At 47.0% G+C, this 57671-nt stretch carries 44 protein-coding genes (1 of these 44 only partly in view); 20 read left to right on the forward strand and 24 right to left on the reverse strand.

Going from position 1 to position 57671, the window contains the following annotated elements:
• The first annotated feature begins 135 nt into the window (after positions 1-135).
• Positions 136-11844: a T9SS type B sorting domain-containing protein gene (locus tag BUR42_RS07470; protein ID WP_143197373.1), complete on the forward strand. Its 11709-nt coding sequence runs from the start codon at positions 136-138 to the stop codon at positions 11842-11844.
• Between the two features lie 505 nt (positions 11845-12349).
• Here BUR42_RS07470 and BUR42_RS07475 read toward each other — a convergent pair.
• Complete coding sequence (locus BUR42_RS07475; protein ID WP_074238630.1) at positions 12350-12706, reverse strand: DUF4260 domain-containing protein; 357 nt, start codon at positions 12704-12706, stop codon at positions 12350-12352.
• A gap of 72 nt (positions 12707-12778) precedes the next feature.
• Positions 12779-14017, reverse strand: coding sequence for a phosphoglycerate dehydrogenase (serA, locus tag BUR42_RS07480; protein WP_074238631.1), 1239 nt, complete (start codon positions 14015-14017; stop codon positions 12779-12781).
• A gap of 251 nt (positions 14018-14268) precedes the next feature.
• Between serA and BUR42_RS07485 the strand changes: the two genes are divergently transcribed.
• A complete protein-coding gene (locus BUR42_RS07485; RefSeq protein ID WP_234979623.1) occupies positions 14269-15471 on the forward strand; it encodes a serine hydrolase domain-containing protein in 1203 nt (400 codons plus the stop codon).
• 140 nt (positions 15472-15611) lie between these two features.
• Here BUR42_RS07485 and BUR42_RS07490 read toward each other — a convergent pair whose 3' ends face one another.
• The 7 genes from BUR42_RS07490 to BUR42_RS07520 all read right to left on the reverse strand — a co-directional run bounded on the left by BUR42_RS07490 (position 15612) and on the right by BUR42_RS07520 (position 24427).
• The gene (locus BUR42_RS07490) at positions 15612-15818 is read right to left on the reverse strand and encodes a hypothetical protein (RefSeq protein WP_074238633.1); all 207 of its coding nucleotides are present in this window, start codon (positions 15816-15818) and stop codon (positions 15612-15614) included.
• Positions 15819-15851: 33 nt separating this feature from the next.
• Complete coding sequence (locus tag BUR42_RS07495; RefSeq protein WP_074238634.1) at positions 15852-18950, reverse strand: efflux RND transporter permease subunit; 3099 nt, start codon at positions 18948-18950, stop codon at positions 15852-15854.
• A gap of 4 nt (positions 18951-18954) precedes the next feature.
• The gene (locus BUR42_RS07500) at positions 18955-20037 is read right to left on the reverse strand and encodes an efflux RND transporter periplasmic adaptor subunit (RefSeq protein ID WP_074238635.1); all 1083 of its coding nucleotides are present in this window, start codon (positions 20035-20037) and stop codon (positions 18955-18957) included.
• A 10-nt stretch (positions 20038-20047) separates the two neighbouring features.
• Positions 20048-21307 carry a TolC family protein gene (locus BUR42_RS07505; RefSeq protein WP_074238636.1) on the reverse strand — a complete coding sequence of 420 codons (1260 nt, stop codon included), beginning with the start codon at positions 21305-21307 and terminating at the stop codon, positions 20048-20050.
• 65 nt (positions 21308-21372) lie between these two features.
• The gene (locus BUR42_RS07510; RefSeq protein ID WP_074238637.1) at positions 21373-22743 is read right to left on the reverse strand and encodes a sensor histidine kinase; all 1371 of its coding nucleotides are present in this window, start codon (positions 22741-22743) and stop codon (positions 21373-21375) included.
• A 3-nt stretch (positions 22744-22746) separates the two neighbouring features.
• The gene (locus tag BUR42_RS07515; protein WP_200798231.1) at positions 22747-23436 is read right to left on the reverse strand and encodes a response regulator; all 690 of its coding nucleotides are present in this window, start codon (positions 23434-23436) and stop codon (positions 22747-22749) included.
• Between the two features lie 7 nt (positions 23437-23443).
• Positions 23444-24427 (reverse strand): cation diffusion facilitator family transporter, encoded by a 984-nt coding sequence (locus BUR42_RS07520; RefSeq protein WP_074238639.1) that lies wholly within the window; start codon positions 24425-24427, stop codon positions 23444-23446.
• A gap of 425 nt (positions 24428-24852) precedes the next feature.
• On the opposite strand from BUR42_RS07520, the gene BUR42_RS07525 reads away from it, so the two are divergent.
• From BUR42_RS07525 to BUR42_RS07540, 4 genes are read left to right on the forward strand one after another with little or no spacing between them, the layout of a single operon-like run.
• Positions 24853-27951 (forward strand): SusC/RagA family TonB-linked outer membrane protein, encoded by a 3099-nt coding sequence (locus BUR42_RS07525; protein ID WP_159442229.1) that lies wholly within the window; start codon positions 24853-24855, stop codon positions 27949-27951.
• A gap of 18 nt (positions 27952-27969) precedes the next feature.
• Complete coding sequence (locus tag BUR42_RS07530) at positions 27970-29640, forward strand: SusD/RagB family nutrient-binding outer membrane lipoprotein (protein WP_074238640.1); 1671 nt, start codon at positions 27970-27972, stop codon at positions 29638-29640.
• Positions 29641-29651: 11 nt separating this feature from the next.
• Complete coding sequence (locus tag BUR42_RS07535) at positions 29652-30401, forward strand: DUF4397 domain-containing protein (RefSeq protein ID WP_074238641.1); 750 nt, start codon at positions 29652-29654, stop codon at positions 30399-30401.
• Between the two features lie 50 nt (positions 30402-30451).
• Positions 30452-30976: a hypothetical protein gene (locus tag BUR42_RS07540; RefSeq protein ID WP_074238642.1), complete on the forward strand. Its 525-nt coding sequence runs from the start codon at positions 30452-30454 to the stop codon at positions 30974-30976.
• Positions 30977-31099: 123 nt separating this feature from the next.
• On the opposite strand, the gene infC is transcribed toward BUR42_RS07540, so the two are convergent.
• The 3 genes from infC to BUR42_RS07555 all read right to left on the reverse strand — a co-directional run bounded on the left by infC (position 31100) and on the right by BUR42_RS07555 (position 34896).
• On the reverse strand, positions 31100-31906 hold the full coding sequence (gene infC, locus BUR42_RS07545; protein ID WP_084185445.1) for a translation initiation factor IF-3: 807 nt from the start codon (positions 31904-31906) through the stop codon (positions 31100-31102).
• A 73-nt stretch (positions 31907-31979) separates the two neighbouring features.
• Positions 31980-33923: a threonine--tRNA ligase gene (gene thrS / locus BUR42_RS07550; RefSeq protein ID WP_074238643.1), complete on the reverse strand. Its 1944-nt coding sequence runs from the start codon at positions 33921-33923 to the stop codon at positions 31980-31982.
• 100 nt (positions 33924-34023) lie between these two features.
• Positions 34024-34896: a DUF6929 family protein gene (locus BUR42_RS07555; RefSeq protein ID WP_074238644.1), complete on the reverse strand. Its 873-nt coding sequence runs from the start codon at positions 34894-34896 to the stop codon at positions 34024-34026.
• A gap of 38 nt (positions 34897-34934) precedes the next feature.
• Here BUR42_RS07555 and BUR42_RS07560 point away from each other — a divergent pair, with 38 nt between their 5' ends.
• Positions 34935-35627 carry a uracil-DNA glycosylase family protein gene (locus tag BUR42_RS07560; RefSeq protein WP_074238645.1) on the forward strand — a complete coding sequence of 231 codons (693 nt, stop codon included), beginning with the start codon at positions 34935-34937 and terminating at the stop codon, positions 35625-35627.
• On the opposite strand, the gene BUR42_RS07565 is transcribed toward BUR42_RS07560, so the two are convergent.
• Complete coding sequence (locus BUR42_RS07565; protein WP_074238646.1) at positions 35621-36211, reverse strand: DUF3347 domain-containing protein; 591 nt, start codon at positions 36209-36211, stop codon at positions 35621-35623. The genes BUR42_RS07560 and BUR42_RS07565 overlap by 7 nt on opposite strands.
• Before the next feature lie 70 nt (positions 36212-36281).
• Between BUR42_RS07565 and abc-f the strand changes: the two genes are divergently transcribed.
• Positions 36282-38219: a ribosomal protection-like ABC-F family protein gene (abc-f, locus tag BUR42_RS07570; RefSeq protein WP_074238647.1), complete on the forward strand. Its 1938-nt coding sequence runs from the start codon at positions 36282-36284 to the stop codon at positions 38217-38219.
• 354 nt (positions 38220-38573) lie between these two features.
• Here abc-f and BUR42_RS07575 read toward each other — a convergent pair whose 3' ends face one another.
• The 4 genes from BUR42_RS07575 to BUR42_RS29740 form a co-directional block, all read right to left on the reverse strand.
• The gene (locus tag BUR42_RS07575) at positions 38574-39002 is read right to left on the reverse strand and encodes a VOC family protein (protein ID WP_074238648.1); all 429 of its coding nucleotides are present in this window, start codon (positions 39000-39002) and stop codon (positions 38574-38576) included.
• 79 nt (positions 39003-39081) lie between these two features.
• On the reverse strand, positions 39082-39585 hold the full coding sequence (locus BUR42_RS07580) for an SRPBCC family protein (protein ID WP_074238649.1): 504 nt from the start codon (positions 39583-39585) through the stop codon (positions 39082-39084).
• Positions 39582-39902 (reverse strand): ArsR/SmtB family transcription factor, encoded by a 321-nt coding sequence (locus tag BUR42_RS07585; protein WP_074238650.1) that lies wholly within the window; start codon positions 39900-39902, stop codon positions 39582-39584. Before BUR42_RS07585 ends, BUR42_RS07580 begins: the two co-directional genes overlap by 4 nt.
• 209 nt (positions 39903-40111) lie before the next feature.
• Positions 40112-40261: a RidA family protein gene (locus BUR42_RS29740; protein WP_159442230.1), complete on the reverse strand. Its 150-nt coding sequence runs from the start codon at positions 40259-40261 to the stop codon at positions 40112-40114.
• 38 nt (positions 40262-40299) lie between these two features.
• On the opposite strand from BUR42_RS29740, the gene BUR42_RS07590 reads away from it, so the two are divergent.
• Complete coding sequence (locus tag BUR42_RS07590; protein WP_074238651.1) at positions 40300-41175, forward strand: SH3 domain-containing protein; 876 nt, start codon at positions 40300-40302, stop codon at positions 41173-41175.
• Here BUR42_RS07590 and BUR42_RS07595 read toward each other — a convergent pair.
• Positions 41168-42052 (reverse strand): helix-turn-helix domain-containing protein, encoded by an 885-nt coding sequence (locus BUR42_RS07595; protein ID WP_074238652.1) that lies wholly within the window; start codon positions 42050-42052, stop codon positions 41168-41170. The genes BUR42_RS07590 and BUR42_RS07595 overlap by 8 nt on opposite strands.
• 135 nt (positions 42053-42187) lie before the next feature.
• Between BUR42_RS07595 and BUR42_RS07600 the strand changes: the two genes are divergently transcribed.
• Both BUR42_RS07600 and BUR42_RS07605 read left to right on the forward strand, forming a co-directional pair.
• Complete coding sequence (locus tag BUR42_RS07600; protein ID WP_074238653.1) at positions 42188-43900, forward strand: IlvD/Edd family dehydratase; 1713 nt, start codon at positions 42188-42190, stop codon at positions 43898-43900.
• A gap of 13 nt (positions 43901-43913) precedes the next feature.
• A complete protein-coding gene (locus tag BUR42_RS07605) occupies positions 43914-44672 on the forward strand; it encodes an SDR family NAD(P)-dependent oxidoreductase (RefSeq protein WP_074238654.1) in 759 nt (252 codons plus the stop codon).
• A gap of 6 nt (positions 44673-44678) precedes the next feature.
• On the opposite strand, the gene BUR42_RS07610 is transcribed toward BUR42_RS07605, so the two are convergent.
• The gene (locus BUR42_RS07610) at positions 44679-46796 is read right to left on the reverse strand and encodes an outer membrane protein assembly factor BamB family protein (RefSeq protein WP_159442231.1); all 2118 of its coding nucleotides are present in this window, start codon (positions 46794-46796) and stop codon (positions 44679-44681) included.
• Positions 46797-47016: 220 nt separating this feature from the next.
• Here BUR42_RS07610 and BUR42_RS07615 point away from each other — a divergent pair, with 220 nt between their 5' ends.
• Entirely contained in the window at positions 47017-47829 is an 813-nt protein-coding gene (locus BUR42_RS07615) for a hypothetical protein (RefSeq protein WP_074238656.1), read from the forward strand.
• Positions 47830-48166: 337 nt separating this feature from the next.
• On the opposite strand, the gene BUR42_RS07620 is transcribed toward BUR42_RS07615, so the two are convergent.
• Genes BUR42_RS07620 through BUR42_RS07630 form a run of 3 tightly spaced genes read right to left on the reverse strand, consistent with a single transcriptional unit; the run spans position 48167 to position 51224 of the window.
• Positions 48167-49279 (reverse strand): hypothetical protein, encoded by a 1113-nt coding sequence (locus BUR42_RS07620; RefSeq protein ID WP_143197374.1) that lies wholly within the window; start codon positions 49277-49279, stop codon positions 48167-48169.
• Positions 49276-50301, reverse strand: coding sequence for an isoprenoid biosynthesis enzyme family protein (locus BUR42_RS07625; RefSeq protein ID WP_074238658.1), 1026 nt, complete (start codon positions 50299-50301; stop codon positions 49276-49278). Before BUR42_RS07625 ends, BUR42_RS07620 begins: the two co-directional genes overlap by 4 nt.
• 11 nt (positions 50302-50312) lie before the next feature.
• Entirely contained in the window at positions 50313-51224 is a 912-nt protein-coding gene (locus tag BUR42_RS07630; RefSeq protein ID WP_159442232.1) for a geranylgeranylglycerol-phosphate geranylgeranyltransferase, read from the reverse strand.
• A 162-nt stretch (positions 51225-51386) separates the two neighbouring features.
• Between BUR42_RS07630 and BUR42_RS07635 the strand changes: the two genes are divergently transcribed.
• The 5 genes from BUR42_RS07635 to BUR42_RS07655 are packed head-to-tail and all read left to right on the forward strand — an operon-like array spanning position 51387 to position 54639.
• The gene (locus BUR42_RS07635) at positions 51387-51713 is read left to right on the forward strand and encodes an ArsR/SmtB family transcription factor (RefSeq protein WP_074238660.1); all 327 of its coding nucleotides are present in this window, start codon (positions 51387-51389) and stop codon (positions 51711-51713) included.
• A 27-nt stretch (positions 51714-51740) separates the two neighbouring features.
• Positions 51741-52283 (forward strand): DUF1579 family protein, encoded by a 543-nt coding sequence (locus BUR42_RS07640; RefSeq protein ID WP_074238661.1) that lies wholly within the window; start codon positions 51741-51743, stop codon positions 52281-52283.
• A 17-nt stretch (positions 52284-52300) separates the two neighbouring features.
• A complete protein-coding gene (locus tag BUR42_RS07645; RefSeq protein WP_074238662.1) occupies positions 52301-52873 on the forward strand; it encodes a dihydrofolate reductase family protein in 573 nt (190 codons plus the stop codon).
• A gap of 51 nt (positions 52874-52924) precedes the next feature.
• Positions 52925-53953, forward strand: a complete 1029-nt coding sequence (locus BUR42_RS07650) for a sensor histidine kinase (RefSeq protein ID WP_074238663.1) — start codon at positions 52925-52927, stop codon at positions 53951-53953.
• Entirely contained in the window at positions 53950-54639 is a 690-nt protein-coding gene (locus tag BUR42_RS07655) for a LytR/AlgR family response regulator transcription factor (RefSeq protein WP_074238664.1), read from the forward strand. The genes BUR42_RS07650 and BUR42_RS07655 overlap by 4 nt, the downstream gene beginning before the upstream one ends.
• On the opposite strand, the gene BUR42_RS07660 is transcribed toward BUR42_RS07655, so the two are convergent.
• Together BUR42_RS07660 and trhO are read right to left on the reverse strand one after the other, a co-directional pair.
• Positions 54640-55140, reverse strand: a complete 501-nt coding sequence (locus tag BUR42_RS07660; RefSeq protein WP_074238665.1) for a hypothetical protein — start codon at positions 55138-55140, stop codon at positions 54640-54642.
• 52 nt (positions 55141-55192) lie between these two features.
• The gene (trhO, locus tag BUR42_RS07665) at positions 55193-56224 is read right to left on the reverse strand and encodes an oxygen-dependent tRNA uridine(34) hydroxylase TrhO (RefSeq protein ID WP_074238666.1); all 1032 of its coding nucleotides are present in this window, start codon (positions 56222-56224) and stop codon (positions 55193-55195) included.
• 286 nt (positions 56225-56510) lie between these two features.
• Here trhO and BUR42_RS29745 point away from each other — a divergent pair, with 286 nt between their 5' ends.
• The 3 genes from BUR42_RS29745 to BUR42_RS07675 form a co-directional block, all read left to right on the forward strand.
• Positions 56511-56660 carry a hypothetical protein gene (locus tag BUR42_RS29745; protein WP_159442233.1) on the forward strand — a complete coding sequence of 50 codons (150 nt, stop codon included), beginning with the start codon at positions 56511-56513 and terminating at the stop codon, positions 56658-56660.
• A gap of 88 nt (positions 56661-56748) precedes the next feature.
• On the forward strand, positions 56749-57534 hold the full coding sequence (locus BUR42_RS07670) for an alpha/beta hydrolase (protein ID WP_074238667.1): 786 nt from the start codon (positions 56749-56751) through the stop codon (positions 57532-57534).
• An 81-nt stretch (positions 57535-57615) separates the two neighbouring features.
• On the forward strand, positions 57616-57671 hold the beginning of the coding sequence (locus tag BUR42_RS07675; RefSeq protein ID WP_074238668.1) for a carboxypeptidase-like regulatory domain-containing protein. It continues 1357 nt past the right edge of the window; 56 of the gene's 1413 nt are visible here — the first part of the coding sequence; it begins with the start codon at positions 57616-57618; its stop codon lies off the right edge, out of view.

Raw genomic sequence — 57671 nt, forward strand, 5'->3', positions numbered from 1 at the left:
AACTGCTCTGCGGTTCCGAATATCAGCGTAGTTAAGAACGAAGTTCGCACCAACGGCGCCTGCGCTAATACTTATACCCTCACCCGTACATGGGTGGTGAGTGACGAGTGTGGTAATGATACCACAATCACGCAAGTGATCACCGTTCAAGACACCGTTGCACCAAGGTTCGACATAGTAGCCCCGGCGGATACTACGGTAGATTGTAACAGTGTGCCGGCTCAACCAGTGATCACTGCTACAGACAACTGTTCTGTAACACCAAATATCACTGTGGTGAGGAACGAAGTACGTACTAACGGTACTTGTCCTAATACTTATATCCTCACCCGTACCTGGACTGCTACAGATGAATGTGGTAATGATACCACCATCACACAGGTGATCAACGTAAGAGATACAGCTGCACCGAGATTCGATGTAGTAGCTCCTGCGGATACCACCGTGGATTGTAACAGCGTTCCGGCTCAACCGGTGATCAATGCTACCGATAACTGCTCTGCAACAGGTAACATCACCATAACCAGGAACGAAGTACGCACCAATGGATCTTGCGCTAACAGCTACACCCTCACCCGTACATGGACTGCTGTTGATGAATGTGGTAATGATACTACTATCAGACAGATCATTCATGTCCAGGATACTGTTGCGCCAAGGTTTAATGCAATCGCCACTGCGGATACCACTGTGGATTGTAACAGTGTGCCTGCTCAACCGGTGATCAATGCTACCGATAACTGTTCCGCAACAGGTAATATCACCATAACCAGGAATGAAGTACGTACCAACGGTACCTGCGCTAACAGCTACATCCTCACCCGTACATGGACTGCTGTTGATGAATGTGGTAATGATACCACTATCACCCAGGTGATCAACGTGAGGGATACAACAGCGCCGGTATTCACTGTGATTGTACCTGCTGATACTACAGTAGATTGTAACAGCGTACCGGCTCAGGCAGTGATCACCGCTACAGACAACTGTTCTGCAACAGGTAATATCACCATAACCAGGAACGAAGTGCGCACTAATGGTACATGTGCCAACAGCTACACCCTTACCCGTACATGGACAGCTGTAGATGAATGTGGCAATGATACTACTATCACACAAGTGATCAACGTGAGGGATACAACTGCTCCGGTGGTAACTACGGTTATCCCGGCTGCCAGAACGGTAGATTGTGATGCGGTTCCTGTTCAGGAAGATATCACGGCTACTGATAACTGCTCTGCGGTTCCGAATATCTCAGTAGTTAAGAACGAAGTTCGCACCAACGGCGCTTGCGCTAATACTTATACCCTCACCCGCACATGGGTAGTGAGCGATGAGTGTGGTAATGATACTACTATCACACAAGTACTTCATGTTCAGGATACTACTGCTCCGGTGGTAACCGTGGTTATACCAGCAACCAGAACCGTAGATTGTGATGCAGTTCCTGTTCAGGAAGATATCACAGCTACTGATAACTGCTCTGCAGTTCCGAACATCTCAGTTGTTAAGAACGAAGTTCGTACCAACGGTACTTGTAGTAATACTTATACCCTCACCCGTACATGGGTTGTGAGCGATGAATGTGGTAATGATACTACTATTACCCAGGTGATACATGTTCAGGATACAACTGCTCCGGTATTTGCTGTGGCCGCCCCGGCTGATACTACGGTAGATTGTAACAGTGTACCTGCCCAACCAGTGATCACTGCTACAGACAACTGTTCTGTAACGCCAAATATCACTGTGGTGAGGAACGAAGTACGCACTAACGGTACTTGTCCTAATACTTATATCCTCACCCGTACCTGGACTGCTACAGATGAATGTGGTAATGATACCACCATCACCCAGGTGATCAACGTAAGAGATACGGCTGCACCGAGATTCGATGTAGTAGCGCCAGCAGACACCACCGTGGATTGTAACAGCGTTCCGGCTCAACCGGTGATCAATGCTACCGATAACTGCTCTGCAACAGGTAATATCACCATAACCAGGAACGAGGTTCGCACCAATGGATCTTGCGCTAACAGCTACACCCTCACCCGTACATGGACGGCTGTTGATGAATGTGGTAATGATACCACTATCACGCAGGTGATCAACGTAAGGGATACGGCTGCACCGAGATTCGATGTAGTAGCACCTGCTGACACCACTGTGAATTGTGATGCAGTTCCTGCTCAGCCGGTGTTCAATGCTACCGATAACTGCTCTGCTACCGGTAATATTACCATAACCAGGAATGAGGTTCGTACCAACGGTACCTGCGCTAACAGCTACACCCTCACCCGTACATGGACAGCTGTAGACGAATGTGGTAATGACACCACCATCACTCAGATCATTCATGTTCAGGATACTACTGCTCCGGTATTCACTGTGATTGTACCAGCTGATACTACAGTAGATTGTAACAGCGTACCTGCTCAGGCAGTGATCACCGCTACAGACAACTGTTCTGCAACAGGTAATATCACGATAACCAGGAACGAAGTACGCACTAATGGTACATGTGCCAACAGCTACACCCTCACCCGTACATGGACAGCTGTTGACGAATGTGGTAATGATACTACCATTACGCAAGTGGTACATGTTCAGGATACAACGGCTCCGGTGGTAACAACCATTATCCCGGCTGCCAGAACGGTAGATTGTGATGCAGTTCCTGTTCAGGAAGATATCACGGCTACAGACAACTGCTCTGCAGTTCCGAATATCAGCGTAGTTAAGAACGAAGTTCGCACCAACGGCGCCTGCGCTAATACTTATACCCTCACCCGCACATGGGTAGTGAGTGACGAGTGTGGTAATGATACCACTATCACACAAGTACTTCATGTTCAGGATACTACTGCTCCGGTGGTAACCGTGGTTATCCCGGCTGCTAGAACGGTAGATTGTGATGCGGTTCCTGTTCAGGAAGATATTACAGCTACTGATAACTGCTCTGCGGTTCCGAATATCAGCGTAGTTAAGAACGAAGTTCGCACCAACGGCGCCTGCGCTAACACTTATACCCTCACCCGTACATGGGTAGTGAGTGATGAGTGTGGTAATGATACCACTATCACACAAGTGATCACCGTTCAAGACACCGTTGCGCCAAGGTTCGACATAGTAGCCCCGGCGGACACTACCGTGGATTGTAACAGTGTACCGGCTCAACCAGTGATTACTGCTACAGACAATTGCTCCGCTACCGGTAATATCACAGTAACTAGAAATGAAGTGCGTACCAATGGATCTTGCGCTAATAGCTATATCCTTACCCGCACCTGGACTGCTACAGATGAATGTGGTAATGATACCACCATCACACAGGTGATCAACGTAAGAGATACAGCTGCACCGAGATTCGATGTAGTAGCGCCAGCAGATACCACCGTGGATTGCAACAGCGTTCCGGCTCAACCGGTGATCAATGCTACCGATAACTGCTCTGCAGCAGGTAACATCACCATTACAAGGAACGAGGTTCGCACCAATGGATCTTGCGCTAACAGCTATATCCTCACCCGTACATGGACTGCTGTTGATGAATGTGGTAATGATACCACCATCACACAGGTGATCAACGTAAGAGATACGGCTGCACCGAGATTTGATATAGTAGCTCCTGCGGATACCACCGTGGATTGTAACAGTGTGCCTGCTCAACCGGTGATCACTGCTACCGATAACTGCTCTGCAGCAGGTAACATCACCATAACCAGGAATGAAGTACGCACCAATGGATCTTGCGCTAACAGCTACATCCTCACCCGTACATGGACTGCTGTTGACGAATGTGGTAATGATACTACTATCACACAGGTGATCCATGTCCAGGATACCGTTGCGCCAAGGTTTAATGCAATCGCCCCTGCGGATACCACTGTGGATTGTAACAGTGTGCCTGCTCAACCAGTGATCACTGCTACAGACAACTGCTCTGCTACAGGCAACATCACTGTTACTAGGAATGAAGTACGCACTAACGGCGCCTGCGCTAACAGCTACACCCTCACCCGTACATGGACTGCTGTTGATGAATGTGGTAATGATACCACCATCACCCAGATCATTCATGTTCAGGATACAACGGCTCCGAGATTCGATGTGATCGCACCTGCGGACACTACCGTAGATTGCAATACCGTTCCGGTACAACCTGATATCACCGCTACAGACAACTGTTCTGCAACAGGTAATATCACGATAACCAGGAACGAAGTACGCACTAATGGCACCTGCGCTAACAGCTACACCCTCACCCGTACATGGACAGCTGTAGATGAATGTGGTAATGACACTACTATCACCCAGGTGATCAACGTGAGGGATACAACTGCTCCGGTGGTAACTACGGTTATTCCGGCAACCAGAACGGTAGATTGTGATGCAGTCCCTGTTCAGGAAGATATCACGGCTACAGACAACTGCTCTGCAGTTCCGAATATCAGCGTAGTTAAGAACGAAGTTCGCACCAATGGCGCCTGCGCTAATACTTATACCCTCACCCGCACATGGGTAGTGAGCGATGAGTGTGGTAATGATACCACCATCACACAAGTACTTCATGTTCAGGACACTACTGCTCCGGTGGTAACCGTGGTTATTCCAGCAACCAGAACGGTAGATTGTGATGCGGTTCCTGTTCAGGAAGATATCACGGCTACTGATAACTGCTCTGCGGTTCCGAATATCAGCGTAGTTAAGAACGAAGTTCGCACCAACGGCGCCTGCGCCAATACTTATACCCTCACCCGTACATGGGTAGTGAGTGATGAGTGTGGTAATGATACCACTATCACACAAGTGATCACCGTTCAAGACACCGTTGCACCAAGGTTCGATATAGTCGCCCCGGCGGATACTACCGTGGATTGTAACAGTGTACCTGCCCAACCAGTGATTACTGCTACAGACAACTGCTCTGCAACGCCAAATATCACTGTGGTGAGGAACGAAGTGCGTACTAACGGTACTTGTCCTAATACTTATATCCTCACCCGCACCTGGACTGCTACAGACGAATGTGGTAATGATACCACCATCACCCAGGTGATCAACGTAAGAGATACAGCTGCACCGAGATTCGATGTAGTAGCGCCAGCAGACACCACAGTGGATTGTAACAGCGTTCCGGCTCAACCGGTGATCAATGCTACCGATAACTGCTCTGCAGCAGGTAACATCACCATAACCAGGAACGAGGTTCGCACCAATGGATCTTGCGCTAACAGTTATATCCTTACCCGTACATGGACCGCTGTTGATGAATGTGGTAATGATACTACTATCACACAAACCATACATGTACAGGATACAACGGCTCCGAGATTCGATGTGATCGCACCTGCGGACACTACCGTAGATTGCAATACCGTTCCGGTACAACCTGACATCACCGCTACAGACAATTGCTCTGCAACAGGCAATATCACTGTAACAAAGAACGAAGTACGCACTAACGGCGCCTGCGCTAACAGCTACACCCTCACCCGCACATGGACAGCTGTAGATGAATGTGGTAATGATACCACCATAACACAGGTGATCAACGTAAGAGATACCGTTGCACCAAGATTTGATGCAGCCGCTCCTGCAGACACCACCGTGGATTGCCAAAGCGTTCCGGCTCAACCGGTGATCACTGCTACAGACAACTGCTCTGCTACAGGCAACATCACTGTAACCAGAAATGAAGTACGCACTAACGGTGCCTGCGCTAACAGCTACACCCTCACCCGTACATGGACGGCTGTAGATGAGTGTGGTAATGATACTACTATCACGCAAGTGGTACATGTTCAGGACACCTCCGCTCCTGTTATCCTGGTAGTTCCGGCAGATACCACCGTGAATTGCGATGTAGTTCCGGCTATGATAGACCTGACAGCCACAGATAATTGTAACGGCCCTGTAACCGTAACCAAATCTGAAACCCGTCAGAACGGAACCTGCGACAACAGCTACATCCTCACACGTACATGGACGGCTACTGACGCATGCGGAAATGACTCAGTCTACAGGCAAATAGTGACCGTACAAGACACTACACATCCAACGATCCTGGTGATCCCCGCAGATACTACTGTAAATTGTGATGCAGTTCCTGCCCAACCGGATCTGACAGGTGTAGATAATTGTTCTGCTACCGTAACCGTAACCAAAGCTGAAACCCGTGTGAATGGCAGCTGCGCAAATAGCTACCAATTGATCCGCACATGGACAGCTACGGATGCCTGTGGCAACGACACCACTTATACACAGCTGGTAACCGTTCAGGATACCACTAAACCAATATTCCCGGCAGTTCCGGCTGATACCATCGTGAATTGCGATGCAGTACCTGCTCAGGCAACCATCGCCGCTACAGATAATTGCTCCGGCACTGTAACCGTGACCATGGCAGAAACGCGCATCAATGGCAGCTGTGCAAACAACTACCAGCTGATCCGCACATGGACTGCTACGGATGCTTGCGGCAACGACTCTACATACAGACAGGTGGTAACAGTTCAGGACACTACTAAACCACTGATCCCGAACGTTCCGGCAGACACCACCGTGAACTGTGATGCTGTTCCGGCACAGGTAACCCTGGCAGGCACAGACAACTGCTCCGGTACTGTAACCATAACAACAGGTGAAACGCGCATCAATGGCAACTGTGCCAGCAACTATCAGTTGATCCGCACATGGACTGCTACGGATGCCTGTGGTAACGACACCACTTATACACAGGTGGTAACTGTAAGAGATACTACTAACCCTGTATTTGATATCATAGCACCAGCAGACACAACTGTAAGCTGCTCTGCTGTTCCTGTACAGCCAGACCTTACCGCTACAGACAATTGCTCCAGCACTGTAACTGTAACGAAAGCTGAAACACGCATCAACGGTACCTGCGCTAACAGCTACCAACTGATCCGCACATGGACGGCTACGGATGCTTGTGGTAACGATACGATATACAGACAAGTGATCAATGTGGTAGATACAAGCAGGCCTGTGTTCACCCTGCCTGTACCGGCTGATACCACGGTGAGCTGCCACGCTATCCCAACCCAGGCAGACCTGAGTGTTACGGATAACTGCAGCGCAGCAACAAATATCATCGTACTGAAGAACGAGGTGAAACAGCCGCTCCCTGGTGCCTGCGTGAATAATTACCTCCTGATCCGCACATGGACGGCTATGGATGAATGCAGAAATACGGTAACGGTTACTCAAACCATTACGGTGGTGGATACAACCCGCCCAACATTCACCAGCCCTGTTCCCGCAGACATAACAGTAGAATGTAATGCTATACCAACAGCACCGGTGATGACCGCTACTGATAATTGCAGCACTGCCAATGGCGTTACTGTGAACTACACTGAAACACGTGTGAACATCCCGGGCGCCTGTGTGAACAATTACCAGCTGGTACGCACCTGGACGGCAACAGATGAATGTGGTAACAGCAACATTGTATCGCAGACCATTACCGTACAGGATACCACTGCGCCGGTATTCACTATCGCTACACCGGCTAACGCTACTGTAGAATGTGACATGGTTCCGGCTCAACCGGACCTCACAGCAACAGATAATTGCTCTGCTACCGTAACAGTTACTAAAGCCGAACAACGTATCAACGGTACCTGCGCTAACAGTTACACGTTGATCCGTACCTGGACCGCAACAGATGAATGTGGTAACGACACAACTATCACCCAGACCATTACGGTGATGGATCGTACCAAACCAACATTCACCAGTCCGATCCCGGCTGATACAACTGTGAATTGTGATGCGATACCAGTACCACCGGTATTAACCGCAAACGATAAGTGCAGCATCACGGTAGGTATCACATTCAATGAACAACATATTACCATCCCTGGCGCATGCGTCAATAATTACAGGCTGCTCCGCACCTGGACAGCTACTGACGAGTGTGGCAACTATACAACTGTTATGCAGGTAGTAACAGTGGTTGATACAACCAGACCTGTATTCACCATGCCTGTACCGGCTAACATCACCATAGATTGCGATGCTATCCCAACACAACCGGATCTCACCGCTATGGACAACTGCTCTGCCACTAATAATGTAACCATCACTAAAGCAGAACAACGTATCAATGGTAACTGTGCGAACAACTACCAGTTGATCCGTACCTGGACGGCTACTGACGAGTGTGGAAACAGAGCTACCGCTACACAGGTGATCACGGTACAGGATACCACCAAACCGGTATTCAGTATGCCAGCACCTGCTGATGCAACGGTAGAATGTAATAACATCCCTGCTCAACCTGTACTTACAGCTACAGACAATTGCAGCACCGGTACTATAAACGTGGTAAGGTCAGAACGCATGGAACAGATCCCGGGTGCTATGTGCGCAAGCAACTACCGCCTGATCCGCACCTGGACCGCAACTGACGAGTGTGGAAACAGTACTGCTGTGCAGCAGATCCTCACAGTAATAGATACTACACCTCCAAGCTTTACCATTGCAGTTCCTGCAGACATAACGGTGGATTGTAATAATATCCCGGCTCAGCCTAACCTGACTGCTACGGATAATTGTACACCGACTAACAGGATCACGGTAGCGAAAGACCAACGCCGTGAAGACATCCCTGGTGCTTGCGTAAACAACTACCGCCTGATCCGCACCTGGATAGCAACTGACGAATGTGGCAACAGGGCCACCGCTACGCAGGTGATCACGGTACAGGATACTACAAGGCCAACATTTACGGTATCCATCCCGGCGGATGCAACAGTAGAATGTAGTGCAATACCAGCTCAACCGGATCTGAGCGTAACAGACAACTGTACGCCATCCAACCTGGTAACTGTTGTGAAGAATGAGCGCAGAGAAAATATCCCTGGCGCCTGTGTGAACAACTACCGCCTGATCCGCACCTGGACGGCAACTGACGAGTGTGGCAACAGCAGAACAGTTGAGCAGATCCTTACAGTAACAGATCGTACCGCTCCGGCCTTCACGATCTCCACTCCTGCCGACGCAACGGTAGAATGTAACGCAATACCGGTTCAGCCGATGCTGACAGCCATGGATAATTGCAGCCCTGCAAGCGCTGTAACGGTAACAAGGGCTGAACGCAGAGAGAACATACCTGGCGCATGTGTGAACAACTACCGCCTGATCCGCACCTGGACGGCAACCGACGAGTGTGGTAACAGCAGAACTGTTCAACAGGTGATCACCGTACAGGATACTACTAAACCGGTATTCTCTACTACACCACCTGCAGACATCACGGTAGAGTGTAATGCAATCCCTGCTCAGCCAGACCTGATGGCTACTGATAACTGTTCTGCCATGAACATGATCACCATTGTGAAGAATGAAGTGAGAGAAACCATCCCTGGTGCGTGCGCGAATAACTATCGTCTGATCCGCACCTGGACGGCAACCGACGAATGTGGTAACAGCAGAGTGGCAAGACAGGTTGTAACCGTACAGGATAAAACAGCACCAGTGTTCAACATGGTTCCACCAGCCAGCATGACGGTGAATTGCCACGAAGTACCAGCTGCACCGGTATTAACGGCTACGGATAACTGCTCAATGAGCAATAACGTAACAGTGGTGTACAGCTTCGTTAAAACACAATTGTCTGCTACCTGCGTGTACAACTACAGGCTGGACCGTATGTGGACGGCTACGGATGAATGCGGTAACAAGGCCATCGTAAGACAGGTGATCACGGTAATAGATACAACCAGGCCGGTATTCAATGCGCCAACGCCAAGGGATACCACCGTAAGTTGCGAGTCTATACCAAATCCACAGATCGTTACTGCATCCGATAACTGCAGTCGCCCTGGTGGTGTGATCATCACACATAAACAAACAAGGCAGGATATTCCGGGCGCTTGTAAGAACTATCGCCTGATCAACACCTGGACGGCCAAAGATGAATGCGGTAACACTTCAGTGATCACACAGGTGATAACAGTAGTAGACACTACAAGACCGGTAATAGCAGCACCACCTGCAGATATTACCATCATGTGCGGCGCACCGGTTCCGGCTAATATGATCGAGTTGAATGCTACCGATAATTGCGACGGTACATTCCCGAAAAAAGTGAAATACACCATCGATCCATACGTGAAGGACCTGTGCAACGGCTACACCATTATCAGAAGATGGAGCGTATCTGACGCATGCGGTAATGCAGCGCAGGATGTTATCCAACGGATCATTGTAAGGCCTTGTCCGAAACCTGAACTCGAAGCCGATGTAGTGGTGAATTGCTCCAGCAATCCGTTCATCACCCTCAAAACAAAGGGTAACGTGAATAAACCGGTATATGTACTGGTAGGTGTAACACCAGCCAATGCGGTACAGGTACCACTGATCTCTACAAACAACCGCTTCAACCTGAATGGCGCTACCACAGCTTCCTTCATAGTTCGGGACGGTGTTACAGGCTGTGCTTCCGATACCATGACCTATAACATCAGCTACCTGCAAATGCCGGTTGTGAACCTGGGTAACGATACAAGCATCTGCGGCAGCAACGGTATGGTACTCGATGCAGGCCCTGCTAACTTCGGATACCAGATCAGGTGGTCTACCGGTGAAACAACACAACGTATCAGGGTAGTGAACCCCGGCACATATAAAGTAACCGTAAGCAACGGTATGTGTGTAACCACAGATTCGATCAAGGTAGGTGTAATACCAATGCCGCTGGTTAATCTGCCGGATACTACCATCTGCCGCGGTCAGAATGTGAAACTGGATGCCACCGTATCAGGCGCATCTTACCTCTGGAGCACCGGAGCAACATCACCTTCGATCAATGTAAGTACGCAGGAACGCTTCTGGGTAAGAGTGATGAAGAATGGCTGTATCACGATAGATACGATCAACGTAACCGTGAATCCGCCACCAGATATCTCACTCAGCAGAGATACAACCATCTGCCCTGGCCAGACAGTGATGCTGACTGTAACTACAAATGCAGGCCGTGTTCAGTGGGGTACCGGAGAAATGGGTAACTCTATCATGGTGAGCAAAGCCGGTAGCTACTCCGTATCTGTGTACAGAGATAATTGTGTGGTGAAAGAATTCGTGAAAGTGAGTGAACGCCCTGCCATGAAGTTCGATCTCGGTCCGGACAGGATCATGTGTCCAGGCGGAAGTATCCTTATCGATGCCCGCAACCCGGATGCAGCTTCCTACCGCTGGAACGACGGGGATACAGATCCGGTGAAATCTATCACGCAAGGTGGTAAATACATTATCGGTGTACTGGATAGGTATTGCGACCGCTACATGTCAGACAGCATCAATGTTGTCATAGCCGGTCCGCCAACTGTGAACCTGGGTAATGATACCACTATCTGCAGAGGCATCCGCTTCATATTGAAATCTAACGCGAAGAATGCTACCTCGTACAGATGGAGCAACGGTGCAACCACCAGCTCTATTGAGATCACGCAGCCTGGCACTTACAGCGTAACAGCTTACAATGATTGCGGAAGCACTACAGATGAGATCACCATCAATATGAAAGAGTGCGACAGTCGTCCGGACTTCCCGAACGTCTTCTCTCCGAACGGTGATGGAAATAACGATGTGTTCCGCCCGGTTATCAGAGGACCAATGTATGACTACGAACTGCGGATCTTCAACCGTTGGGGTGAGCTGGTGTTTATCAGTAAGGATATGCACCTCGGATGGGATGGTACTTACAAGGGACGTAATGTAGACATAAGCACCTTCGTATGGTGGCTCAGCTACAAGAAAGTAAGGAACGGACCAGCCTTTGTGATCAAAGGAGATGTAACAGTCATCAGATAAAATAACGTATATCATTCTTTCACAAAAGAACCCGCTCAAATGAGCGGGTTCTTTTTTTCTGTTTGAAAAGAAAATACTATTTTTAGTGCAAGTTGATTTGTTAACCACTAAACTTCTGCAAGAAAATCAACTCAACATTTAAGGGAATAAGATACAGGGAAAGGACTTCCCTGCTGAATGCTATTGCGGCCGGCTAAGCCGTGGACGGGAAGCAGCTGCCTGTCCTATATTCACAATAGCCCAAACAAACGTAAAGGTTTAGAAAGACATACGGGAAATTAAAACACCCGTCCATTGTGAATGAAGTCCAAAAACAAAAAACCGTTCAGGTTTTTAGGTTTCCTGAACGGCCTTACCAAACTGGTGAGTTTAGCTGAAAAAATCAAAGTTCTGTGGGATTTGTTCCTTTAGAACTTTTGCCTGGGTATTAGCCGTACCCGGGCTTTTTTATGAATGAAGAATTCTATTCCCACCAAATATACATATTCCCTCCTGATCTTCCAAATCACTTCTTCCCTATCCTGCCCAAATGTGTATCCTGGAACCCCGTCACAAATTTCAACCCGTATCCGAACACGCGGTCCATAGAAGAATGTGCAAACAAAACCAGTCCCACAAACACAAGCGGCTCTATTAAAAAGTACGTTCCAATGATATATACGATAATGGCCACCCCTTTATGGTGAAAGAAATTATACACATAGGCACCCGTTCTGGCATTGGCCAGGTAGCCCAGCATACTGATGTCCGGCAATAATAAACAAGCCCAGAACCACCACCAGGACAGGGGGTATTGCTGTTCGTATAACAACAGGGCCAGCATAAACATGGCCACTTCTTCCAGTTTTAAAAGCTTTGTCATAACGCGAAGATCAAAAAAAAATCCCGGTAAGCAAGTTACCGGGATTTCAAATATATTATCTGAAAAGAAAGCTTAATAAAGCATCCTCGTTTTGATCGTATGGTTCACCTCCTTCAGCAAGGCAAATGCCTCCTGGGAAAGTTTTGAATCCACATCCAGCACTACGTACCCGATAGAATCGTTTGTTTTGAGATACTGCCCCAGGATATTGATATTCCTGCTGGACAATTCCCTGTTGATATCGGACAGTACGCCCGGTACGTTTTTGTGGATATGCAGGATCCGGTGACTGTTATCCACCGCCGGCACACTCAGTGAAGGGATGGTATGAGAACCAAAACTGGCACCTTTCTCCAGGAAGTTCAGCATCTTGCTGCTTACATCCAGCCCAATATTGTGCTGCGCCTCTTCCGTACTACCGCCAATATGCGGGGTCAGGATCACGTTTGGCAACAGCTGCAAAGGAGTGGAAAATGCAGCGCCGTTCTTTTCAGGCTCAACCGGGAATACGTCTACTGCCGCACCGGATAAATGACCGCTTTCCAGCGCTTCCTTCAGATCGTTCAGTTCTACTACTTCCCCACGCGCATAGTTTAGGAAAATAGCCCCTTTCTTAGCATACTGAAGGGTTTCTTTATTGATCATGTTCTCCGTGCTTTTGTTGGAAGGCACGTGAAGCGTAATGATATCTGCCTTGGAGAATAGTTCTTTCAGAGAACGCACCTGCTCTGCATTACCGATAGGCAATTTGGTCTCCACATCATAATACAGCACTTTCATCCCCATGGCTTCTGCTAATACACTAACCTGGGTACCAATACTGCCATAACCAACAATGGCCATGGTTTTACCACGCAACTCAAAGCTGCCGGTTGCTTCTTTCATCCAGATGCCTTTATGGGCAGCCACATTCTTATCAGGAATACGGCGGATCAGCATTACAGATAAACCGATCACCAGCTCTGCTACCGAACGTGTATTCGAATAAGGCGCATTGAACACAGCTACGCCATGCTCAGTGGCAGTTTTAAGGTCTACCTGGTTGGTGCCGATACAAAAACAGCCGATGCCCTGCAGCTTCTTGGCTGCAGCCAGAACATTGGCAGTGATCTGTGTTTTTGAACGGATCCCCAGTAAATGGGCTTCTTTTACTTCTTTGATGAGTTCCTGTTCACTAAGGGCTCCCGATAACTTCCGGGTGTTAATGTAACCGGCCTCTTTGAACTCCGCTACCGCGGCATCACTAATGTTTTCCAATAAAAGGATGTTGATCTTCTCTTTCGGATAACTTGTTAATTTTCTTTGGCTCATGGTGCTGGCTATAATTCTACGATGACACAAGAATGACAATCACAGGGGTGTTTGTCGCTAAAATTGTCACAAACCTAGCGGAGTTTGAGCAATAATCAAATACAACGGCTGGCAAATTCGTGATTGCTTAAAATTTATGCCTGATTGTTCCCCTTTTTTGAATAATTTCCACCTAAATGCCCTCTATCGGGCATGAAAATTGCTAAGTAATTGATTTTAAACTAATAGATCTGCAGCATTAAATGAATCGTTTGAAGGCAATCGTCGTTTTGGCCATATCCACAAGTTCCATCATATATACCGGATGTAATAGCAGCTCCGCCAACAGAAATAACGAAAAGAAAAGAACAGTAAAGCCAACTTCTATCTACACAGTTGGCCTTACAGAAGAACAGGAACAGAAAATACTAAACAGCAGTAAAACCAGGCAGATCAGGCAGGAAGTAGCAGAGCTCATGCGCTTAAAGCTTTCTCCGGGATCTTTTAGCGGCGCTATATTAGTGGCAAGGAAAGGAGTGGTATTATATGAACACTACCAGGGATTGGAAAACCATGCTACAAAAGCTCCGGTTACAGATAGTTCTTCCTTTCAGCTGGCCTCCGTTTCCAAAACCTTCACCGGCATGGCCATCCTGTCCTTACTGGAAAAAGAGAAGTTAACGCTGGACGATCCTTTACAGAAATACTTCCCGGACTTTCCATACCTGGGCATCACTATCAGGATGCTCCTGAACCACCGCAGCGGCCTGCCGAATTACCTCTATTTCTGCGACAGCCTGGTGAAAGACAAATCTCACTTCCTTACCAACGATGAAGTGATCCGCCTGATGACCGAACACAAACCTCCTACCCAATATCCGCCGGACAGGCATTTTAATTACTGCAATACAAATTATCTACTCCTCGCTTCCATCATTGAAAAAGTAAGCCAGCAGAAATATGCAGACTATCTGCAGCAAACTTTCTTCACACCGCTGGAAATGACCAATACTTTTGTAGCAGACCCGGCACAGGCTCCCCGCTCCCATCAGACCGTGAGCCACTTGTTCAGCTGGCGCCCGGAGCCGGATAACAGCTTTGATGGTGTTGTAGGCGATAAAGGCATCTACAGTTGCGTACGCGATATGCTCAAGTGGGACCAGGCCATTTATTCCGGTAAACTGTTCAAACCGGAAACATTGAAGGCTGCATTTACGCCTTATAGCAACGAAAAGCCCGGGATCCGTAATTATGGCCTCGGATGGCGCCTGTTCACTTATCCTGACAGTTCCAATAATATCATTTATCACAATGGCTGGTGGCATGGCAACAACACCGTATTCTACCGCTTTGTAAAAGACTCTACAACACTGGTGATCCTTGGCAACCGTTATAACCGCGGCATTTACCAGGCAGTGAAACCACTGCGTAATATCCTCGGCCACGGGGATGGTGAAGAAGCCGGGGAAGAATAATAAGATATCAACAGCCGGGATAATAATAAGAGCCATTCACACAAACAATAACCACCCTATAGTACAAATAAAAAAACCGCCCTGCGATATATCTTATCCAAGCAGGGCGGAGCGCTATTTATGCGAACTAAAACCTGTGACTACTTTTGTGTAGCGGCGCCAGCAGCTTTCTTAGCATGATGCTTTTTAGCGTGATGCGCAGCTTTCTTTTCTTTCTTTACTTCTGGCTTAGCCTGTTCTGTTTTTGCAACTACAGGTTTAGCAGCTGGTTTTACCTGTGCATTTGCAGCAGAGATGCCACCAAGGGTGATCATTGCGGCGGCCATCAGAAACATGATCTTTTTCATTTTTATTTGATTTAATTGTTAAGAAAAAAATATTTACAATAATGCTTTTTTACTCTTATAGGCACTGTAGAAGATCAGCGGGAAGATCAGCAGTGTCAACACTGTTGCTGTGATCAATCCACCTATCACTACAATCGCCAGCGGCTTCTGCGTTTCCGAACCGATGCCGGTAGATACAGCAGCAGGGATCAAACCGATAGCTGCCATCAATGCCGTCATTACAACCGGCCTTATCCTTTCTTCCACGCCACTGCGGATGGCTTCATTCAAAGGCATTTTCATCTGCAGGTTCTTATGAAACACAGAGATCAGGATCACACCATTCTGTATACAGATCCCAAATAATGCAATGAAGCCCACGCCTGCCGAGATCCCGAAGTTCATACCTGTTGCATGCAGTGCAAGGATCCCTCCTATCAATGCAAACGGCACATTCATTAAGATCAGCCCGGCATCTTTTACACTGCCCATCATAATGAAGAGTACAATGAAAATGGCAATCAGGCTTACCGGCACCACCTGCGTTAACCGGTTGGTGGCGCGCACCTGGTTTTCAAACTCTCCCGTCCAGCCGATGGAATACCCTTTGGGCAGCTTCACCGCTTTTTCCACCTTCGCCTGCGCTTCTGCAATAGTGCTACCCAGGTCCCGGTCACGAACAGAGAACTTCACCCCAATGAATCGTTTGGTATCATCCCTGTAAATGAAAGCAGGGCCTGTTACCGTTTCAATCGTCGCTATTTCCTTCAGCGGGATCTTGTTCCCGTTCATGGCCGGAACCACTAGGTTGCGCAGGTCGTCCTCATCCTTCCGGTAATTCTGATCATACCGGATCCGTACGTCAAACTTCTTCTCTCCTTCGTATAATTGCGTGGCTGTTTTACCACCAATGGCCATTTCTATTACAGCCTGTGCATCCGCTGTTTTCACGCCATACAATGCCATCTTCTGTTCGTCCAGGCGTACGCTCATTTCAGGCTGCCCTATATTCCGCAGGATGCCTACATCCTTGATACCATTCACATTTTCGATCTGTGCGATCACCTGGTTGGCCAGACGGTCCAGCTCTTCCAGGTTCTCGCCATAGATCTTTACCGCATTGCTGGCATTGATGCCGGCTACGGCTTCCGCCACATTATCTATAATAGGTTGTGAATAGTTATATCCAACACCCTGGTATTGCTTGAGACGTTTGTCCATTTCTTCCACCAGCTGGTCCATCGTGATCTTACGCTTCCATTCTTCTTTCGGCTTCAGGTTCACCTGGCATTGCACGTAGTAGAACCCGGAAGGATCTGTACCGTCGTTGGAACGGCCTGTTTGAGACAATACCCCGTTCACTTCCGGGAAGCTGCTCAGTTCTTTCCTGAACTGATGCACGAACTTCGTGGTTTCGTTGAGGGACATGCTCATTGGTAGTTTTGCTTCCACCCATAAAGCCCCTTCGTTCAGTTGCGGAAGGAATTCAGAACCCAGGAACTTTGCAGAGGCAAAGCTCAGGCCCATGAACATCACCGCTATAACCAGGCTTAACCGTTTATGACCATAGGTCCAGTTAAAACCTTTCATCACTATCCGGTGAAAGAAACGTACTATCGGGTTGTGTTTCTCTTTCACATTCTTCCTCAGCAGGATGGATGATAATACCGGCACCAGCGTGAGGGTGAACAATAAGGCGCCCAGCAGGGCAAATCCGAGTGTCCACGCCAATGGTGAGAACATTTTACCTTCCACTTTCTGGAAAGAAAAAATAGGCAGCAGGGAAATGATGATGATCAGTTTGGAGAAAAACACCGCTTTACCCAGCTCGCCACCCGTCTTCTTAATCCATCCCATCTTGGCGAGCCGGTTAAAGCGTTCCATTCCAAATTGCCTGGCCTTATGGTCAAGCATCACAAAGATCCCTTCCACCATCACGACAGCTCCGTCTATTATGATACCGAAGTCAATTGCGCCCATAGACAGCAGGTTGGCGCTCATGCCCTTCAGTTTTAAACATATAAATGCAAATAAAAGGGACAGTGGTATGATGATCCCCACGATCACCGTTGTACGCCAGTCTGCCATAAAGAGGAATACGATCACCGTTACAAAAATGATCCCCTCCAGCAGGTTGTGCATCACCGTTCTGGTACAATAGCTCATCAGTGTATCCCTGTCGTAGAACGTAACCATTTTAATATCAGATGGCAATACTTTCTCATTGAGTTCATTCACTTTGGCCTTGATGCGGTTCAGCACTTCATGCGGGTTCTCCCCTTTGCGCATCACCACAATCCCTTCCACGATATCATCCTGGTCATTCAGTCCGGCCTGCCCTACCCTTGGTGCGGAAGTTTCCCGCACATTTGCCACATTCTTCACCAGGATGGGTGTACCGTCTATATTCTGTATAATGATATTTTCAATGTCTTTGATATTATCCAGCAAACCGATCCCTCTTACCACATAGGCCTGCCCGTTCTTTTCAATCACGTCGCCGCCCACATTCACATTACTCTTCGAGGCCGCTTCATACAGTTCCAGCGGGGTGATATTATACTTTGCCAGCTTGATGGGATCTGCCGTGATCTCATAGATCTTTTCCTGCCCGCCAAAGGCTACTACATCTGCCACACCCGGTACCGCTCTCAGCTGGCGGTCTATCACCCAGTTCTGGTATGTGAGCAGGCTGCGGGAATCCCTGTGTTCGCTTTTCAGCCAGTACCGGAACACTTCTCCTGTGGGTCCGTAAGGAGGCTGTACTTCCGGCTCCACACTTTCCGGCAGGGATACATTCCGCAACATATTGTTCACCTGCTGCCGTGCAAAGAAATCCTCCACATCATCATCAAAGATGATCTTGATCACAGAGAGGCCGAACATGGTGATGGAGCGCACACTCGTTTTCTTCTGCACACCATTCATCGAGATCTCTATGGGAGTGGTTACAAAACGTTCTACTTCTTCCGCGCTCCTGCCATTCCATTCTGTTACAATAACGATCTGCGTATTGGTCACATCCGGAAAAGCTTCAATAGGTGTATTCAGAAAAGAGACCACGCCACCAACGGTCAGCACCGCCAGCATAAAGAAGATGAAAAACTTATTCTTGAGCGAAAACCCTACAATATTTCGAATGAATTTGTTCATGCCATTAATCGTTCAATGCGTCATAGATCAGCAACTGATTCTTTGAGATCACCTTTTCGCCTGTATTTAATCCCCTGGTGATATAGCTCACATCATTCAGGGATTTATTCACTTTTACTTCCCGGGTATCTATATTGAACTTATCCCGGAACACCATTACAAAATTCTTCCCTTTATCAAAGATCACTGCGGAAGAAGGAATGGTCAGCATTTCACCGCCCTCCCTGTAACGCAGCAGTACGGTAGCAAACATCTCCGGCTTCAGCAACATGCCTTCATTATCCAGCCGGATACGCACCTGCATGGTTTTCGTTTCAGGGTCCAGCACATTGTATACTTTATCTATCTGCCCGTGGAAAACCTTATCAGGATAACTGATCGTGGTTATTTCCGCCGGAATACCTTCTTTCACACGGGAAATATCTGTTTCAAATACATTAGCCATCACCCACACATCATCCAGTTCGGAAATGGTGAACATATTCAGGTTGTTATCCGAACGCATCTCCATGCCGTTATTAATATTCTTCTCTATGATATAGCCACTGATAGGTGCGGTAACAATAGAGGTAGATCCGTTTCCTTTGCGGTAGATCTGCAGCAGTTCATTCAGCCGGGAGATCTCCGCATCCGCTTTATTCACTTCTCCCTGGGCATTCACCACATCCTTTTGTGTGGCCAGCTGGCTGGTATAGAGGTCCTGCGCTACTTTAAGCCCTTTCTCCGCCACAGCCCTGTCTGACCGGGCCTGCGTAAGCTGTTTATCATAGTCCGCGATTTCCCCGCTCTGGATCACGGCCAGCACCTGTCCTTTTTTTACATAATCTCCCAGTTGTACTTTAATATCTTTGATATAGCCACTCACCAGGGGGTATAACTTTAATACCTTTCCCATATCAGGCGTTACTTTACCAGAGAGGCGTAATTCACTTTCCACAGGTTTGAAAGCAGCGGTATCGATACGGATGCTGGCAAGCATAGTATCACTTAATACAAATGTGGCGGCCTCCGTATCTTCTGCATGGCTTTGCTTGCAGCTGGTATAACCTGCTGTGAGAGCGATGATAAGAAGTGCGTATAGTTTCATGTCCTTTCGGTTATTGCGTAATATTAAAAAGTTCAGTACCTGTTGCATAGTTCAGTTCTTCATAAGCCAGTACACGGTCTGTCAGGAACTTATTCGTATGCTTTACATGGTCGCTGTAGCTGTTGAAATAATCAATGAACTGCAGCAGCGAGATGTTTCCTTTGCGGAAGTTCTGTGCTACTTCCGCTATGAGTTTATCATACTCTGTGTTAAAGCTTTTGATGTCCGGCCAGCCAGTTCCTTTTTCAAGGAACCGGATCTTTTGCAGGGCTGAGCTTACTTCAGTAGATATGGTAAATTGTTGTTGCTGTAATAAAACGTCCTGCGTTTTTACTTCGTAGTCTGCAGACCTGATATTACCCTGGTTGCGGTTCCATACCGGCAGGTCTATACCTAAGGTCATACCAATGAAATGCGGGGCATAACTGCCATTGCGGTCGTACGTAGCACCCAGGTGCAGATCAGGTACTGCCAGTGCTTTTTGCAGCCTGTAGTTCACCTTTGCCATTTGTAATTGGTTGGTGGCCATCAGTAGATCAGGCCGGTTAGCCAATGCGGTATCCGTTAATGATTGTTGTGTATAACGCCCCAGGTTATACTGTGATAATACATCTCCGGATACCACCGGCGTCACCGGCTGATCACTGCCTAGTAACTGTTGCAGGTTAAGTGAGGCTGCCAGCTCCTGCTGGCGCAGATCAGTATAATCATTTGCAATGCCTACCTGCAAAGCCTGGAGGCGGATCACGTCTGCATGTGCCACACTTCCTTTTTCATCCGCCGAACGGTACGCATCCAGTATCTTTTGCAGATTGGAGAGTTGCTCCTGTAATACCTTTTCTGTTTCTTTTAAAAAATAAAGCTGGTAATAGTTACTGCGTAATTGTAAACGCAGCATACGCATTAGTTCTGTAAAGGCAGCAGCAGATGTGGCTGCATTCCATTGTGCCAATTGTACCTGTTTGTTTCGCTTGCCTGCCAGGAGTATCAGTTGGTCTATACTTCCTTCCACCTGTCCGCCGCTGCCTAAATTAAATGGTTGTACTTTATCTGTAGTGCCAAAGCCAAGGGTTGTAGAAAAAGAGGGATTGTTCCAGAGCCTTGCCTGTTGTACAAGCGCCTCGTTTGCATTCACCTGGTATCGTTGAGCCAGTAACTGATAGTTGTGTTGAAGGAAACGGCCTTCCGCTTCCTGTAATGTGAGCGATTGCGCAAATCCTTTCGTTGTGAGCAAGATCAGTACACTTGTTATGATCCGGAGCTGTTTCATTGATACAAAGCTCCACAAGTGGAATTAAAGGGGCCTTTAAGGGAGATTAAAAAGAAATTAAAATCTTATAAATGGGGTAACTGCACGGTAAATACCGTTCCTTTAGCGTCTTCAGATAATACAGTGATCTGCCCTTCATGCAGTTGCACGATCTTTTTGCAGATGGACAGGCCCAGGCCGTGCCCGCGTGTTGCCTGTGCATTACGGCCACGGAAGAAGGGTTCAAAGATCTTATCCTGTTCATCTGCAGCTATGCCTATACCATTGTCTTTTACACTGATCAGGATGTACCGGCTGTTGAAATCAATGGTTACCCTGGCAGTGTGATCTTCAGAGAACTTGCAGGCATTATCAAAAAGGTTAATAAAAAGCACTTTCAGAAGACTTTCATTTCCGTTACAGGTAACCAGCGTGTCCTGCTCCGGTTCTTTCATGAACTGCATCTCCACTTTGCTGTTCTCCTTTCTTTTCAGGCGAACGAGGTCCGCCGTATCGATAAGCAGTTCATCAATGCGCACAGGCGTGAATATAAATTCGTGGCGGTTAAGTTCGGACTGCGCCAGCTGCAACAATCCATTGGTGAGTTCAGAGAGGCCTTCTGCATCTTCCAGCACGGAATTAAGTACTGCCTCGTACTCCTCCCCGCTCCTGCCTTTGGCCAGGGTTACCTGCAACTGGCTGATGATGGCTGCCAGCGGTGTACGCAGTTCATGGGAGGCATTGCTTACAAAGCTTTTCTGCAGGTCAAAAGAATGGCTGAGCCTTTGCAGCATGGTATTAAAGTTAGCACCCAGCTGTGCTATTTCATCTTTCCCTTTAATGGCCACCCGCGTATCCTGCAGGTTATTGGCATTGATACTGTCCGCCTGCTCCACTAACCGGTCTATTGGCTGCATCATCTTACGCGCAAAGAAGTAACCGATACCTACCAGCAACACCACTGCCACGATCAATTCTATAAGGATGATCTGCTGGAGGTTCTGCAGGTTCTGAAAGCCATATTTATCAAAAGAAGAAACAAGTACCAGTACAGACACATTATCTTCAGTATAATAAACACCCACCGTTTCGCCCTCGTTATTTGTACGGATATACTGCCCGTGTTCCTTGATATAGTCCAGCAGGAATTTCTGGGTACGTACGGCAGTATCCTTCATGTTCGTATACAGGAGATCATATCTTTCGTTATAGACCAGGATGGTTTCGCGGTAAAGGTCCTGGAAGGTGGTTTTATCCAGTTTGCGCAGCAGGCCTATCTGTACCTGGTCGTTTTCAATGATCACACTGCCAATGGAGCGTGCGCGGTATTCCAGCCTGTCCAGGTATTCCGCGCGGCGGGATTGTGCAGAGAAGTAATATGCCAGGGTGGCAAAGGCAATCAGCAGGAAGGCTGCAGATAATGTATAATAGAGGGCAATCTTATATTTGATCTTCATACATCAGTCCTCTTCTGATAAATAATACCCCATGCCTGTTTTGGTATGCAGTAATTTCTGCTCATGGTCTTTATCGATCTTTTTACGCAGGAAGTTCATGTATACTTCTATTACATTGGTGCCGGTATCAAAATCGATGTTCCATACCTTTTCCGCAATGGTTACTTTGGAGATCACTTTCCCTTTATGCAGGGCCAGTAATTCCAGCAGCTGGAACTCCTTTGCCGTTAATGCGATCTTTTTCCCGTTGCGGGACACTTCTTTGCGCTCCCGGTCTATTTCGAGGTCTGCCACCACCAGTTTATGACGGTTCACGGGTGCCACTTCTGCGCCGGCGCGTTTCAGGAATACGCGTATCCGGGCCAGCAGTTCCCGGAAGTCGAATGGTTTCACGAGGTAATCGTCCGCCCCCAGTTCAAAGGCCTGCATTTTATCGTCCATGCCGCCAAGGGCTGTGAGCATGATCACCGGCACCTTGTTATTACGGCGGCGGATCACTTCGCAGATCTCATAACCATTATGGTGAGGCAGGTTGAGGTCCAGGATCACCAGGTCGTAATCGTGGCTGGCTGCAAGGCTTTTGCCCATGCGGCCATCATAGGCCACTTCTACTTCAAAGCCATTTTCTTCCAACCCCATTTTTACGGCATTGGCCACTTTTACTTCATCTTCAACGATCAATATCCTTTGCATAGCAATGCTAATCTACTGCATGTTTGCGATTGGGCAATACATTTTCGCGGGTCCAGGTGATCTTGTGCCGGAAGGGATGGCTCCGTACCGGGCATTCCGATAACTGGCAATACTGGCAGAGGGCTGGTATGCAGGGGTCCACATGTATGAAGAATTCCACTTCATGGCCTTTCAGCTCCCGGTTCACCAGCTGCTCAAATGCTTTGATCTCTTCGTGCGCCTGGCTTAGTTCCAGGTAATACGGTAGTGTAACGTGGCAGTCTATATGGTAATTATTGCCATACTGCTGTACCCGCATATTATGCACATCTATCCAGGTACGGTGCCTGTGCTCGTTCAGGATCTCAATCACCTTATCTATTACCTGCATATCTGTTTCATCCATCAACCCGGAAATGGATTGCCGCATCAGCTGGTATCCTTTGCGAAGGATCATAACTCCCATCACAACAGATACGGCGGGGTCTATCCAGGTCTGGCCCGTAAAACGGATGATCACCAGTGCAATGATCAGCGCTGCGGAACTATAAGCATCTGTTAAGATATGCTGTCCGTTCCCCGAGAGGGTGATTGAATTCAATTGTTTGCCTGACCTTGCCAGGTACAATCCCAGTAATAAATTAACAACAGCTGTGCTGCTGATCACCCAGATACCCTGGTCTATCTGCAGCAGTTCAGGTTTTATAATAAAATACTGTACTGCCTTAAAAAGGATCAGTACACCGGCAATACCGATCATGGCACCTTCAAAGCCGATGGAAAAGAATTCAACTTTCCCATGTCCGTAAGGGTGATTCGCATCCTTTGGTTTGCCGGTAAGGTAGATACTGTAACAGGCAAAACCTCCCGCTACCACATTAATGATAGATTCCAAAGCATCAGACAGGATGGCTACGGAATGGGTAAGAAAGTAAGCTGCAAATTTCGCAAGGGTCAGCAACAGGCTGATGCCAAGAGAAAGCAGGATGATCCGTAGTTCTTTTCTTATCAAGTGAGGCAGTTTAGATTATTGCAAAGAAAATCCAAATTGTGTTAAAATGACACTTGCATTCCATTTTTAATCTGGTTAAATTTGTATAAATTGTGTTTATAGTTAACGTCAGAACAGGAAGCAATCAAAACCTTTAATTTTCTAAATCGAATTTAAACCAGCGGCAATTCTCATAAAGGATCAACAGCGGGATCCATGGGATAATTCAGAATCAGCGGCACCTAATTTATAACCCCCAAATCCGTTCACCACAGGATGAACTAACTCAGGTATTTATTCCGGCTAATACGGGATAATGTAATATTTCTATTAAGGAACATGCAAATAAACTTTCATCCTAACAGTTGTGAATGTAACCCATGTCAATTCGCTTTTATTACTGAAATCTAAATCACATTATGATGCGATGTCTATTCTCATTCCTATTGCTTCTAGGAATCTCCCATGCTGTTTGGGCCCAGCAAATGTCTATCAGCGGCAGGGTACTTGCTGCAGACGACAAAAGCCCCCTGCCCGGTGTAACTATCCGGGTACAGGGTTCTCCTACAGGAACCTCTACCAATACAAGTGGTAGTTTTATCATCAGTGCCTCCCGCGGGCAGGTACTGCAGTTCAGTTACATTGGTTACATTACCAAGAGGGTAACCATTAATGCCGACACGGAAATATTAGTAGAATTGGAAACCGATGCCCAAAACCTGAAAGAGTTTGTGACCACCGCATACGGCATTTCCAAGAATGCCCGTTCCCTGGGTTCCTCCGTACAAAAAGTAGACGGGGAAGACGTAGCCCAGACACAACGGGAAAATTTCCTGAACGGCCTTGCAGGCCGGGTGGCAGGTGCTACGGTAACAGGTACTTCTGGTGCGCCGGGATCCTCTGCGCAACTGGTACTGCGTGGCGCTACCTCTATCGGGGGCAATAACTCACCACTCTATGTAGTGGACGGCGTGCCTTACGATAACCAGTCTGTTAACCAGGAAGCCCTGATAGGTGCTTCCAATCCTTCAGGAACAGCCTTTGCCAACAGAAACTCTGATTATGGTAACCGTGCCATGGACCTCAATCCGGAAGATATTGAAAGCATCACTATACTGAAAGGCCCTGAAGCTGCTGCCCTGTATGGTTCAGATGGCGCCTCAGGAGCAGTGCTCATCACTACCCGCAAAGGGAAAGCCGGAAGGTCTACCGTGAGTTACGATAATAACTTCCGCTTTGATAAAGTATACCGCTTCCCGAAAACACAACGGATCTACAGCCGGGGGCTTAACGGCGTGGCAGATGATAATGCCACCATTAATCCATTCGCATTCGGTTTAATGTCCGCCTACTTCGGTCCTAAATATGCAGACACTACCACCTTTTATGATAACTTCGGAAACTTCTTCAAAACTGGTTTCCAGCAAAGGCATAGCCTGAACTTTGATGGCGGTAATGAGAAGTTCACCTTCCGCCTTTCTACCTCCTGGCTGGACCAGAAGGGAACAGTACCCAACTCCGCTTTTCAACGGGGCACCATCCGCCTCACAGGTACGGCAAAGATCAGCGAGAAGTTGAGCATGACGGGTACTTTCACATATGTGAACTCCACAACAGACAAAACTTCCAAAGGTGCAGGAAGTTACTTCCTCACCCTGCTTACCTTCCCTGCGGATGAGGATGCACGGATCTACCAGAACCCGGATGGCACCCGCAAAACACTCCGGGGCGGCAGTTACACTTCAGAATTCGACAATCCTTTCTGGGACGTGAACAAGAATACAGCCCAGGATAAAACGGCCCGTGTGAACGGATCTATTGTGGCTAACCTGGACCTCACCAACTGGCTGACCTTAAACGGTACGCTGGGTGTAGAGAACTATACCACTACCGGTTATTTCCTCACCCATCCGCAATCCCGCTACGGCTTTGCAACAAACGGGTTCCTTTCTCAAATGGATGTTGTTGCCAACAACATCAGCGGCATTGTAAGGGCAACCGCCCGTAAAACATGGGGTAAGTTTGGTAATATCCTCACCGTGGGAACTGCCATGGAGGACAATAATACCAAAACCAATTCCTTTAAAGGAGAACGTTTCTATGAGCAGAATTTCATCTCCATCAATAACACAGATCCCTTATCCCGGGATATAAGATATACAGACAATACAGCACGGAAATTCCGTTTATTCGGTAACTACGAAGTGAGTTATAACGATATCCTTTACCTATCCCTGGCAGGCAGCAGAGAAGGGCACTCCTACTTTATGAGCCGGGTGGTGGATAAGAATCCCTTCTTTAACTATGGTTCTGCCTCTTTATCTTTTGTGTTCTCAGACCTTCAGCCTTTAAAGGAACTTTCCTGGCTGAGTTATGGTAAAGCCCGCCTTTCCTACGCTACCACAGGTAAAGCGCCCTTTGCACCCTACGTGATAGATAACTCTATGACGCCCCAGATCACTACCGGTGGCGGATTCGCCTACGGCGTGAACGGGAATAACTTTGGCCTGGAGCCGGAACTCACCAAAAACCTGGAAGTTGGGGGTGAGTTCAAATTCATGAAAAACCGTATAGGCGTAGATGTTGCCTACTATATCCTCCGGAGCAGCAAGCAGATCCTTCGTGCGAGGTCCAGCTATGGCACCGGCTTTGTATTGAAATTCCTGAACGGTGGTGAAGTGGAGAACAAAGGACTCGAAATACAGCTAACCGGCTCTCCTGTAAGAAGCAAAGACCTCCAATGGGATGTATTGGTGAACTTCGACCTGAACCGCGGAAAGATCCTGTCCATGCCGGCAGACCTGCCTTCTTACTATGATTCAGATACCTGGGTATTTGGTAACCTTCGTTCCCAATCCTATACCGGTGTAAATACGGGTAACCTTTCCGGTTATACCCTCCGCCGCAATAGTAAAGGCCAGTTGCTGATCAATCCAACAACAGGTTTACCACTGTCAAACGGAGACTTCTCCGTAGTGGGAGACCGTACGCCTGACTTCAAAGTAGGGCTTGTGAATGACATCACTTACAAACAATTTAAGCTGAGCTTTAACCTGGACTTCCGTAAGGGCGGTGATGTATTCAACGGTAATGAATATTATCTCTACCTGGCAGGCCTGAGTGAAAGAACGCTGGACAGGGAAAGAACACTTGTGATAAGGGGTGTACTGCAGGATGGCCTGGAAGAAACCAGTAAACCAACACCCAATGCAGTAGCTATTACGCCGTATTTCCGTTCAGATTACTGGGCTACAACAGTTGCTACTGAAGCGGATTTTATTGAATCTGTAGACTGGATGCGTTTACGCGATATCACCCTGCAATATGTACTGCCTGCTGCTTTCCTGAAAAGGCAGCACTTTGTAAAATCGGCTTCTGTTTATGTAACAGGAACGGATGTGTTCATGATCACAAATTATACCGGTGCAGATCCGAATGTGAGCACCAATACTGCTGCCAGCAGAGGGTATGGTGGCGCAGGTATTGACTTTGGCTCACTCGCCAATCCCAGGGGTATCAATTTTGGTTTGAAAGCATCGTTCTAGTTTTAAAACATCTTAATTATGAAAAGATATATTTTCAATACGCTCATGCTGTTGTTTGCGGTAATGACCGTAATGACAGGATGTAAAAAATGGCTGGATGTGAACTATGATCCGGCTACGCCGCAGGATCCTGATCCGGCATCCGTATTCCCTGCACAATTAGCCGGTATTCCCCGCGGTAATCAATATGATGCGCGGTATGTAGGCCGTTATATACAAAACTGGGAAACTTCGCTTACCTCCCGCACTGCGGATATTGTATGGGACCAGATGGGTTATGCTACAGGTAGCGATGCAAATGGCGATATCTGGCGGCAGTGTTATTTTGGTTTAGGTAAAAACCTGGATTATATCATCGCTACCGGGCATACTAAAGCACAATGGGATTATATAGGCGCAGCATATGCATTGAAAGCGTACATGTTCCAGATCACCACAGATCACCATGGCGAAATAATTTACACGGAAGCCTTCAAAGAAAACACGGCCATCTTCAAATTCGACAGCCAGGATACAGTATATGCAGGTGTTCGCTCGCTTTGTGACTCTGCCCTGAAATACCTGGCACGTACGGATTTCCCCAACCCTGCAACCAACAGGCTGGCGCGCGGGGATTATGCCTACAATGGTGATAATGCAAAATGGATCAAGTTCGTATATGGCGTACTGGCACATAACTACAATCACCTGAGCAGAAAATCTACCCTTTATGATCCTGCCAAAGTGATCGAATATTGCGATAAGTCTATGACCGTTATTGCGGACGATTTCCTCGTTCCTTTTGATGGCACCAAAAATGATGATACGAATTTCTTTGGCCCTTACAGGGATAACCTCACCTTTCTGCGCCAGGGGGCTTTCATTGTAAGGTTGCTGGACGGATTTGCGCTTACAGGCAGCCGTGCTTTTGCCAACAGGGACCCAAGGATCAAACATATGCTCTCCGCCTCCCAGGATACTACTAATGGGAATGGTGGTTATGTAGGTGTGGAACCCGGTATCGGAGATCCTAATGCTGCCTCTACTGTTCCTGCCAACATGCGCAAACGCGCTGCAGCACCATGGGGAGACAGCATTTATGCAAACCCAAGCGCAGCGGTTTTTACGCCCAATTCCGGTAAATATCTTTTCAAGGATAAGGCTGTGATGCCCGTAATGACATCAGCTGAGATCTACTTCATTAAAGCAGAAGCCGCTTTCCTGAGCAATAAACTGGATGTTGCGCTGGACGCTTATACAAAAGGGATCAATGCACATTTTGATTTCATTAACCGTACCGCAATGCCCCGCGGCGCCAGTACTGTATACAATATATCACCCATCACTGCGCAGGAACGTGCCAGTTACCTTGCCAGCCCTAACGTGGCTAAAACAACGGCCGCACTTACTTTAACGGATATAATGCTGCAAAAATATATTGCGTTATTTGGCTGGGGCTTTAATGAAACATGGGTAGATCTGCGGAAGTATGAATACAACAGGTACATTGCTCCTGGTTCAGTTTTTCCTGTATACCGCACCTTTGCAACACCACAGGCACTGAATGGCCTCAATAATGGCCAGCTGGTACAAAGGGCCCGCCCGCGTTTCAATTCAGAGTATGTATGGAACCTGGATGAACTGAAAAGGATCCAGGCTGATGCATCAAATTATCATACCAAGCCTATCTGGTTTGCAATACCCAACTAAAACCGCAACTCATGAAGCTATCATATATTATCATATTAATTGCGGGTGCAAGCATTGCTTTAACTGCCTGCAAAAAGAACACCTTCCATGTAACGGAAAGGGATATCATCACTAACACCGCGCTGATAAAGATCGGGTACTTTTCACCGAGCATTAATAACCAGGGCATACAACTGAAGATCAATGGTACCAGGGTGAGCAATAACTTTGTGTATCCCATTGCGTTCCCTGGCGGCGGGTTGAACACCGGCGGTTCCAATAACAGCGATTATGTAACGGTAACACCAGGTGAAACCACCATCACTTTATCTGTTCCCAAAGTTGGGACTGCAGAGGATTCCGTGCCTGTGCTCACTTTTTCACAGGCATTGTCTGCCAACAAGAAGTACACCTTCTTTACAACGGATTCGGTACCGAATGTGAGTGGAGTGATTGTTGAAGATGATACGGCGCCTGTAGATACAGGTGCGCGCGTTAAGCTCATCAACCTGATCCCAAATGTACCCGCCGTGGATTTTTATCATCGCGGAGTACTGCTGAAGGCAAACGTTAAATTCAAGGAGGTGACGGAGTATATGAACATCCCCTTTGGCAATGACGTTTGGGCCATCCGCAGAGCTGGTGCCCCCATTACAGAAGCGGTATTGGGTACCCAAACCATCAATACCGTGCGGCAGCGGATCTATACCTTCATGGCCAGGGGATGGCAGGGTGGTACAGGTACACTCAACCCGAGGATCTCGGCCATCTTTGTACAATAATAATTTCCGGCGCCGGGCTTTTTGCCCGGCGTTGTTTTTATATTTGTTACATGAGCTTACGTAGCCAGATCCTCTCTGAAGGTTCAAAAGAAAATGCACTGAAAGTTGTCCATTGGATAGGGAATGATCCTGAACGGTTCCGCAACCTCATGGATATTTTCCTGCATGATGAATACCGCGTGGTGCAGCGGGCCTCCTGGATCATGAGTATAGTGGCTGAAGCACAGCCCGCCTTAATAAAGCCCCATTTAAAGGCGATGGTGGACCGGATGGGTGATGCGGATATACCTGTTGCGGTTAAACGAAATGTGGTACGTGTGCTGCAGTTTATACCCGTTCCTGAAAAGCTGCAAGGTCCTGTAATGGATTATTGCTTCCGTTTCCTGGAAGACCCGCAGGAAACCGTGGCCGTAAGAGTATTCTCTATGACTGTGCTCGCTAACCTTGCACAGCAATACCCTGAGATCAAAAATGAGATCATCCTGCTGATAGAAGACCAACTGCGCGAAGGCGCCTTGCCTGCGTTTAAAAGCAGGGGAAAGAAAACGTTGAAGTTATTGCAGGGGAAGAAGTAAACTTCATGAAAAAGGAAACATTGTCGCCGCCGGCGCTCCAACATCTCTACCAAAACAAAAAAAAGCCCGAAGCATATGCTCCGGGCCTTCAGGAAATCTATTTCGAATGACACTTAAAAACACTTAGTTATCTCCCTGCTTATCATCTGCTGCTGGTGGTGGTGGAGGTGGAGGTGCAGGTGGTCTGTTGGCATACTTGATCTCAATCGGCCTTCTTACAGGTGCGGAGATCGGCCGGGAGGTTGGTGCAGCAGGGGCAGCTGGTTGCTCTGGTGCTTCCTCTCTTGGCACGTATGGCTTAGGTTCTTTCTGTGGTTTCGGCTCTCTGGGCTCTTTCGCTTCTTTCGGCGTATTAGGCTTTTTCTTAGCACTCTTAGGCGCAAAAATAGCGATCATACGTTTACCTTCCATCAATGGCATCCCTTCAAGGGCCCCCACTTCTGCAAGACGTTCTGCAAATTTCAACAGGATCAGCTCACCACGTTCTTTGAACATGATTGCCCGTCCTTTGAACTGTACATATGTTTTAACCTTATTGCCTTCCCGCAGGAATTTCTCGGCATGTTTGGCTTTGAAATCGAAATCGTGATCGTCTGTATTCGGCGTAAAGCGAATTTCCTTCACCTCGCTCTTATGAGCATTCGCCTTCATTTCCTTTTCCTTCTTCTTCTTCTCGTAAAGGAATTTGTTATAATCGATGATGCGGCATACAGGAGGGACTGCATTTGGGGATATTTCTACCAGGTCCAGTTGCAGGTCTTCAGCCATGCGTAATGCATCATCCGTTCTATAAAGCCCTGGCTCCACGTTATCGCCAACCAGCCTGACCTCAGGTACACGGATCATTCTGTTTGTACGATGCTCCTGCTGTTGTTCTCTTCTGAAATTAGGGTTTCTGCCCCGGAAGTTTGGTCTTGGTCCTTGTTGCATTAAAATGTTGAATTGTTAGATAATAATGATGATAAACGCGGCATATTGAGTTTTATTCTTATAAAACAAATGATCATTCAAAAGGTTTGCGGTTGGTAACTTCGTCCTGTATCAGGCTTACAAATTCGGCTACGGACATGGCGCCGAGATCTCCTTTGGCCTGCCTGCGTACCGCTACTTTGGCGTCTGATTCTTCTTTCTCTCCCAGCACCAGCATGTAAGGAACTTTCGCTACTTCCGCATCACGGATCTTTTTCCCGATCTTCTCGCTTCTATCATCAATTTCAGCGCGAATTTCCGCTTTTTTTAGCAATTCTGCTACTTTTTCTGTATAAGCCTGGTACTTGTCACTGATCGGCAGCAATTTCACCTGGGTGGGTGTGAGCCATAAAGGAAATTTACCTGCACAATGTTCTATCAGCACAGCAATGAACCTTTCCAGCGAACCAAACGGCGCGCGGTGGATCATTACAGGACGGTGTATTTTGTTATCAGCCCCTACGTATTCCAGTTCAAAACGCTCAGGCAGATTGTAATCCACCTGGATGGTACCCAGCTGCCATTTACGGCCCAGGGCATCTTTCACCATGAAGTCCAGTTTGGGGCCGTAAAATGCCGCCTCTCCATATTCTACCACGGTTTTCAGGCCTTTTTCAGCAGCTGATTCAATGATCGCCTGCTCAGCCAGTTCCCAGTTCTCGTCTGATCCGATATATTTCGCACGGTCTTCTTTGTCTCTCAGCGAAATTTGTGCCGTATAATTTTCAAAGCCTAAACTTCCAAAAACATACAACACCAGGTCTATCACTTTGCAGAACTCTTCCTTCACCTGGTCCGGACGGCAGAACAGATGTGCATCGTCCTGCGTGAATCCGCGCACACGGGTAAGGCCGTGTAATTCTCCGTGCTGCTCATAACGGTAAACAGTACCGAACTCTGCAAAACGCACCGGCAGGTCTTTGTAAGACTTGGGAGAAGTTTTATAGATCTCGCAGTGATGCGGGCAGTTCATGGGCTTCAGCATGAACTCCTCTCCTTCTTCCGGTGTATGAATAGCCTGGAAGCTGTCTTTCCCGTATTTCTCGTAGTGGCCTGAAGTGATGTACAGGTTCTTGTTCCCGATGTGCGGAGTAACAACCGGCAGGTACCCGCTTTCAATCTGGGCTTTTTGCAGGAAGTTCTGCAGGCGCTCTCTCAGCATAGCACCTTTGGGAAGCCATAAAGGCAGGCCCAAACCTACTTTCTCAGAGAAGGCAAACAGCTCCAGTTCTTTACCCAGCTTGCGATGGTCGCGTTTTTTTGCTTCTTCGAGCAGGGTCAGGTATTCATCCAGTTCCTTTTGGGAAGGGAAAGTGATGCCGTAGATGCGGGTCAGCATCTTGTTGTTTTCATTCCCCAGCCAGTAAGCCCCGGCAATATTGGTGAGTTTCACCGCCTTGATAAAGCCGGTATTGGGAATGTGCGGGCCACGGCAGAGGTCCGTAAAATTGCCCTGGGTATAAAAAGTGATGGTACCGTCTTCCAGTTTCTGCAAGAGGTCCAGCTTATAAGGATCGTTCTTTTCAGTAAAGTACTTGATAGCGTCTGCCTTGGAAACATCCTTGCGTACGTATACGCTGTTTAGTTTGGCCAGTTCAGCCATTTTGGCTTCCAGCTTCCGCAGCTCTTCATCTGAGATCTGGCGGCCGTCGAGGTCCACATCGTAAAAGAAACCGCCGTTTTCCAATGAAGGTCCATAACCGAACTTCACACCCGGGTACAGTGCCTCCAGCGCTTCTGCCATTAAATGCGCAGAAGAATGCCACATAGTAGCCTTACCGTCCGTATCCACCCACGTGAGCAGTTGTAATGTACCGTCTTGTGTAATGGGGCGGGAAGCGTCTACCACCTGTCCGTTTACTTTTGCCGCTAAAACTTTGCGGGCTAGGCCTTCGCTGATGGATTTGGCAATGTCCAGTGCTGATACACCCTGTTCATACTGTCGTACTGCGCCATCCGGAAATGTAATGTTGATCATAAATCCTGTTCTCAAATAAAATGCATGCGAAATTACGAAATCCATTACGAATTACGAATTACGAATTACGCTGATTTGACTGTTATGTGGAAGCACCGGCCTATATTTTCATCAACAGGCGGAAAAGGTGGCTGCTGCCATCGTCGTTATCTGCCACCAGTATGAGTTCAGGGGTATTTCCTGTTTCCCGCAAACAAATGGACTCTATCTTCTTTTTAAAGAAAACAGGTGAAATACTTTCCAGCGGGATCCATTCATCTGGCCAAACCATGTCTTTCAGGAGGGCGGCGGAAGCATTCCGGATCAATCCTACCCTGCTCTCTCCTATTGCACCGTCGTCATACACATTGGCCGTATCTTCAGAAGAAGCTGTAAAGAACAGCCAATCCCTTTCAGGCCACCAGGCAAGGCCGGAAATACCGGTAAAACCGGTCGTTTCCTCCGGCAGGATCAGCTGGCTGTAATGTATACTGGCCGGGCTTTTCCAGATATCTGTCACGGAGCTGTGGATCAGCGTATTATACGGATGCTCTTTGTGCCCCCTGTTTCCCAGCAGGATGCCTGTACCAAAAGCAGTGGCCGCTTCTATGTTCAGTTCAGTTAACCCCTCATTACGCAATTGCCGGTAAAAAGGCCCCAGGTCCTCTATTAATGGGGACTCCTGCCCAAAATCCCAGATCGCGGCATAGTCCCGCTGCGGAGAGCGTGAGCCGGAGCCCAGCAGCAGCAATGCTTTATTCCCTTCCGTGCCCACAATGGCCAGGCTTTCCCAATCCTTTTTTTCTTTTTTGGGGATCCTGTATTGATCAGGCCCGGGAATGGGCGTTACACTAACTAAAGCAAAATCATCATCCAGGCAATAGATGCAGCAGGCATCATCCCCTGCGATGTAAAAAAGGCCATTATGATATTCAATGCCGGAAGCGGAAGGGATCTCCGGAAATTCAATGGAGGAATGCAGTGAGAGGATCATCCGTCAAACTTAAAATTTTATATCGAAATTGCAGCCCTATGCTTTCATTTGCAGATCATATCATCCGGTTCAATACACAGCTGAACTTTACCGGCAAATTACCTGCGGGTATCCGCATCATGAACCCTTTCCAGGAACAACCGGGCGTGGTGGAAACCATGACGAAGTTCTACAGGAAATTCTATGGGGACCATCACCCGCGCCGCATGATCGTGGGTATCAATCCCGGGCGCCTGGGCGCAGGCCTTACAGGGGTTCCTTTCACAGACTCCCACCGGCTCGCAGACCCTTGCGGCATTATCATTCCGGGCATCAAAACCTTTGAGCCCTCTTCTGTTTTTGTGTATGATGTGATCGCCGCATATGGCGGCCCCGAAGCCTTCTACAGGGATTTCTACATCGGCTCCATGTCTCCCCTGGGCTTCACTGCATTAAAACCCGGCGGAAAAGAAGTGAACTACAATTACTACGACAGCAAAGCCTTAACCGCGGCTGTATATGATTTTATGGTCTCCAATATCCACAAACAACTGGATTTTGGAATGGACCGTTCTGTGGGTTATTGCCTGGGAACGGGTAAAAATGCAGCGTTCCTTACCCAACTGAATGAGAAGGAACGCTTCTTTAAACAGATTGTGCCGCTGGAGCATCCACGGTTTGTGATGCAATACCGCAACAAACGGAAACAGGAATATATCGATAAATACCTCGCCGCTTTCAGTGACTACTGAAAACGCAGCGTATCCGTTACGGACCCGCAGGTAAGCATGGCATCGCCAAAATAAGGGTTCAGGACCTCTGCTTTATCGCTTAACCAGTAAGCACCTTTATCGTTAAATGCCATAGGGCAATATTGCCGGTAAACGGTACTGCCTTTCAGGCCGGTTGCCTTCACCAGGTCATACATCATTTCAGATACCATATTGAAAGACTCCCTGCGTGCATCCAGGCCGCCTTTTTCTATCAGCAGGCCCTGTAATTCTGCCGCGATATCGCCTGCGTTCACCTCTAACTGGCTTTCCCGGGCTGAATCCACGCCCAGCCTGGCAATCGGCAGGCTATCCAGGTGCTGTTTCAGGGAAACGGCCGCCAGGTCTGCTGCCAGGGTATCGGATTTCACCAAAGCGCCGGACAGTTGGTAATAGGCCGTCATGGTCACTTTCAGGGAATCGTAAAATTCATCGGAAAACGGCGCCTGCAGGTCGCCGGAGGTAGTTTGTGCCGTTGTATCTGCCGAGGAACTGGTGCCAGATTGCTGGCAGGCTGCGAACAGGGCTGCTGTAGCTAAGATCCAAACATATTGATTCAAACGCATACGATATGATTTGAGGCAAATATAGCACCAAAAAATGTACTATCTTTGCGCGTTCAATAGCAATTTAAGTATGCTCATCGCACTGCAGGACATAACATTCGAATTCGGCGCAAGAACCATCATCAAAGATTCTTCCTTGCATATTATACCGGGAGACCGCATCGGCCTGATCGGCCTGAACGGTACCGGTAAATCCACCCTTCTCCGCATTATCAACGGAGAATACTCTATTTCCAAAGGAAGTGTGAATAAGATCCGCAACCTGAGCCTTGGTTTCTTCAACCAGGACCTCCTGAGCTTTGAAACAGACGACAGCATCCTCAACGTGGGCATGACGGCGTTCTCCGAAGCGCTGAAAGTAGAAAAGGAACTGGAAGAACTCACCGAAAAACTGGAACATTCCCAGGATGAAGCAACCCTGCATGCATACAGCGATAAATTGCATGAATTCGATATCCTCGACGGTTATAACATCCGCCATAAAACAGCTACTGTGCTGGAAGGCCTTGGTTTTACCACGGCAGACCTGGAACGCCCTTACAACCAATTCTCCGGAGGATGGCGTATGCGGGTACTGCTGGCAAGGATCATCCTGCAAAAGCCGGATGTATTAATGCTCGATGAACCGACGAACCACCTTGACCTCCCATCCATCGAATGGCTGGAAAAATACCTTTCCAATTACGACGGCGCGGTGATCATCGTGTCCCACGACCGGTATTTCCTGGACAGGATGGTGAACAAAGTAGTGGAATTGTACCAACAGGAACTCCATCACTATGCCGGTAACTACTCCGATTATGAAGAGGAAAAAGTAATGCGCCGCGAATTACAGCAACGCGCTTACGAAAACCAGCAGGATTATATCAAACAACAGGAACGTTTTATAGAACGATTTAAAGCGAAAGCATCCAAAGCTGCGCAGGCACAAAGTATTGCCAAACGGCTGGATAAGATCGAAAGGATTGAACAAACAGATAGTGGTCCGTCCAAGATCAGGATGAACTTCTCTGTGGACAAAATGCCCGGTAAGATCCTTTGCACCCTGGAGAACGTGAGCAAGTCGTTCGGCAGCAATACCATCCTGAAGAACACCAGCGCTGAGATCAACCGGGGAGACAAGATCGCCCTTATCGGGGCGAATGGTAAAGGTAAATCCACACTCCTGCGTGTAATTGCAGGAACAGAACCTTTTGAGGGAAACCGTATCCCCGGCCATAATGTGGTAACCAGTTTCTATGCTCAGCACCAGCTGGAAGCCCTGCATATGGATAATGAGATCCTGGAAGAACTGAAGGGTGTGGGCAGTGGCCGTACAGAAGTGGAGCTGCGTACCCTGCTGGGTTGCTTCCTGTTCCAGGGAGATGATGTTTTCAAAAAGATAAGGATCCTCTCCGGGGGAGAAAAAGCCCGTGTGGCATTGGGTAAAGTGATCATCGGCCAGGCCAACTTCCTGCTGCTGGATGAGCCCACGAACCACCTGGATATGAACTCCGTTGAAATGCTGATCGATGCATTGGGTAAATATGAAGGCAGCCTCGTACTCGTATCGCACGACCGGTATTTTGTAAGCAAAACGGCGAACAAGATCTGGGAGATCGTAGATGGTGAGATCAAGGAATTCAAAGGCAATTATACGGAGTGGGAAGAATGGAAGAAACGCCAGGCATTAGCAGCAGCACCACCCAAGGCTGAAAAAAAAAGTCCTCCAATAGCGCAGCCGGTGCAGGCACCGCAAAAAACGTCTATTGACAAAGACCTGAAAAGGGAATTGCAGAAACAGCAAAAGCAGGCACAGCAGCTGGAAGAACAGATCAGCAAGCTGAAAGAACAGCTGAAGCAACTGGAAGCTGATATGGCCAACCCTGATGTATACGGCGATAAGCAGAAATTCCGCAACACGGAAGATGCTTATAAGAAAGCCAATACAGACCTCACTAAAGCGAATGCGGAGTATGAAGAAGTGTTTGAAAAGGTGATGGAGCTGGAAGAGAAAATGAACGGGTGATAACATTGTTAAAATAAATAAGGAAGGTAGCCGGGAATGGCTACCTTCCTTATTTAGAGGATCTGGGTACTCCTATTCTTTCTGCTTTAATTGAAATAAAGTTATTACTGATCTCCACATTGTTCAGAACGGCTGGTTTCGCCGGCGCACAGGATTCTTTGTTATACACCACTCAGAAAAACACCTCCCTTACTATTAAAAAATGGGAGAAGAATGATCTTGTAAACAGCGAAAAGTATCAAAACTATATAAGTAGCAAGAGGCTCGCCAAAGACCCGTAAAAAATCGTGGCCAATAACCCCGCTTTTTATATTTACACAGTATTTGAGACAGTGTCTCCTGTAAACCTATCCGTTATAAGTTCGGGTCAAATTCCACAATCCATTCAATACCATATTTGTCTCTGAACATTCCGGCGTATGTACTCCAGGGACTGTCGCCCATGGGCCCTTCAACCTCCCCTCCTGCGGATAATCCGTTAAATATTTTGTCGGCTTCTTCACGGCTTTCAGTGCTTACAAGTATTTTAGACCTGTTTTCGTTTTCATTTACCCGTCCCATAAATTCCGGAACATCATTGGCTATTAACACATTGTGCTTGCCGATAGGTAAAGCAATATGCATTATTTTATCTGCTTCGTTTTCCGCAACCTGAAATTCAGGGCCCGACAGGTCCTTGAAGCGAATGATCTTTGTGAACTCTCCGCCAAAAACTGACTTGTAAAAGGTGAATGCTTCTTCGGCGTTGCCATTGAAGTTGATCCAGGGGTTGATTGTTTTCATAATTTTATTTTTAAGGATAAATTTTTTTTGCTCACGCTATTCAGCATTCTCCTTGTCAATGTGATTGAAAATTTCCTTCTTATAATTTCTGCGATATGGCTGCCAACAGGTTATCCAAATTGCTCATTGTCATCTTAAATCCTTCGGTAAAGCCCATTTCAATCATCTTCTCCATGCGCTCAAAGGATTCATTAAAAATGGTGATACTCACTTTTGTTCTGCCATTTTGTTCGCTAAAAATGTAATCCCATTCAGAACCCGGCAATTCCGGGTTTCCGTCTTTGTCCGCAAAAGAATTATACATTTTAAAATTTGTTTTCGGGGTAATGGATATATATATCTGAATAGCCCAACGCTCTTGTCCGTCGGGGCTTATCATAGCATAAAATCTTTGCCCTCCGACTTTGAAATCCATATACTTGGTTTTGGCGCGCATTGGTGCAGGTGCTCCCCACTGGTCCAGTAGTTCCGGCATAGTAAAAGCATCCCATACCAAAGAAAGCCCGGCATTAAATTCCCTGGTTATAAATACCGTTTTCGCTGCTTTGTCAACATTAAAATCAAATAGCAAATCGTTATTCATTTTTTCTGTTCTTTTTTTGTTGATAATAATTCGTCAAGTTGATTAAATTGAATTTCCCAGCTTTGCCTGAATTGGGCTAACCAGTTGTCTAATTCTTGCATTTTCCTTGCATTAAAGTGATAATAAATCTCCCTGCCGCTATGCTCAGGTTTAATTAATTCGCATTCATGCAAGACTTTAATGTGTTTCGATACCGCCTGCCGGGTCATATCAAATTTTTCGGCCATCGCATTAGGCGTTAATGCCTTAATGGCAATTAAAGTTAAGATGGCCCTGCGGGTCGGATCGGATATAGCCTGAAATATATCTGGTTTCATTTTTACTAAACGCGCAACTTTTGAGTTGCTAATCTACGTGCAACTTTTGAGTTGCGCAAATTTATTTGGTATTTTTTGGGTAATGCAGGAAAAAAGATTTGTGACCAGGGGAAATTGCTATTTGCAGGACCAATCCGGGGCTACTGAAATGAATCCGTCAGAACAAATACCGACTAAATACATATAAGGTGGCTTTTTCTCCGCCAACATCACTGCCGTGCAACAATCTTAATCTCCGGCAACCGGTTCGGCAATGCCAGCCCGCTTACCACAACAATCGTACTGGCCACGCTTTCCGGATTGCCATAAAACTCCGCTTTATTATCCCTCCGGGCCTTAAAAGCCGTTTGCAGATCCAATACAACCGTTTTATATTTTATAGTACTTTTACATCCCTATGAAAAAACTATTACCGATCCTCTTCATTTGCTTTTCAAACACCCTGTATGCACAGGATTTCCCGGATATGCGCAGCTGGTCGTTATACGGCGATTCTTTAGAACGGTACATTTTTGCAGACACCGCATTTGTACGCATCACACCGGATACAAAACAAGCTCCTATCGATACCCTGCTGGCCGGAGATAACATCACCATAACAAACATCACTTCCAATTCCCTCACCATTCGTGGCCTCAAAGGTCCATGGCTGCAAGTGAACTATCAGAAGAACGGAGAATCAAGAAACGGCTACATCTGGCAGGGCCTGGTGAGTTGCGCTCCTATGCGCCGGGGAGATATTAAGTTTGTATACGGCATTGAACGCCGCGCAGATAGCGCTTATACTTCAGACCAGGGTAAGGATACATTACGCCGGTACCTCGTAAGGCTTAAGGTAATACAGAATGGCAGCATACTCGCTAAAGCCGCGTTTGTTACAGACGATGATGAAAGTGCCAATTTCAGCATGGGAAAAGTAATGAGCGGGATGGGTTTAAGCAATGTACAACATATTGTAGTAGTCACATTTAGCGGTGAAGCCTGCGCCATCCCCACGTACGACTACTATTTTGCCCTTACCAAAGATAACCAGCTGATCCGCCTCCCGGGAAAAACCAATATCGGCGATGCCGGTGTTTATTATCACGGCGAATCATTCACCTTCCCTAATGAAAAGAATGGCAAACCTGATATGGTGATCTGGAATATGATAGAAGAAGAAGCTACGGAGAAAGTGGATAAAGATGGCAACGAAATATTGAAGGTAACCGGTAAAAGAACGGTGAACTATGCCTGGGATGCAGTGAATGGAAAGTTTACAGCCCTCAGGTAAAATTCATAGAAGTCTTGTATTGAAAAGGACTCACACCGGTGTGTTCTTTAAAAACCTTACAGAAGTGAGCAGAGGAATTATATCCGCAAAGGTAGGCTACATCCGCCACCTGCTTGTCGGTCTGAAGAAGAAGTTCACATGCATGCGCAATCCTTAGGTTACTCAGAAAACGGGAAAAACTTTTATTCGTTCTTTTCTTGAAAAAACGACAAAAGCTTTGCTCCGTCATGCAGGCTACATCGGCTACCTGCCGCAGCGTAATTTGCTCGTGCAGGTTTTCTTTCACGAACTTTATCACATCCACGATCCGGTCCGGATAGAGATCATCATAGTGATCCGTTTCGTTATGTACAATATATTCTTTTTCTTCAGAAGAGGAAATAAGGTGCATGATCTGTAAAAGCCCTTCTACTTTTTCGAATCCCTGGATATTTGATAATGCGATGAGTTTTTGGGCAATAAGGTTCCTTGTTTCCCCTAAGATCCGGATCCCTTTGGAGGACTGCTTTATCATGTTGCGTATGCCTTCAAACTCCTTAATAGCTTCAAAGATCTGCATAAAGATCTTAGGGTTAAAATAGCATACGATCACCTTAGACTGCAAGCCCGAATTCTCTTTGTAGTAAACCGGATCGCTCAGCCAGAGATGCGGAACGTTGGAGCCAATAAAAACCATATCCCCGGACTCGAAAGGTTCAACCTTGTTACCCACGATCCTTTTCCCAAAACCTTCTACCACAAAAACCAATTCCAGTTCCGGATGTGCATGAAAAGAAGGCTGGGTATGATAGGGAGACGACAGGAATGGCTGTTCCCTGTATTCTACCTGCATTGACTGGTTGATAAGTGGCGTAATCTCCGTCTTTAATAATTTCATATCAGCTGCGTATTAATTTGGAGCCATTTTAAAGTTAATGATTAATCCATTGAAAGCTAGGGGCAGGTTAATTATATTATATAAATAGCTTAGCAGGTAACATTAAATGAATCCTGTACTTATATTTTTATAAGCATGAAAAAAGATCTGCGAAGCCAAAACTGGTTTGGAAAAAAAGGCAAGGATGGGTTTATATACCGGGCATGGATGAAGAACCAGGGTATCCCCGACTATGAATTCAGGGGTAAACCTGTGATCGGGATCTGTAATACCTGGTCGGAACTCACCCCTTGCAATGCACATTTCAGGGAACTGGCAGAATCCGTTAAACGGGGTGTGATTGAAGCCGGAGGATTCCCCCTTGAGTTCCCTGTAATGTCCCTCGGGGAAACACTGATAAAACCAACAGCGATGCTTTACCGTAACCTGGCCAGCATGGATGTGGAAGAATCCATTCGTGCCAATCCGCTGGATGGGGTTGTATTGCTGTGTGGCTGCGATAAAACAACCCCCTCGCTTGTGATGGGTGCCTGTAGTGTAGATCTTCCGGCCATTGTGGTTTCCGGCGGGGCAATGCTAACCGGCAAATACAATGGCCATGATATTGGAACAAGCGATCTATGGCGCTTTTCCGAAGACGTTCGCTCAGGAAGGATGAGTGAAGAGGAATTGAATATAGTAGAATCCGGCATGTGCAGGAGCCGTGGTCATTGCGCTGTAATGGGCACGGCTTCATCAATGGCCTGCATGGTGGAAGCGCTGGGCCTATCGCTTCCCGGGAATGCGGCCATCCCCGCAGTAGACGCAAACAGGAAGGTACTCGCTCAGCTATCCGGCAAAAGGATCGTGGAAATGGTACAGGAAGACCTGAAGCTGTCCACCATCCTTACGCGGCAGGCATTTGAGAATGCTATCCGGGTAAATGCGGCTATTGGAGGATCTACCAATTTCGTTATCCATCTCCTGGCTATTGCCGGAAGAATAGGTATACCATTAAAACTGGAGGATTTTGATCTATTCTCCCGTAACATTCCGCTGATCGCCAACCTTCAGCCATCCGGCAAATATTTCATGGAAGACTTCTACTACGCCGGCGGATTACCGGCAGTGATGAAACAGATCGAAAATCATTTACACAGCGATTGCATTACTGCAAATGGGAGAAGCATTGCTGAAAATATCAAACATGCGAAATCCTGGAATACTGAAGTTATTGCAACCGCTGAAGCTCCCATTAATACACAATCGGGGATTGCAGTGCTGAGAGGTAGCCTGTGCGAGAATGGAAGTGTTATTAAACCTTCAGCTGCCAGCCCTCAATTAATGAAACACAAAGGAAAAGCCGTTGTATTTGAGAATATTGAGGACTATAAAGCACGTATCAATGATCCCTTACTTGAAGTGGACGAAACCAGCGTGCTGGTGCTGAAAAACGCTGGCCCCAAAGGTTATCCCGGAATGCCGGAGGTCGGAAATATGGGGCTGCCAACCAAACTGCTGCTCAAAGGTGTAACAGACATGGTGCGGATTTCGGATGGAAGAATGAGCGGGACCGGGTTTGGAACCGTTATACTGCATGTTTCACCGGAAGCAGCAGAAAACGGAACATTTGCACTGATCGAAGATGGAGATCTGATAGAACTGGACGTGGAAAGCCGTATATTAAACCTCCTGGTAGACCAGGCAGAACTGAACAATCGGAAAAATAAGCGCGTTACATTTAAAAGTCCTTTCAACCGGGGATACGTACGCCTGTTTATAGATCATGTTGAACAGGCAGATAAAGGCGCCGATCTTGATTTTCTGAAAGGTGGTTCCGGCAGCGAAGTATCCAGAGACTCTCACTAATAGTATTAAATACATGGATTTCAGTAATAAAACAGCCATCGTAACAGGCGCCGGGCAAGGGATCGGGTTTGAGATCTGCAGGCAACTTGCAAAATATGGAGCCACGGTATTGTTGAACGACATCGACGAAAAACTGGCCAACAGTGCGGCGGAAACAATAAGACTTGAAAATGGCAACTGTATTGCGGTACCGGGAGACAGCGGAGATCTCAACTTCGTCAACAGTCTTGTGCAGCAAGCTGTAAGCGCTACCGGGCATCTGGATATCGCCATTGCCAATGCAGGGATCACCTTGTTCGGGGATTTCCTTTCATATCCTGCTGGATCACTTTACAAGGTGCTTCATGTAAATATCGGCGGCACATTCTTCCTGGCGCAGGCGGCCTCGCGCCAGATGAAGTTACAGGGCAAGGGAGGCACCCTTCTTTTCACTTCATCTGTAACCGGGCACCAGGCACATAAAGATCTCGCAGCTTACTCCATGACAAAAGCTGCGCTGGAAATGTTAGCCAAAAACCTCGTAGTTGAAGTATCACAGTATGGCATAACCGTGAATACCGTGGCACCGGGAGCTACCCTCACCGAGCGAACGGAAAGCGATCCCGGATATGCTTCCACCTGGTCACGCATAACACCAATGGGCAAACCTGCGTCTGTAGATGACATTGCGCATGCAGCATTGTTCCTTGTATCTGATCACGCAAGGCATATTACCGGGCAGACCCTGCTGGTAGATGGAGGATGGACTGCCACCAGCCCCTCACCCTATTAAGCAGCACTATTTATCGTCCAGGGCAAAGGCAACATATGCATCACTGCTTTTCCCTCCCCATTTAGACCCGCCACAGGCAATAACAATGAACTGCCTGCCATTGACAGCATAAACTGCTGGTGTTGCAACACCCGGTGCAGGAAGATCTGTTTCCCATAGCGTCTTCCCGGTCCTCTTGCTTAATGCCCTGAATTTGCCATCCGCTGAGGCGCCGATAAAGATCAAACCGCCGGCAGTTACTACCGGTCCACCATAATTTTCACGACCTGTAGCAGGCACTCCTTTTTTCTTAAGTTCCTCAAACTCTCCGAACGGTACCTGCCAGTAATATTCGCCGGTATTAAGATCTATTGCGCTAATGGTGCCCCAGGGCGGGCTTAAGGCAGGATAACCTTCTTTAGTAAGGAATTTGTTATACCCGGTAGAACCATATGAAGGTTTTGCCTTATTCTCATTTTTAATAGTAGTGCCGGTATACAATTTCTCCTGTTCGGACTTTAAATTCAATACAAATGCACCGATCGCCAGCTTATCTGTTTTGCTCAGGTGGGCAAAACCCGGCATCATCCTTCGCCCGGTAGTTAACAGCTCGCTGAACTGGGCAAATTTATATTTCTTCTCTACGCCGATCAGTGATGGATTATCGCCGGACCCCAAACGTTCCTGCCCATGGCATGCCATGCAATTTTTATTGTACAGGAGCGCACCAGCCTCAAGATTGGTCAGCGATTTCCGGGTGCCTGATTCCTGTTTGACCAGGTTCAGCACCCAGGCCATTTCATTGGCATTTACATAAAGGATATTTGTTTCAGGATCAACAGCAGGGCCTCCCCATTCCCCGCCTCCATCATATCCGGGCAGAATGATCGTTCCTTTTACTGTTGGCGGCGTATAAATTCCCTCAGAACGGTAACTTTTAAAACGTTTCCTGATATCCTGGTAGGAGGAATCGCTGACAAGTGTGTTCAGGTCCTTTTCGGTCATGACCTGCCTCACAAAAGGTTTTGGCAAAACAGGAAATGGCTGTGTCGGGCTGAGCTTTTCTCCCAAAGCAGCGCCGTTTGTGGGTACAGGTCTTTCTTTGATAGGGAAAAGTGATTTACCCGTTTCACGATCAAAAACAAAAACGAAACCGGTTTTTGTGGTTTGAACAACGGCGTCGATATTACGGCCATTTTTTGGAAGGGTAACAAGCACCGGAGGGCTGGAAATATCCATATCCCATACATCATGATGCACGGTTTGAAAATGCCATTTTAATTTTCCTGTGGCTGCATCAAGCGCCACGATGCAGTTGCCGAATAAGCCATTCCCTAAACGGTCTCCTCCCCAAAAGTCGTTTGTAGGGCTACCTATGCCGGCATATACAATTCCTCTCTTATTATCGAGCGTAAAGCCAGACCATGCGTTGGTGGAGCCCATCCGTTTATAGGCCGTCTTATCCACCCAGCTGGAATAGCCCTTTTCTCCCGGGTATGGAATGGTATGAAATATCCACTTCTGTTTTCCTGTTCTTACATCAAAGCCACGGATATGCCCGGGTGTTGCATCACTTACCAACCCGCTGGTGATGAACAGGTCTTTGTAGATCATTACCGGGGAAGTTGGTGAGATAGAGACTGTTTTCTCGTCCCGGCCCAGGCCCTTGCGCAGGTCTACACCGCCTTCCACGCCAAAATCCCGGATGAGCTTACCTGTTTCCGCATTAACCGCGAAAGCAATCGGCCCTACGGTATAGATGATACGCTTGTCATCCCCGTTGGCCCAGTATGCCACTCCCCTGTTCATGTTTACACTGCTCCTGGCCCATTTTTTATTACCAATGGAATCAGCAGGATCAAATTGCCATTTCTCCTCGCCGGTAGCGGCATCGATGGCAAAAAGTTTTAAACGGGGAGATACCCCGAATAAAGTGTTATCCACAATGACCGGGTTACATTCCATCGGACCGAATTTAGCCTTGTCCTCTTTTTCAGAATGATATACCCAGGCTATCTTCAGCTGATCAACATTGGAAGTATCCACCTGTTTCAGGCTCGAATACTTGATATTATCTCCGCTGCCACCCTGAACTTTCCAGTCTCCATACTTTTGCCATACCAAATGTGATGCGGACGTAAGCATCGCCATCAGTATACCAACCGCAAGCAATAATTTCGTTTTTTGAATGGCCATTTTTTCTTAAATAAATGATATCCCCAAATGTATTATCATCAAAGGAGTCCTGATGTCATTTAATTAGCTGCCAATATCAAATTATTACCCCTCAAAAGTCTTAATCTATATCAACATTTTTAAACGCCATATTCCGTACGTTGCAATTTCACCAAAAACAATTTACGTTATGGCTACACAAACAGGAGTAATAACTTATGATGGCAAGCTGGATAAGACCATCGGTTACAACCGCAAGGGAAAACGCTGCGTCCGCCGCCTGCCTGAGCAGGTACGGAGAAGTGATGCCACCATACTTTCCGGTACAGACTTCGGTACCGCCAGCAAGGCTGGCAAACTGGTCCGCATGGCCTTAGTACCCGCCCTGGATATCCGCATGGATTATACCCTCACCAACCGGCTCAATAAAGAGATGCTGAAGGTACTTTATACAGGCAGCCGGGAACGTGGCAACCGAAGGATCCAAAACAAAGCACTCGAACTGCTGAAAGGATTTCAGTTTAACAAAGCAACGGGGCTGGACAGGCTGTTGCCTTTCCCCACCCCCCAAGTAGTGCAGGACGGCGATAAGTTACGGATCGTTATACCAGCCATGGAAGCATACGCTATCCGCCATGCCGGCAATACCACGCACATTGAGATCAAAGCGGTAGCAGCAGGTCTGCGCTTTAACGGCAACGACAACCAGGAGCAAGCCGTATCAGATAAAGTATTATTCCGGATCAACGAGCCGGTAGCAGCTACGGAATTGGTACTTCCTTTCAAAGCCGGAGAAGCAGAAACGATCGTGGTACTGCAAGTAAGGGCCTTTCATGAACACAATGGAAAATTGCTGTCGTTGGGTAATGTGAAATACTTTGCAGCGGATATCATTGATGTTATTCCGTCTTTCACTGAAGAGGAAGCAGGCACACCGCCTCATGCCGCAGAACTTTCCCTGCAGCAAAGCGATAAAACCTACACTGCACCTAAAAGAGAATGAACCTAAATGAGGGGGGTGACAAAAATTGATGTGAAGTATTGTCTTCCGCAGGAAAACTTATGCCCGCAATGGAAAAGCAGCACATTATTTGCAGTAGATCTGTTAAATGGAAACACGGTATCCGAACAGTCCTCTTCTTTCTTTGGCTAAAAAGCAGCTTTTAGTACTATACACCCCTCATCTTAGCCAGTAAACATCAACCCCGCATCGTCTCCACCTCAGGTACACATTAACTCCACATCAAGTCCACCATTCCTTCGATATTCTCTCGTCTATCCCTTATCAGTACTGCATTGCTCCCCCTATGCACAAGTACAATACGCCACCAGTAACCTTCTTACCGCTCCCGAAGCATAAGATGCTGTAGCATCAACAATTTGTTATACGCAGGGCATTGGTAATAATAGGTCACCACATGATACCCACTGAAGATCCGCTTGTATGGATCAGGCAAAAGCGAATTAAACCCCGCCTTAAAAAAAACAAAATCTCCTCCATCATCATTTAAGGAAAGCCCCTCCGGCACTGTACCTCCCAGCCATATCAGCGCGGTAGACAGGATCACCCTGTCCATCGGGTCCTGCGCCATGCGAAGCTGAGCCGTAGCATCTGCGATAAGCTGTGCCCGGTGTTTCTCCAGGGAAGCGATCGTAAACGTTCCCATCAAACGGGCAATATGATAGATCAGCACCGGCGTTCTGCCGTAATGTGGGGAGATATAGGCAGGGTGTGTAACATACTCACGGTGGCGGATAAAGGAATCCAGCAATGCAACGCTGGCTGAATCAGAACGCCCGTTAAACATGCCATAAGCATGACTGAAGTAAAGCGCATTCGTTAAAACGCAAAAGTCAAAGTCAATGGGCATACTGCGGCCAAACCAGGTAGAATAAGCCGGTAGATCCCTGTACTTCGGAAAGGTATTCCGGATGCGGTACCGGACAGTATTGGCATGCTGCTCCATCAGCAACTTCACCGCACGGGCCGTAGTATCGTTTGCCTGCATGCCCATCAGCAGGATAACAGTATCATCGATATCATCCGGAAGTGTATGCCATTTTTTAAATAACCCCAGGAAACGGGAATTGGGAAAAACGATGCCCGGGTTTGTTTTCCAGAAATTATAGGTAGCGCGGGTTCCATTGCGAAAATACCTGAAAGAAGAACGGGCACGGGCAAGGATCTGCTGGCAAAGCACACTGTCTTCTCCACGAAACCGGTTTTGCAATTCCGTTAAGGTGAAGGCAATCAGGCCGGTGAAGAATATATTGTTATCCTCCTTCTTTTTCCCCTGCAGATTGCCATAATACCGAAAGCTCCGAAACATTCCGCAATAATAGAAACTATCTTCAGCCACCTGGTCCGCGGCTATTTCCCTGAGAAGACGGGAGGTTTGCCCCCTGGCCTGCAACCCCATCACCAGGCAAAGGAAGAACATACTAAACCTCATACAGGTAACGGTTTAGAGCTGCCGTGTAATTTCCGCCATTGTACACAGCGCCGCCAGGTAAAACGCATACAGTGCCAGATACCGGAAGGCTTTTCCATATCAACAATAAATGCTTTGCGGGGCAGGTCTTTGAAGTCAGGAAGTTCCGGCCGCCCCTGCTGAATAGCCTGTAACCGGCTGATAGCAAATTCTCCGAAAGAACAGATCGCCATCATATCCAACAAAAATTGCTGTTTGCGTTCTGTGGATGTATCTAAAGCATTGATCTCTGCTTCCAGGCTATTCACCATGCCCATAAAAAACGCATGGAATGCATAGGCATCCCGCATTCTCACGGGTAATGTCTGAACGCCGGCCTGCAGGTCTTTCCAGATATCAAAAAGGTCGTTGGTAAGTTGAATGATGCCTCCCAGGTAAAACCAGCATTGCCGTTCAGCAGGGCTTACTTCTTCATCCAGGTAAAAGCTGCATAACAGCACCGCATAACTTCCCTTTCCGATGGTTACGCGATACAGATCTGCATCTGTTATACTGCTATCTGTTTGCATGGCTGAATCTATCTGGGCCTGGAACAAACCACGGGTAGCCTCCCCATATGCGGCTTTTTGCTTTACAAATTGACTGAGCAACGAATGTGCATGCAAAAACACCTGCTCTTCTATCCGCTTTGGTATATAAGATTCAGGCATGTAAGCGATGTTATACAATTCTTCCTGTGACAGCTCTGCCCTATCCGTAAAATCATCGAATGTAGTACTGCAGATAAAATAATGCAGCATCCGCTCCCGCTCTCCCTCAGACACCTTACGCCCACGCAAATTACTGAACGCCCGCACGATCATGGGCACATAGATACTGTAGCTGTTTATAATGTTCCTGCGGGCATCCTCCCGTAAACGCGCACCATACGCTGATTCCAGTGCAGACACATTTTCGGTTGCCCAGGCCGCCTCCCGCTTACGGCTGACGGTGATCCTGATAACCCGAAAAATAATTCCCGCACCAAATTGCAACCAGTACATAAATCCTCCTTTTAAATGAATTGAACAAACAACATAGACAAGATGCCCATCAGCATCACTATTTTGATGCTTCCGCTCAGGCGGTTATAATCAGCGCAGGCTTTTGCTTTGAATACTTTCAGTATGATCCGTATCAATGGCGCTATCACCAGCAGGATGGTGTAAACAGACAGTAGCCTCGTCCATAAATTCTGCTCCCACAAATAAGGTTGTATAACAGCAAGGAGGATGATCATGCAAAAAAGGTTCAGCGTCACAATGTAACGGACCACTCCATCACTTAACACGATCGCCATCGTATTTCCCCCATGAAGCCTGTCCCCTTCCACATCCTCCATATCTTTTATGACCTCCCGCGCAAATGAGAGCAGGAATGCGAATCCCGTATATAATAACGTGGCTATCTGCAGATAACGCGAAGCCTTTGCAGGCATCCGCGACATTTGTTCCACTATCATTAAAAGCACGGGCAATGCAGATGCCGTAATGCCGGAAACCACGATATTCCCGGCCAGGAAACTCTTCTTCAGGAACGCTGAGTACAGGTACAATAAAAGGATGGACATGAGCACGCAGATCACTGGTAAAGGATTGGAAAGCAACAGGCTCACCCTTGTACCCAGCAATACAGCTAATATGTTCATCCCTATATACAGCGTAAGCGCTGTTCTTTTACTGATCCCCCGTGTTATGAAAACTTTATGAGGTTTGTTGATGATATCAATGGGAACATCGAAATAATCATTGATGATGTAACCGGCTGCTGCAATCAGCTGGTAAGCTGCCGCAATAGATATGAAATTCCGGATATCCACCAGGAGCCCTATTCCATATCGCAACATCAGGGGATTAATTACACAATATTGGAACAGGAACTGCGTCAGCAAAATAAAAAACAGGTTTGGCCAGCGTACCAATTTCATAAATAAGGATATGCTCTTCATTTGGTTGTAGATGCTATAGGTTAGGGACCGAAATTGAGGGACGAAAGTAAAAAAAAATAAATATTGATTTTCAGTACTTTAAAAATAAATATGCGCAATTAAAAACTTGCGCATATATTTGCAAGAAATCACTTGCGCATTATGAAACAAACGAGAGACATCTTCCAGGCCATAGCAGATCCCACCCGCAGGCAGATCATAGGAATGCTGGCTGGGAAAACCCTTAATGTTAATGCTATTGCCAGGGAGTTTGATATGACCCGGCAGGCAGTTTCATTACATGTCCAATTCCTTAACGATTGTGGCCTTATTGTGATCAAACAGCAAGGCAGGGAAAGATATTGCGAAGCAAAATTCGAAAAACTCAATGAAGTCACAGACTGGGTAAATCAATACCGAAAATATTGGGACAATAAATTCGACGCATTGGAAGGTTACCTGGATAAAATCCAGAAAAAGAAGAAATAAGAATACACTTATAAACACTATATGCAAATGAATAAAGTAATCTCAGCCACGGGTATTGCGCTTGCATTACTTTTCTCCACAGGATTCCGGGGAGTAGAAAAAGCTCCTGGAACTTTAGAGAACAAAGCTATTCCCAAAGAAAAGAAAGCGCTTCTGAATAAAATTGCAGGGCGCTGGATAACGCAAACAAACATCCATGCACGGAATGGCCAGCCAGCCTCAAAAGTGATTGGCAGTGATGTATGGCAATGGTCTCCGGATGGAAATTTCCTCCTTCATATCGCCTATGGCATTCGTGATAAAAATGGCTTCGGAGGAATGGAAATTACCGGTTACAACGCAAAAACAGGTGGCTTTGATAGTTACAATTTTAACCCGGATGGTAGTTTTTCCATGGGTACGCTTACCATTCATAATAATACCTGGATATGGAACAGCGAAAATGTGAGAACAACAGGTGTAATGGATGGAGATGGTAAACTGCTGCCCGTAAAACATGAGATTACAGAAGATGGTAAAACATATGAAGTATTCATGGACGGAGTGCTAACCAAAGGTTCAGATTTCTAAAATAAAAACAAAACTATATGAGAAAAGTAATTTCATTTATGCACGTATCGCTTGACGGCTTTGTTGCAGGCCCGAACGGAGAACTGGACTGGGTTAAAGTGGACGAAGAAATTTTCAATCATGTTGGTAAGCGGATCAGCGAAGGCGATACTGCCTTATACGGAAGAACAACTTACGAGATGATGGAAAGTTACTGGCCCACCGCAGGAGACAGCCCCACAGCATCCAAACACGATATTGAGCATTCAAAGTGGTATAAAAATGTGCACAAAGTTGTTTTATCAAAAACAATGAAAGACACAGGGTTAACTAACACCACCATTATTAACAACAACCTTGCGGACAAAATAAATGAGATAAAACAACAGCCAGGCAATGATATCCTGCTTTTTGGCAGTCCCACTGCAACACATTCACTTATTCAGCAGCACTTGATCGATGGCTTCTGGCTATTTTTAAATCCAATTATTCTTGGACAGGGAATCCCCTTGTTTACAGACATTAAAGACAAAATAAAACTACATCTGTTACCCACTACCCGGCAATTCAGCAGTGGTGTTACGGAACTGAATTATACAGTAGAGAAGTAATATTGAAAAAAGGCAACATTTGCTGCCTTTTTTCATTACCTTAAATACCGTATGAAAGTATTCTCCCGGATCATAAAATGGCGACTGCACCATGTATTCTTCTGGCTGGCCTTCTTTGTGGTATGGATCACACTAAGAATAGACGACTATCCTGATCTGTTGCCCACTATCCTGGCCGGCCTTCTGAAAGTACTGTCCCTGGCCGGTGCTGTATACTTCACCAATTATGTATTGATCCCCCGGCAGCTGTATACCAAACAATACCTCGCGTTCTTTTTAAGCTTTACCGCATTGGTACTGGTAACCGGCTTCCTGGTGATCAAAATACTCAACCTTATCCTTACCCCCTATGCCTCCAGTATTACCCACTGGCCCAATGCCACCTTCAACAGCCAGGTATACGATGTGTATATCCCCCTGTTCTTCATGGTAGGTGCAGCCGCGGGTATTAAATTCTACATAGATCAATTAAGGACCTTACACCGTTTGCAGGGTGCATTGAGAGCAGGCGCGGAACAGGAGCTGCAATATCTGAGGGCACAGATCAATCCTCATTCCCTCTTCAATTCCCTCAACACCATTTATTTCCTCATCAATAAAGAGAATAAAGAAGCCAGGGAAACGCTGATGAAATTTTCTGACCTGCTGCGTTACCAGCTGTATGATTGTAATACAGACAGGATAGACATCGAGAAGGAGATCCAATACCTTAAAAACTTTGTATCCATCCAGCAATTAAGGCACGATGAAAAATACAGGATCAGCTTTCATGCAGATGAAAACGTAAGGGACTTCAGCATTGCCCCGCTCCTGCTGATCACCTTCGTAGAGAATGCATTCAAACATGTATCCGCCCATGAGCAAAACGAAATTAATATCACCCTCAAAAAAGAACAGGGGAAACTTCAGTTAATCGTACACAACACCAAAGAGCACAGCACACGGAAAGAAGAGGCCGGCGGCATCGGGCTCGCCAATGTGAAAAGAAGGCTGGAACTGCTATACCCGGATAAGTATACATTGGATATTTCAGACAACAGCACTACTTTTACTGTCACCCTAATACTGGATATATCATGAAGATCCGCTGTATCATAGTTGATGATGAACCGCTGGCCCGCAAAGGCCTGAAGGAATACATCGCTGACGTGAGTTTCCTGGAGCTCGCCGGTGAATATGATTCTCCGGTAAAAGCAGCCGAAATACTGCAGCAGGAACAGGTAGACCTGATGTTCCTGGATATCCAGATGCCCCGCATGACGGGAATTGAATTCCTGCGTTCACTGCCCCAGCCGCCACAGGTGATCTTCACCACCGCCTATCCGGATTATGCCGTGGAAAGTTTTGAACTGAATGTACTGGATTACCTTGTGAAGCCCATTTCCTTTGAGCGCTTCATGAAAGCAGTGCTGAAAGCAAAGAATCAGCAGAAGAACACTACTTCATACTTCTTCATCAAGTGCGATAATAAACTGGAAAAGATCGCCTACCAGGATATCCTCTATGCAGAGGCCTTGCAGAATTATGTGGCCATCCACACTTCGTCCCGCAAATTCATCACTTACCTCACTTTTAAAGGTGTGGAAGATTACCTGCCGGCAGACCAGTTCGTGAAAGTACACAAGTCCTTCATCGTAGCCCTGGATAAAATAGATAGTATAGAAGGAAATGAATTACTGTTAGGGCCGCATCACATTCCTATCAGCAGGAATTTAAAGGATGAAGTGATGGAGAAGATATTGAATAACAGGTACCTCAAAAGATGATCATTCTTTTACCTGCAGCATATCACTTACGATCTTCAATAATTCCTTATCCAGCTCTACCGCTTCGTTATGGCAATTGATCAGTTCTTTCTGGGCGGCAGCTTCCTGCAGGGGATGCAGGCTCAGGCAACCCGCTACCACCTTCCCTACTTTCCAATCCAGTGCCAGCACTTTGGCCATCACCGGGGCAAGGGTATTGTATCGCGCTGCATGCTGTACCGCCAGCAGAACACGGGAAGCCATCAGGTCACTCAACTGCTTGTGCATTTCCGAATTGTAGGTTTTAATATTCCCTCTTATCGCAGCAGGACTGTGCTGTACAGACCAGCAAAGCCAGTTGATGGAATGGATGCAGGAAGCAAGATGTTTTGTAAGTTCTGCAAGGGCATCTGGTTTTGCCCGGAGGTTCTTAATGATCAAAGATCCGATTACCAGTACAGGTACGCCTATTATCGCACCCTCCAGTATCTTAAGCCATATTTCCTGGGAGAAGGTCAACATATCGGGATAACATTTGCTACAAAATTTAGCAAAATATCATAGATTTTTATCCCTACTTCGTGCTATCTCCACTGCGGTCCCACTTCCGCTTGTTGAACAACATCAATCCCTTATCTATCCCTTTCCGCATCTCCGCCTGTTCTTCCTCAGGTAAAGCCAGCACGGCAGTACATGCTTCACTACAACATCCATTGTATTTCGCTGCACATTTAGCGCACTGGATAAATAACAGGTGACATCCTTCGTTCGCACAGTTGGTGTGATCATCGCAGGGTTCACCGCATTGATGGCACTGGCTGATCACTTCATCACTGATCCTTTCTCCAAGGCGTTCATCAAACACAAAGTTCTTTCCGCGGAACTTATTGGGTAAGCCCCACTCCTTTGCTTTGTTAGTATATTCAATAATACCACCTTCCAGGTGGAACACATTTTTAAACCCCTGGTGCAACATGTAGGCAGACGCCTTTTCGCAACGGATCCCGCCGGTACAATACATAATGATGTTCTTCTCCTTCTGGTCCTTCATCATATCCACCGCCATCGGTAACTGTTCCCGGAATGTGGAAGAAGGCACCTCTAAGGCATTGTCAAAATGCCCCACCTCAAATTCATAATGGTTCCGCATGTCTATGACCACCGTATCCGGGTCTGCCGTCAGTTCATTAAATTCCCTGGCATTCACATATTTGCCCCGGTTATCCATATCAAATGCCGGATCGGTAATGCCGTCCGCCACGATCTTTTCCCGCACTTTTATCTTTAATACCCAGAAGGATTTTCCATTATCGTCCACCGCGATATTCAGCCGGACGCCTTTCAGGAATGAAATGGCATCCAGATGCTGGCGAAATTCCTCAAAATGATGCGCAGGAATACTCACCTGTGCATTTATTCCCTCATTTGCTACGTAAATGCGGCCGAAAACCTGGAGTTTAAATAGTGCTTCGTAAAGCTGGTTCCGGAAGACCTGTGGGTCTGCAATTTTGGCGTACTGGTAAAAGGAGACCGTAACGCGCTGAAAGGTTTCTGCTGCTAACCGGCCCTTTAGCTCGGTGGCAGACAATCTGTTATGTAATACCATGGTGAAATTTTAAGGACCAAAGCCGGTGGAACAAAATTTCTGACATGCCATTTTTAGCATGACGCCGCAAAGTTACACAAAAAAATTATCCACAGGAACTACCACAAATCCCCTTCCTTTTAACCCATTGGAAACCATAACAATTTATTAATATTCATCATTTATAAGCTTTTTGCATGCGATCTGCCACCAAAAATTGTGGCACGCTATTGGAATATTACCATAACATTAACACAAATGGACAGTGTGGAATGCAATATTTCCTGACCCCCTTAAATGAATCTATATGAGTATTTACGTTTTCTACTTCTTCGCTGTGATCATTGGTTTGTGGGCTTATAGGTTAGCCGCGTATTTCTTTGGTGGAAATCCCAATCCAAAGACCTCCCGTAACTCCCAGGCAAGGAGTGAAAAGAGAAGAGTAGCCCGCTACTAAGTTATTTGCGACTATATCCTGGCAAGCAATCAAAAAATATAAAAAACGAGGTACCTTACAAGGCCTCGTTTTTTTATGGGCTTAACTTATGAAACAGCTGTTATTATTTTTATTCCTCCCCTGTGTGGTATTTGCGCAGGATTACAAGACAAAAGAGAACATCCCTTATTATAGCACCGCTGCAGACAGTTATATGGAACAGCAGTGTGTACTGGATATCTATTATCCCACCAATGTCAAAAACTTCAGCACGGTGGTCTGGTTCCACGGCGGTGGCATTACCGGGGGCAACAAAGAGATCCCCGAAGCTTTAAAAGGGAAAGGGCTGGCCATCATAGGTGTTAAATACCGCCTTTCTCCCAAAGTGCAGGCGCCCGCTTACATTGAAGATGCAGCAGCGGCCATTGCCTGGGCCTTCAAACACATTGCAGCATATAACGGAGATACCAACCGGATCTTTATCTCCGGCCATTCTGCAGGAGCTTATTTAGGCAGCATGGTCACGCTCAATAAAGAATACCTCGCTAAATACCAGATAGATGCGAACAGGATAGCCGGGCTTATTTCCCTGAGTTCCCAGGCTATCACGCATTTTACCATCCGCAAAGAGCAGGGCATCAAAGACATCCAGCCCACTATTGATAAATACGCACCGTTATACCATGTAAGGGCAGATGCCCCGCCGATACTCCTCATTACCGGCGACCGGGAAATGGAAATGTTGGGCAGGTATGAAGAAAATGCCTACTGGGCACGGATGATGAAGCTGGCAGGTCATAAGAAAACAACACTGTATGAATTGCAGGGCTTTGGCCATAATATGACGGCGCCGGCCTTCCCCTTATTACTGAAGTTTATAGCAGAGCAGAAATAACTGCTAAAAAGCTGGTAACAAAATATACCCCGGGTTGATATTAAGACGATTATCCGTTTAATGGTCCTAAATCAACATACCATGAGAAAGATCCTGCTTTTAATTCTCCTGTCAGCCAAAGTGGCAACAGCATTTCC

The organism is Chitinophaga niabensis, assembly GCF_900129465.1.
GTDB lineage: Bacteria > Bacteroidota > Bacteroidia > Chitinophagales > Chitinophagaceae > Chitinophaga > Chitinophaga niabensis.

Bases quoted from the DNA above. Each gene is read 5' to 3' on its own strand.
- BUR42_RS07475 (WP_074238630.1), bottom strand. From the start codon at position 12,706: ATGACAAAGCTTTTAAAACTGGAAGAAGTGGCCATGTTTATGCTGGCC.
- serA (WP_074238631.1), bottom strand. From the start codon at position 14,017: ATGAGCCAAAGAAAATTAACAAGTTATCCGAAAGAGAAGATCAACATC.
- BUR42_RS07490 (WP_074238633.1), bottom strand. From the start codon at position 15,818: ATGAAAAAGATCATGTTTCTGATGGCCGCCGCAATGATCACCCTTGGT.
- BUR42_RS07495 (WP_074238634.1), bottom strand. From the start codon at position 18,950: ATGAACAAATTCATTCGAAATATTGTAGGGTTTTCGCTCAAGAATAAG.
- BUR42_RS07500 (WP_074238635.1), bottom strand. From the start codon at position 20,037: ATGAAACTATACGCACTTCTTATCATCGCTCTCACAGCAGGTTATACC.
- BUR42_RS07505 (WP_074238636.1), bottom strand. From the start codon at position 21,307: ATGAAACAGCTCCGGATCATAACAAGTGTACTGATCTTGCTCACAACG.
- BUR42_RS07510 (WP_074238637.1), bottom strand. From the start codon at position 22,743: ATGAAGATCAAATATAAGATTGCCCTCTATTATACATTATCTGCAGCC.
- BUR42_RS07515 (WP_200798231.1), bottom strand. From the start codon at position 23,436: ATGCAAAGGATATTGATCGTTGAAGATGAAGTAAAAGTGGCCAATGCC.
- BUR42_RS07530 (WP_074238640.1), top strand. From the start codon at position 27,970: ATGAAAAGATATATTTTCAATACGCTCATGCTGTTGTTTGCGGTAATG.
- BUR42_RS07535 (WP_074238641.1), top strand. From the start codon at position 29,652: ATGAAGCTATCATATATTATCATATTAATTGCGGGTGCAAGCATTGCT.
- BUR42_RS07540 (WP_074238642.1), top strand. From the start codon at position 30,452: ATGAGCTTACGTAGCCAGATCCTCTCTGAAGGTTCAAAAGAAAATGCA.
- infC (WP_084185445.1), bottom strand. From the start codon at position 31,906: ATGCAACAAGGACCAAGACCAAACTTCCGGGGCAGAAACCCTAATTTC.
- thrS (WP_074238643.1), bottom strand. From the start codon at position 33,923: ATGATCAACATTACATTTCCGGATGGCGCAGTACGACAGTATGAACAG.
- BUR42_RS07555 (WP_074238644.1), bottom strand. From the start codon at position 34,896: ATGATCCTCTCACTGCATTCCTCCATTGAATTTCCGGAGATCCCTTCC.
- BUR42_RS07560 (WP_074238645.1), top strand. From the start codon at position 34,935: ATGCTTTCATTTGCAGATCATATCATCCGGTTCAATACACAGCTGAAC.
- BUR42_RS07565 (WP_074238646.1), bottom strand. From the start codon at position 36,211: ATGCGTTTGAATCAATATGTTTGGATCTTAGCTACAGCAGCCCTGTTC.
- abc-f (WP_074238647.1), top strand. From the start codon at position 36,282: ATGCTCATCGCACTGCAGGACATAACATTCGAATTCGGCGCAAGAACC.
- BUR42_RS07575 (WP_074238648.1), bottom strand. From the start codon at position 39,002: ATGAAAACAATCAACCCCTGGATCAACTTCAATGGCAACGCCGAAGAA.
- BUR42_RS07580 (WP_074238649.1), bottom strand. From the start codon at position 39,585: ATGAATAACGATTTGCTATTTGATTTTAATGTTGACAAAGCAGCGAAA.
- BUR42_RS07585 (WP_074238650.1), bottom strand. From the start codon at position 39,902: ATGAAACCAGATATATTTCAGGCTATATCCGATCCGACCCGCAGGGCC.
- BUR42_RS07590 (WP_074238651.1), top strand. From the start codon at position 40,300: ATGAAAAAACTATTACCGATCCTCTTCATTTGCTTTTCAAACACCCTG.
- BUR42_RS07595 (WP_074238652.1), bottom strand. From the start codon at position 42,052: ATGAAATTATTAAAGACGGAGATTACGCCACTTATCAACCAGTCAATG.
- BUR42_RS07600 (WP_074238653.1), top strand. From the start codon at position 42,188: ATGAAAAAAGATCTGCGAAGCCAAAACTGGTTTGGAAAAAAAGGCAAG.
- BUR42_RS07605 (WP_074238654.1), top strand. From the start codon at position 43,914: ATGGATTTCAGTAATAAAACAGCCATCGTAACAGGCGCCGGGCAAGGG.
- BUR42_RS07610 (WP_159442231.1), bottom strand. From the start codon at position 46,796: ATGCTTACGTCCGCATCACATTTGGTATGGCAAAAGTATGGAGACTGG.
- BUR42_RS07615 (WP_074238656.1), top strand. From the start codon at position 47,017: ATGGCTACACAAACAGGAGTAATAACTTATGATGGCAAGCTGGATAAG.
- BUR42_RS07620 (WP_143197374.1), bottom strand. From the start codon at position 49,279: ATGAGGTTTAGTATGTTCTTCCTTTGCCTGGTGATGGGGTTGCAGGCC.
- BUR42_RS07625 (WP_074238658.1), bottom strand. From the start codon at position 50,301: ATGTACTGGTTGCAATTTGGTGCGGGAATTATTTTTCGGGTTATCAGG.
- BUR42_RS07630 (WP_159442232.1), bottom strand. From the start codon at position 51,224: ATGAAATTGGTACGCTGGCCAAACCTGTTTTTTATTTTGCTGACGCAG.
- BUR42_RS07635 (WP_074238660.1), top strand. From the start codon at position 51,387: ATGAAACAAACGAGAGACATCTTCCAGGCCATAGCAGATCCCACCCGC.
- BUR42_RS07640 (WP_074238661.1), top strand. From the start codon at position 51,741: ATGAATAAAGTAATCTCAGCCACGGGTATTGCGCTTGCATTACTTTTC.
- BUR42_RS07645 (WP_074238662.1), top strand. From the start codon at position 52,301: ATGAGAAAAGTAATTTCATTTATGCACGTATCGCTTGACGGCTTTGTT.
- BUR42_RS07650 (WP_074238663.1), top strand. From the start codon at position 52,925: ATGAAAGTATTCTCCCGGATCATAAAATGGCGACTGCACCATGTATTC.
- BUR42_RS07655 (WP_074238664.1), top strand. From the start codon at position 53,950: ATGAAGATCCGCTGTATCATAGTTGATGATGAACCGCTGGCCCGCAAA.
- BUR42_RS07660 (WP_074238665.1), bottom strand. From the start codon at position 55,140: ATGTTGACCTTCTCCCAGGAAATATGGCTTAAGATACTGGAGGGTGCG.
- trhO (WP_074238666.1), bottom strand. From the start codon at position 56,224: ATGGTATTACATAACAGATTGTCTGCCACCGAGCTAAAGGGCCGGTTA.
- BUR42_RS29745 (WP_159442233.1), top strand. From the start codon at position 56,511: ATGAGTATTTACGTTTTCTACTTCTTCGCTGTGATCATTGGTTTGTGG.
- BUR42_RS07670 (WP_074238667.1), top strand. From the start codon at position 56,749: ATGAAACAGCTGTTATTATTTTTATTCCTCCCCTGTGTGGTATTTGCG.